The 53,385-nt window shown below is 68.2% G+C and carries 45 protein-coding genes; 20 read left to right on the forward strand and 25 right to left on the reverse strand.

The annotated features are described in order from the left end of the window. Window positions 1-289: 289 nt before the first annotated feature. Window positions 290-1,696 carry a cystathionine beta-synthase gene (locus tag A5696_RS09545; RefSeq protein WP_067876952.1) on the reverse strand — a complete coding sequence of 469 codons (1,407 nt, stop codon included), beginning with the start codon at window positions 1,694-1,696 and terminating at the stop codon, window positions 290-292. Window positions 1,697-1,793: 97 nt separating this feature from the next. Next, window positions 1,794-2,861, reverse strand: coding sequence for an alpha/beta hydrolase (locus tag A5696_RS09550; RefSeq protein ID WP_067876953.1), 1,068 nt, complete (start codon window positions 2,859-2,861; stop codon window positions 1,794-1,796). 245 nt (window positions 2,862-3,106) lie between these two features. Here A5696_RS09550 and A5696_RS09555 point away from each other — a divergent pair, with 245 nt between their 5' ends. After that, window positions 3,107-4,072, forward strand: coding sequence for an SGNH/GDSL hydrolase family protein (locus tag A5696_RS09555; protein WP_156738319.1), 966 nt, complete (start codon window positions 3,107-3,109; stop codon window positions 4,070-4,072). Window positions 4,073-4,143: 71 nt separating this feature from the next. Continuing rightward, a complete protein-coding gene (locus tag A5696_RS09560; RefSeq protein ID WP_067876957.1) occupies window positions 4,144-5,361 on the forward strand; it encodes an acetyl-CoA C-acetyltransferase in 1,218 nt (405 codons plus the stop codon). Between the two features lie 144 nt (window positions 5,362-5,505). On the opposite strand, the gene A5696_RS09565 is transcribed toward A5696_RS09560, so the two are convergent. Continuing rightward, window positions 5,506-6,342 carry a Bax inhibitor-1/YccA family protein gene (locus tag A5696_RS09565; RefSeq protein ID WP_067876959.1) on the reverse strand — a complete coding sequence of 279 codons (837 nt, stop codon included), beginning with the start codon at window positions 6,340-6,342 and terminating at the stop codon, window positions 5,506-5,508. A 255-nt stretch (window positions 6,343-6,597) separates the two neighbouring features. Between A5696_RS09565 and A5696_RS09570 the strand changes: the two genes are divergently transcribed. Genes A5696_RS09570 through A5696_RS09580 form a run of 3 tightly spaced genes read left to right on the forward strand, consistent with a single transcriptional unit; the run spans window position 6,598 to window position 10,201 of the window. After that, window positions 6,598-7,644 (forward strand): enoyl-CoA hydratase/isomerase family protein, encoded by a 1,047-nt coding sequence (locus A5696_RS09570; protein ID WP_067876962.1) that lies wholly within the window; start codon window positions 6,598-6,600, stop codon window positions 7,642-7,644. A gap of 13 nt (window positions 7,645-7,657) precedes the next feature. Next, window positions 7,658-8,437: an enoyl-CoA hydratase gene (locus A5696_RS09575; protein WP_067876964.1), complete on the forward strand. Its 780-nt coding sequence runs from the start codon at window positions 7,658-7,660 to the stop codon at window positions 8,435-8,437. Window positions 8,438-8,446: 9 nt separating this feature from the next. Next, window positions 8,447-10,201, forward strand: coding sequence for an alpha/beta-hydrolase family protein (locus tag A5696_RS09580; protein ID WP_067876967.1), 1,755 nt, complete (start codon window positions 8,447-8,449; stop codon window positions 10,199-10,201). On the opposite strand, the gene A5696_RS09585 is transcribed toward A5696_RS09580, so the two are convergent. Then, entirely contained in the window at window positions 10,202-10,639 is a 438-nt protein-coding gene (locus A5696_RS09585; protein WP_067876970.1) for a rhodanese-like domain-containing protein, read from the reverse strand. Beyond that, window positions 10,639-11,205 (reverse strand): cysteine dioxygenase family protein, encoded by a 567-nt coding sequence (locus A5696_RS09590; RefSeq protein ID WP_068279883.1) that lies wholly within the window; start codon window positions 11,203-11,205, stop codon window positions 10,639-10,641. Before A5696_RS09590 ends, A5696_RS09585 begins: the two co-directional genes overlap by 1 nt. A gap of 111 nt (window positions 11,206-11,316) precedes the next feature. Here A5696_RS09590 and A5696_RS09595 point away from each other — a divergent pair, with 111 nt between their 5' ends. Then, complete coding sequence (locus tag A5696_RS09595) at window positions 11,317-11,760, forward strand: lipoprotein LpqV (protein ID WP_067876974.1); 444 nt, start codon at window positions 11,317-11,319, stop codon at window positions 11,758-11,760. Window positions 11,761-11,847: 87 nt separating this feature from the next. Next, on the forward strand, window positions 11,848-12,873 hold the full coding sequence (locus A5696_RS09600) for a patatin-like phospholipase family protein (protein ID WP_156738317.1): 1,026 nt from the start codon (window positions 11,848-11,850) through the stop codon (window positions 12,871-12,873). A 10-nt stretch (window positions 12,874-12,883) separates the two neighbouring features. Here A5696_RS09600 and A5696_RS09605 read toward each other — a convergent pair whose 3' ends face one another. The 10 genes from A5696_RS09605 to A5696_RS09650 form a co-directional block, all read right to left on the reverse strand. Further along, window positions 12,884-13,753: a patatin-like phospholipase family protein gene (locus A5696_RS09605; RefSeq protein ID WP_067876985.1), complete on the reverse strand. Its 870-nt coding sequence runs from the start codon at window positions 13,751-13,753 to the stop codon at window positions 12,884-12,886. Continuing rightward, on the reverse strand, window positions 13,750-14,619 hold the full coding sequence (locus A5696_RS09610; protein WP_067876993.1) for a class II glutamine amidotransferase: 870 nt from the start codon (window positions 14,617-14,619) through the stop codon (window positions 13,750-13,752). Before A5696_RS09610 ends, A5696_RS09605 begins: the two co-directional genes overlap by 4 nt. A gap of 100 nt (window positions 14,620-14,719) precedes the next feature. Continuing rightward, window positions 14,720-15,775, reverse strand: a complete 1,056-nt coding sequence (locus tag A5696_RS09615; protein ID WP_067876995.1) for a dihydrodipicolinate reductase — start codon at window positions 15,773-15,775, stop codon at window positions 14,720-14,722. 41 nt (window positions 15,776-15,816) lie between these two features. Further along, the gene (locus tag A5696_RS09620) at window positions 15,817-17,445 is read right to left on the reverse strand and encodes a long-chain fatty acid--CoA ligase (RefSeq protein ID WP_067876998.1); all 1,629 of its coding nucleotides are present in this window, start codon (window positions 17,443-17,445) and stop codon (window positions 15,817-15,819) included. A 137-nt stretch (window positions 17,446-17,582) separates the two neighbouring features. Further along, window positions 17,583-18,683, reverse strand: coding sequence for a YncE family protein (locus A5696_RS09625; protein WP_067877001.1), 1,101 nt, complete (start codon window positions 18,681-18,683; stop codon window positions 17,583-17,585). A 407-nt stretch (window positions 18,684-19,090) separates the two neighbouring features. Continuing rightward, window positions 19,091-19,429, reverse strand: coding sequence for a P-II family nitrogen regulator (locus tag A5696_RS09630; protein WP_067877006.1), 339 nt, complete (start codon window positions 19,427-19,429; stop codon window positions 19,091-19,093). Window positions 19,430-19,444: 15 nt separating this feature from the next. Beyond that, window positions 19,445-20,860: an ammonium transporter gene (locus A5696_RS09635; protein ID WP_067877009.1), complete on the reverse strand. Its 1,416-nt coding sequence runs from the start codon at window positions 20,858-20,860 to the stop codon at window positions 19,445-19,447. A gap of 155 nt (window positions 20,861-21,015) precedes the next feature. After that, window positions 21,016-21,759 carry a DUF427 domain-containing protein gene (locus tag A5696_RS09640; protein WP_067877067.1) on the reverse strand — a complete coding sequence of 248 codons (744 nt, stop codon included), beginning with the start codon at window positions 21,757-21,759 and terminating at the stop codon, window positions 21,016-21,018. Window positions 21,760-21,782: 23 nt separating this feature from the next. Next, window positions 21,783-22,058, reverse strand: a complete 276-nt coding sequence (locus A5696_RS09645; protein ID WP_067877070.1) for a DUF6295 family protein — start codon at window positions 22,056-22,058, stop codon at window positions 21,783-21,785. Window positions 22,059-22,070: 12 nt separating this feature from the next. Beyond that, complete coding sequence (locus tag A5696_RS09650) at window positions 22,071-22,826, reverse strand: dienelactone hydrolase family protein (protein WP_067877012.1); 756 nt, start codon at window positions 22,824-22,826, stop codon at window positions 22,071-22,073. A gap of 240 nt (window positions 22,827-23,066) precedes the next feature. Between A5696_RS09650 and A5696_RS09655 the strand changes: the two genes are divergently transcribed. Continuing rightward, the gene (locus A5696_RS09655; RefSeq protein ID WP_082968977.1) at window positions 23,067-23,711 is read left to right on the forward strand and encodes a response regulator transcription factor; all 645 of its coding nucleotides are present in this window, start codon (window positions 23,067-23,069) and stop codon (window positions 23,709-23,711) included. 12 nt (window positions 23,712-23,723) lie between these two features. Here A5696_RS09655 and A5696_RS09660 read toward each other — a convergent pair whose 3' ends face one another. Then, window positions 23,724-24,332 (reverse strand): sigma-70 family RNA polymerase sigma factor, encoded by a 609-nt coding sequence (locus A5696_RS09660; protein ID WP_067877015.1) that lies wholly within the window; start codon window positions 24,330-24,332, stop codon window positions 23,724-23,726. Between the two features lie 249 nt (window positions 24,333-24,581). Here A5696_RS09660 and A5696_RS09665 point away from each other — a divergent pair, with 249 nt between their 5' ends. Both A5696_RS09665 and A5696_RS09670 read left to right on the forward strand, forming a co-directional pair. Continuing rightward, a complete protein-coding gene (locus tag A5696_RS09665) occupies window positions 24,582-24,962 on the forward strand; it encodes a response regulator (RefSeq protein WP_067877018.1) in 381 nt (126 codons plus the stop codon). Between the two features lie 159 nt (window positions 24,963-25,121). Then, on the forward strand, window positions 25,122-26,318 hold the full coding sequence (locus A5696_RS09670) for a S1C family serine protease (protein ID WP_067877021.1): 1,197 nt from the start codon (window positions 25,122-25,124) through the stop codon (window positions 26,316-26,318). Window positions 26,319-26,340: 22 nt separating this feature from the next. Here A5696_RS09670 and A5696_RS09675 read toward each other — a convergent pair whose 3' ends face one another. Beyond that, entirely contained in the window at window positions 26,341-26,931 is a 591-nt protein-coding gene (locus A5696_RS09675) for a sensor histidine kinase (protein WP_067877025.1), read from the reverse strand. Window positions 26,932-26,989: 58 nt separating this feature from the next. Beyond that, window positions 26,990-27,583, reverse strand: coding sequence for a carboxymuconolactone decarboxylase family protein (locus tag A5696_RS09680; RefSeq protein WP_067877028.1), 594 nt, complete (start codon window positions 27,581-27,583; stop codon window positions 26,990-26,992). A gap of 329 nt (window positions 27,584-27,912) precedes the next feature. On the opposite strand from A5696_RS09680, the gene A5696_RS09685 reads away from it, so the two are divergent. From A5696_RS09685 to A5696_RS09695, 3 genes are all read left to right on the forward strand, one after another. Beyond that, complete coding sequence (locus tag A5696_RS09685) at window positions 27,913-28,212, forward strand: PE family protein (protein WP_067877032.1); 300 nt, start codon at window positions 27,913-27,915, stop codon at window positions 28,210-28,212. Between the two features lie 83 nt (window positions 28,213-28,295). Then, window positions 28,296-29,360 (forward strand): PPE family protein, encoded by a 1,065-nt coding sequence (locus tag A5696_RS09690; protein ID WP_231964278.1) that lies wholly within the window; start codon window positions 28,296-28,298, stop codon window positions 29,358-29,360. A gap of 770 nt (window positions 29,361-30,130) precedes the next feature. After that, window positions 30,131-31,321 carry a cytochrome P450 gene (locus tag A5696_RS09695; RefSeq protein WP_067877036.1) on the forward strand — a complete coding sequence of 397 codons (1,191 nt, stop codon included), beginning with the start codon at window positions 30,131-30,133 and terminating at the stop codon, window positions 31,319-31,321. Window positions 31,322-31,340: 19 nt separating this feature from the next. Here the strand turns inward: A5696_RS09695 and A5696_RS09700 are convergent, their stop codons facing one another. From A5696_RS09700 to A5696_RS09720, 5 genes are read right to left on the reverse strand one after another with little or no spacing between them, the layout of a single operon-like run. After that, window positions 31,341-31,931 (reverse strand): hypothetical protein, encoded by a 591-nt coding sequence (locus A5696_RS09700; protein WP_156738318.1) that lies wholly within the window; start codon window positions 31,929-31,931, stop codon window positions 31,341-31,343. A 35-nt stretch (window positions 31,932-31,966) separates the two neighbouring features. Next, entirely contained in the window at window positions 31,967-32,863 is an 897-nt protein-coding gene (locus A5696_RS09705) for a hypothetical protein (RefSeq protein ID WP_067877042.1), read from the reverse strand. Continuing rightward, a complete protein-coding gene (locus tag A5696_RS09710) occupies window positions 32,860-34,443 on the reverse strand; it encodes a bifunctional 3-(3-hydroxy-phenyl)propionate/3-hydroxycinnamic acid hydroxylase (RefSeq protein WP_067877045.1) in 1,584 nt (527 codons plus the stop codon). The genes A5696_RS09705 and A5696_RS09710 overlap by 4 nt, the downstream gene beginning before the upstream one ends. After that, window positions 34,440-35,357, reverse strand: a complete 918-nt coding sequence (locus A5696_RS09715; protein WP_067877046.1) for a fumarylacetoacetate hydrolase family protein — start codon at window positions 35,355-35,357, stop codon at window positions 34,440-34,442. The genes A5696_RS09710 and A5696_RS09715 overlap by 4 nt, the downstream gene beginning before the upstream one ends. A 35-nt stretch (window positions 35,358-35,392) precedes the next feature. Further along, entirely contained in the window at window positions 35,393-36,547 is a 1,155-nt protein-coding gene (locus A5696_RS09720; RefSeq protein WP_067877049.1) for a VOC family protein, read from the reverse strand. 542 nt (window positions 36,548-37,089) lie between these two features. Between A5696_RS09720 and A5696_RS09725 the strand changes: the two genes are divergently transcribed. The 3 genes from A5696_RS09725 to A5696_RS09735 all read left to right on the forward strand — a co-directional run bounded on the left by A5696_RS09725 (window position 37,090) and on the right by A5696_RS09735 (window position 42,423). Next, window positions 37,090-37,536 carry an MmpS family transport accessory protein gene (locus tag A5696_RS09725; protein ID WP_082968975.1) on the forward strand — a complete coding sequence of 149 codons (447 nt, stop codon included), beginning with the start codon at window positions 37,090-37,092 and terminating at the stop codon, window positions 37,534-37,536. Continuing rightward, entirely contained in the window at window positions 37,515-40,469 is a 2,955-nt protein-coding gene (locus A5696_RS09730) for an RND family transporter (RefSeq protein WP_067877055.1), read from the forward strand. Before A5696_RS09725 ends, A5696_RS09730 begins: the two co-directional genes overlap by 22 nt. Window positions 40,470-41,055: 586 nt before the next feature. Continuing rightward, window positions 41,056-42,423 (forward strand): NAD(P)/FAD-dependent oxidoreductase, encoded by a 1,368-nt coding sequence (locus tag A5696_RS09735; RefSeq protein WP_067877076.1) that lies wholly within the window; start codon window positions 41,056-41,058, stop codon window positions 42,421-42,423. A 50-nt stretch (window positions 42,424-42,473) separates the two neighbouring features. Here the strand turns inward: A5696_RS09735 and A5696_RS27015 are convergent, their stop codons facing one another. Next, window positions 42,474-47,138 (reverse strand): GAF domain-containing protein, encoded by a 4,665-nt coding sequence (locus tag A5696_RS27015; protein WP_197516936.1) that lies wholly within the window; start codon window positions 47,136-47,138, stop codon window positions 42,474-42,476. A gap of 254 nt (window positions 47,139-47,392) precedes the next feature. Here A5696_RS27015 and A5696_RS09745 point away from each other — a divergent pair, with 254 nt between their 5' ends. Together A5696_RS09745 and A5696_RS09750 are read left to right on the forward strand one after the other, a co-directional pair. Next, entirely contained in the window at window positions 47,393-48,937 is a 1,545-nt protein-coding gene (locus A5696_RS09745; protein WP_067877082.1) for an adenylate/guanylate cyclase domain-containing protein, read from the forward strand. A gap of 9 nt (window positions 48,938-48,946) precedes the next feature. Next, window positions 48,947-49,915: an amidohydrolase family protein gene (locus tag A5696_RS09750; protein WP_067877085.1), complete on the forward strand. Its 969-nt coding sequence runs from the start codon at window positions 48,947-48,949 to the stop codon at window positions 49,913-49,915. Window positions 49,916-50,003: 88 nt separating this feature from the next. Here A5696_RS09750 and A5696_RS09755 read toward each other — a convergent pair whose 3' ends face one another. Then, window positions 50,004-50,234, reverse strand: a complete 231-nt coding sequence (locus tag A5696_RS09755; protein ID WP_067877058.1) for a hypothetical protein — start codon at window positions 50,232-50,234, stop codon at window positions 50,004-50,006. Window positions 50,235-50,652: 418 nt separating this feature from the next. On the opposite strand from A5696_RS09755, the gene A5696_RS09760 reads away from it, so the two are divergent. Beyond that, window positions 50,653-52,041 carry an NAD-dependent succinate-semialdehyde dehydrogenase gene (locus A5696_RS09760; protein ID WP_067877061.1) on the forward strand — a complete coding sequence of 463 codons (1,389 nt, stop codon included), beginning with the start codon at window positions 50,653-50,655 and terminating at the stop codon, window positions 52,039-52,041. 37 nt (window positions 52,042-52,078) lie between these two features. Next, window positions 52,079-53,385: alpha-keto acid decarboxylase family protein (locus A5696_RS09765; protein WP_067877064.1), on the forward strand; the 1,307-nt coding region annotated here is incomplete at its 3' end.

Consider the following 53,385-nt stretch of genomic DNA (forward strand, 5'->3'; position numbering starts at 1 on the left):
CCCGCCGACACGCAGGAGATGGCGTGCTCGTTGCTGCGGCCGCAGCGACGGCGACGCGCACGCCGTCGCTGGCCCCCCCCCCCCTCGCGGCTACCGGTTGAGGGCGCCCGGGGGGGGGTGGCGGGCCGCCGGGCCCGGGGGGTGGCTGGTAAGACTCGCCGGACGACGGTTGATCGGTCATGGGCAACCCTCCACTGAGTTAGCTGAACCAGGCCGCATTACAGTACCTGAGGGCCGCGCCCGCGAAGAGGTTTAAGGCGAGATTTGCACGCCCGCGACCCGCGCCCGGCTAACGCCGACCCGACGCTGCCCGCGGCCCCTCCGACAGGAAGCCCAACAGGTCGTACCGGGTGATGACCCCGACCGGTTTCCCCTCCTCCACCACCATCAGCGCGTCCCAGTCGCGCAACGCCTTGCCGGCCGCGCCGACCAACTCGCCGGCGCCGATCATCGGCAACGGCGGGCTCATGTGCTGCGAGACGGCGTCGGCCAGCTTCGCCCGTCCCTCGAAGACGGCCGACAGCAGCTCGCGCTCGGACACGCTGCCGGCCACCTCGCCGGCCATCACCGGCGGCTCGGCGCCGACCACCGGCATCTGCGACACGCCGTACTCGCGCAGGATGCCGATGGCGTCGCGCACCGTCTCGGACGGATGAGTGTGCACCAGGTCGGGCAGTGCACCCGATTTGCGGCGCAGCACGTCGCCGACGGTGAACTCCTCGGTCGACCCGTCGAGTCGGCTGCGCAGGAACCCGTACGACGACATCCACGCGTCGTTGAAGATCTTGGACAGGTAGCCGCGCCCGCCGTCAGGCAACAGGACCACCACCAGTGCGTCGGGTCCGGCTTCCTCCGCGACCCTGAGCGCTGCAACCACGGCCATCCCGCATGACCCGCCGACGAGCATCGCCTCCTCGCGGGCCAGCCGCCGCGTCATGTTGAACGAGTCGGAGTCCGAGACCGCGATGATCTGATCGGGCACGGTGCGGTCGTAGGCCTTCGGCCAGAAGTCTTCGCCGACGCCCTCGACCAGGTAAGGCCGACCGGTGCCGCCGGAGTACACCGAGCCTTCGGGGTCGGCGCCGATGATGCGCACCCGGCCGCCGGACACCTCCTTGAGATAGCGGCCGGCTCCGGTGATCGTGCCGCCGGTGCCGATGCCGGCCACGAAATGGGTCACCTTGCCGTCGGTGTCGGCCCAGATCTCCGGCCCGGTGGTGGCGTAGTGGCTGGCCGGACCCTCCGGGTTGGCGTACTGGTCGGGCTTCCAGGCGCCGTCGATCTCGGTGACGAGCCGGTCGGAGACGCTGTAGTAGCTGTCCGGGTGGTCGGGCGGCACCGCCGTCGGGCACACCACGACCTCCGCGCCGTAGGCGAGCAGCACGTTGCGCTTGTCCTCGCTGACCTTGTCGGGGCAGACGAACACGCACTTGTAGCCGCGGTGCTGGGCGACCAGCGCCAGGCCGACGCCGGTGTTGCCCGAGGTCGGTTCGACGATGGTGCCGCCCGGCTTGAGCTGCCCGCTGGCCTCGGCGGCGTCGATCATCTTCACCGCGATCCGGTCCTTCGAGCTGCCCCCGGGGTTGAGGTATTCGACCTTGGCCGCCACGGTGCCGGCGCCGTCGGGGACGACGGAGTTCAGCCGAACCAGCGGCGTTCCACCGATGAGGTCACTGATGTGCTGCGCGATCCGCATGCGTTCATCGTGTCAGGCGGATTCGGGCGGCGCACACTCGCTGGGTCCGATGGCGCGACTCCTTACTCGCGCCGTGCCGGCACTCGCCGTCGTCGCGCTAGCCGGTGGCTTCGCGGATGTATTCGCCAATCTGGCGCAGCGACCGGATCGCCTCGGGAACCAGCGGCGCGGCCAGCTGGAAGTCGTGCACCTGGCCGGGCCAGACCCGCACCTCGGCAGGCACGCCGACCGCCGCCAGCCGGGTGGCCGCCAACTGCGCGTCGTGCAGCAGCACCTCGGACCCGGAAACGTGGATCAGCGTCCGGGGCAGGCCCGGCTTGATGTGCTCCAGCGGCTCGTAGATCTCTTCGGGTTTGCCGTCGACGATGTTCTTCCGGGCGGCGCTAGCAACCAACTCGACGAGCGCGTCGAACGCGTTGGCAGGAAACATCGCGTCGCGATTGATGTTGGGGTGGGCCTGCTTGCATTCCTTTGCTAGCTGCAGCAGTGGCGAGATCGCCACCAGCGCCGCGGGCTCCTCGCCCTCTTCCTGCAGACGCTGCGCCAGGGCCAGCGCGAGGTACCCGCCCGCGGAGTCACCGGCCAGCACGATCTGGTCCGGCGGGTAGCCGCGCTCGCGCAACCACCGGTAGGCGTCGTGGCAGTCGTTGAGCGCCATGCCCACCGAATGCTTGGGCAACAGCCGGTAGTTCACCACCAGTACGGGCGAGTCAGCAAACTCCGACAGGGCCTCCACAAGGCGGCCGTGGGAGTTTGCTCCACAGGTCAAAAACGCGCCGCCGTGCAGGTACACCACGACCCGGCGGGTGCCGTCGGCGGGCAGCACCCCGGGCGCGCGCACGAGCTGCGCCGAAGCATTGGGCAAGTTCACGGTCTCGCGGACGGTCGCGGACACCGGGAGCAGGACGCGGGCCGCGACGTCGATCAGCCCCCACGGCCAGGGCCAGTTGGGGGCGTGGCTGCCGACGGCCAGAACGGGTCGGATGGTCAGGCGGGAGGCGAGGTTAGCCACCCGCGCAGCAACGCTGGGCCCGGACTCGAGTACCTCGACCGGCGCGCCGTCGCTGATGGCAAATCTGCGTGCCTCAACTCTACGTCGCTTCAGGACCTCGTGTGGCCGAACGGCATTCCGGGGCGAACCGGATACCTTGCTGGGTGCGGTCATGCTCAACACTTCCTACGCCGTTGTAGTGCGATACAGCATGTGACGAGGCAGCTAACCGTCTGGTTCAGCACGGCTCCCCAGGGCGTTCAGCCAACCCCTAAAAAGTAGCTTGACAGGCGTTACCGGGTAGAACGTTTGAAGAATCTGATTCGATACCACATTTGATTCACAACGTGACCGCATTGTTCATAAGCCGCCCGCGCAAACCCCGGAGCGGATCTAAACTTGATTTCGTGACCATCCGGGTGCCGCGCCGTTCGACGATCGCCCTGGCCACAGCCGGTGCGCTCGCCTCGACGGGTACAGCCTATCTGGGCGCACGCAACCTGCTCGTCGGCCAGGCGGCGCACACGCGCACCGTCATCCCCAAGGCCTGGGACATCCCGCCGCGGGCGGACGGCGTGTACAGCACCGGTGGCGGGCCCGTGCAGCGCTGGCAGCGCGGCATGCCCGTCGACGTCCACCTGATGATCTTCGGCGACTCCACGGCCACCGGGTACGGCTGCACCAGCCCCGAGGAAGTGCCCGGGGTGCTGATCGCCCGCGGACTCGCCGAACGGACCGGCAAGCCCGTGCGGCTGAGCACCAAGGCCATCGTCGGCGCGACGTCCAAGGGTGTCGCCGGTCAGGTCGACGCGATGTTCGTGGCCGGGCCGCCGCCGGACGTGGCCGTGATGATGCTGGGGGCCAACGACGTCACGGCGCTCAACGGCATCAGCCAGTCGGCGCAGCGGCTGGCGCTGACCGTCCGCAAGTTGCGCTCCCGCGGCGCGGTTGTCATCGTGGGCACCTGCCCGGACCTGGGCGTCGTCAGCGCCATCCCCCAACCGCTTCGCTCGCTGGCTCACGCGCGCACATCGCAGCTCGCCCGCGCCCAGACGGCGGCCGTCCGCGGCGCCGGCGGCGTGCCGGTGCCGATGGCGCAGCTGCTCGCGAGCCAATTCCGGACCCAGCGCGAGCTGATGTTCTCCGCCGACGGGTTCCACCCCTCCCCAACCGCTTACGCGCTGGCCGCCGAGGCGCTGCTGCTCGCGGTGTGCGACGCCCTGGGCGTCGAAGCGGAGGACTTGACGCCCGACGTCCTGGCCCCGGGCGCCGCGCCGGTGCTCGGCGCGGCCCACACCCGGCTGAGCGTGATGTCGCGGCTGTGGCGGCGGCCGGTATCGGGCTCGGCCGCCCCGTCTGCGTCGGAGCCGGTGGCCACCGACTAGATTTGGTCTGGCCCGTCGGGTGAACGCACACCCGCACATGGAGCGATCCGCAGCCGCCGGAAGGAACAGCCATGCCCGAAGCCGTCATCGTCTCAGCCGTCCGCTCGCCGATCGGCAGGGCCATGAAGGGGTCGCTGGTCAGCATGCGACCCGATGACCTTGCCACCCAGATGGTTCGGGCCGCGCTCGACAAGGTCCCCGCACTGAACCCCCACCAGATCGACGACCTGATCCTGGGTTGTGGCCTGCCGGGCGGCGAGTCGGGCTTCAACATGGCCCGCGTCGTCGCCGTCGAACTCGGCTATGACTTCCTGCCCGGCACCACCGTCAACCGGTACTGCTCGTCGTCACTGCAGACCACGCGGATGGCGTTCCACGCGATCAAGGCGGGCGAGGGCGACGCCTTCATCTCCGCGGGCGTCGAGACCGTCTCGCGGTTCGGCAAGGGCAACTCCGACTCGTGGCCCGACACCAAGAACCCGCTGTTCGACGAGGCTCAGGAGCGTTCGGCGGCGGCCGCCGCGGGCGCCGACGAGTGGCACGATCCCCGCGCGGACGGGAACCTGCCCGACGTGTACATCGCGATGGGCCAGACCGCCGAGAACGTCGCCATCATGACCGGCATCAGCCGCGAGGACCAGGACCGCTGGGGGGTGCGCAGTCAGAACCGGGCCGAGGAGGCGATCAAGAGCGGGTTCTTCGAGCGCGAGATCACCCCGGTGACCCTGCCCGACGGCACCACCGTCAGCACCGACGACGGCCCCCGCGCCGGCACCACCTACGAGAAGGTCGCCGAGCTCAAGCCGGTGTTCCGGCCCAACGGCACCGTCACCGCGGGCAACGCCTGCCCCCTCAACGACGGCGCGGCCGCGCTGGTGATCACCAGCGACACCAAGGCCAAAGAGCTCGGCCTGACGCCGCTGGCCCGCATCGTGTCCACCGGAGTCAGCGGCCTCTCGCCGGAAATCATGGGGCTGGGCCCGATCGAGGCGTCCAAGAAGGCGCTGGCCCGGGCCGGCATGTCGATCGGCGACATCGACCTGTACGAGATCAACGAGGCGTTCGCGGTCCAGGTGCTGGGCTCCTCGCGCGAGCTCGGCATGGACGAGGACAAGCTGAACGTGTCGGGCGGGGCGATCGCGCTGGGGCACCCCTTCGGCATGACCGGCGCGCGCATCGCCACCACGCTGCTCAACAACCTGCAGACGCACGACAAGACCCTTGGCCTGGAGACCATGTGCGTCGGCGGCGGCCAGGGCATGGCGATGGTGATCGAGCGGCTGAGCTGACCGCGGCCGAGATCACCGCGAGCAGTCGCAAAAGCCCCGCGACACGCCGTCGGGGAGGGGCTTTTGTGTCTGCTCGGCGCCCAAGCGGCGCGACGCACGAAAAAGGGCCGGCACCGCGGTGCCGGCCCTTTTCGTCGAAGCGAGCTAGTCGTTCTGTAGGTAGCTGAGCAGACGCAGGATCTCGAGGTACAGCCAGACCAGCGTCACGGTCAGGCCCAGCGCGATGCCCCAGGCCGCCTTCTCCGGCGCCCCCGCCCGCACCATCTGGTCGGCCGCGTCGAAGTCGATCAGGAAGCTGAACGCGGCGATGGCGATGCACACCAGCGAGAAGATGATCGCGACCGTTCCGCCGCTGCGCAGGCCCAGGCCGGTGCCGCCGTTGACGTGGAACATCGCCAGCACGAAGTTGCCGAGCATCAGGGCCAGCACACCGAACAGGGCGGCGACCACCATGCGAGTGAACTTGGGCGTGACGCGGATGGCGCCGGTCTTGTAGACGACGAGCATCCCGAAGAACACGCCGAAGGTGCCCAGCACAGCCTCGCCGATCAGCGCGCCCGCATTGGCGCTCGAGACCTGGAAGTTGGCGAAGACGAAGGATATCGCGCCGAGGAACAGGCCCTCGAGCACGGCATAGCTGAGCACGATCGCGGGGCTGTCCTGCTTGCGGCCGAAGGTCGCGATGAGCACCAGACCCAGGCCGCCGAGCGCGCCGATGAGGGTCAGCGGCATCGCCAGCGCGAGGTTGGAGGCCACCAGGAAGTAGGACACGACGGCCGCGGCGGTCAGCACGGCCAGCGTCATGCCGGTCTTGGTGACCACGTCGTCGATGGTCAGCGGACGGGAAGCTTTGGTCTCCTGATAGGGAGCCATGTAGGGGTCGGTCTGGTAGTAGCCTGGGGCCGCTCCAGTGCCGAATTGCGCGTATCCGCCCCGCTGCTTGGGCAGCGAGCGAAATACCGGGTTACTTGTCTCCCGCACCGTCGGATCCTCTCTATGGGACTGTGGGTTCGAGCTGTGCGAACAACTGCTCAACGACCAGCGGGCCGTCCGGGTTCCCGGCGGACCTGCTGTTTTCTGAGGGTTTCCAGGCTTTTGTCGGCTCTTTCCGGCCTCGTAACGAACTCTGCGGTGGTTGTCGTCCGGTCAAACATAAACCTTACCCGCGGGCATTGCTCGAGTCGTGACGATCTAGATTGCTGGTCGAGACCGGGCGGCGACTGGGAGGCTGGCGCATTGAGTGAGGAAGCTGAGGAATCCGATGATGTCCTGACCCGCGTCGAAAGCGGTGTCGGGCTGGTCACGCTCAACCGCCCCAAGGCCATCAACTCGCTGAACCGGAACATGGTGGACGCGTTGACCGCCGTGCTCACCCGCTGGGAAGCCGACGACGCGGTGCGCGCGGTGGTGCTGGCGGGCGCCGGGGAGCGCGGCCTGTGTGCGGGCGGCGACTTGGTGCCGCTCTACCACAGCATGCGCACGGACGGGGCCGAGGCGCGCCGATTCTGGCGGGACGAGTATCTGCTCAACGGGCAGATCGGCAGGTTCGCCAAGCCGTACGTGGCGCTGATGGATGGCATCGTGATGGGCGGCGGCGTCGGCGTCAGCGCACACGGGAGCGTGCGGGTGGTGACCGAAACCTCGAAGGTCGCCATGCCCGAGGTCGGCATCGGCTTCATCCCCGACGTCGGCCAGATGTACTTGCTGTCGCGGGCGCCCGGCGCCCTGGGTATGCACTCCGCGCTGACCGGGACGCCGTTCACCGGCGCCGATGCCATCGCGCTGGGTTTCGCCGACCACTACGTGCCGCACAGCGAACTCGACGCGTTCACCCGGGCGACCGTCGCCGACGGTGTCGAAAGCGCGCTGTCCCGGTACGCGATTGAGCCTCCGCCGAGTGAGCTTGTCGCACAACGGGAGTGGATCGACGAGTGCTATGCGAGGGATAGCGTGGTGGATATCATCGCCGCGCTTCGGGGGCATGACGCGGGACCGGCCAATGACGCCGCTAACGTGATCGCGACCCGCTCCCCCATCGCGGTGTCGGTGGCTTTCGAGGGCCTGCGCCGCGCGGCCAAGATGGAAACGCTGGAAGAAGTTCTGACCCAGGACTATCGGATGTCGTCGGCGGCGTCGCGTGCGCACGACTTCGTGGAGGGCATCCGCGCGCAGATCATCGACAAAGATCGCAATCCGAAGTGGTCGCCGGCCACGCTGGCTGAAATCACCGAGGCCGACGTCGAGGCGTATTTCGCGCCGGTCGACGACGACCTGAGTTTCTAGAAAGGCGGTTGGGGTGACCGATAATTACGAGACCATCATCGTCGAGCGAGACCAGCGGGTCGGGATTATCACGCTGAACCGGCCGCAGGCGCTCAACGCGCTCAACAGCCAGGTGATGCGCGAAGTCACCGGCGCGGCAACCGAACTGGACAACGATCCGGACATCGGGGCGATCATCATCACCGGTTCGGCCAAGGCGTTCGCGGCGGGCGCCGACATCAAGGAGATGGCGGCCCTGACGTTCGCCGACGCGTTCGACGCCGACTTCTTCGCCGCCTGGGGCAAACTCGCCGCCGTCCGCACGCCCACGATCGCCGCGGTGGCGGGTCACGCGCTGGGCGGCGGCTGCGAGCTCGCGATGATGTGCGACCTGCTGATCGCGGCCGACACCGCGAAGTTCGGCCAGCCGGAGATCAAACTCGGTGTGCTGCCCGGGATGGGCGGTTCGCAGCGGCTCACCCGCGCCATCGGCAAGGCCAAGGCCATGGACCTCATCCTGACCGGGCGCACCATCGACGCCGCGGAAGCCGAACGCAGCGGCCTGGTTTCGCGGGTCGTGCCGGCCGACGACCTGCTCACCGAGGCCAAGGCCGTCGCCACCACGATCTCGCAGATGTCGCGGTCGGCTTCGCGCATGGCCAAGGAAGCCGTCAACCGCGCCTTCGAGTCCACCCTGTCCGAAGGGCTGCTCTACGAACGCAGGCTGTTCCATTCGACGTTCGCGACCGAGGACCAGTCAGAGGGCATGGCGGCATTCATCGAGAAGCGGCCACCCAACTTCACCCACCGATAGGACGCTTCAATGAGCGAGCCGAGTCCCGCGACGACCGCCCCCGAGGACGAAGCCGGCCGCGAAGCCAAGCCGGCAGCCACACCGGAAACCGGCCGGCCTCGAGGATCACGCTCACGCGAGAAGCCTTGGTGGGTACGCCATTACACCTTCATGGGCACCACGGTCGGCGTGGTCTTCATCTGGTTCTCGATGACGCCGTCGCTGCTGCCGCGCGGCGCGCTGTTCCAGGGACTGGTCAGCGGCATCTCCGGCGCCATCGGCTACGGGTTCGGGGTCTTCGGCGTCTGGCTGGTGCGCTTCATGCGCACCAAGAATTACAGCCCGCCCGCGCCGCGCTGGGCGTGGATGGTGCTGATCCCGGTCGGCGCGGCCGGCATGGTGGTGATGGCAATCCGGTTCCACGTCTGGCAAGACCGCGTGCGCGACCTGATGGGCGTGCAGCACCTGAAGTGGTACGACTACCCGGTGGCCGCCGGCCTGTCGCTGGTCGTGCTGTTCGCCCTGGTCGAAGTCGGCCAGTTCCTCCGCTGGCTGGTCCGATTTCTGGTGGAGCAGCTGGATCGCGTTGCACCGTTTCGCCTTTCGGTGACCATCGTCATCGTCGGGCTGCTGGTGCTGACCATCACCCTGCTCAACGGCGTCGTGCTCAAGTTCGCCATGCGCACCATGAACGACACCTTCGCCTCGGCCAACAACGAGATGAGTCCCGATACCGCGGCGCCCAAAACGCCGCTGCGGTCCGGTGGCCCGCAATCGCTGGTGTCGTGGGAGTCGCTGGGCCATCAAGGCCGCATCTTCGTCGAAGCCGGTCCGACGGTTGCCCAGCTCACCGCCTTCAACGGGACTCCTGCCACCGAGCCGATTCGGGCCTACGCCGGGCTGAACTCCGCCGAAGACATGACGGCGACCGCGGACCTGGCGGCGCGTGAGCTGCAGCGCACCGGCGGACTGCAGCGCGCCGTCGTCGCGGTCGGCACCACCACCGGCACCGGATGGATCAACGAGGCAGAAGCCGACGCGCTCGAGTACATGTACAACGGCAACACCGCGATCGTGAGCATGCAGTACTCGTTCCTGCCGAGCTGGCTGTCGTTCCTGGTGGACAAGGAGAACGCCCGCCACGCCGGCCAGGCGCTGTTCGAGGCGGTCGACCGGCTCATCCGCCAGATGCCCGAGGGACAACGCCCCAAGCTCGTCGTGTTCGGCGAGAGCCTGGGATCGTTCGGCGGCGAGGCGCCGTTCATGAGCCTGAACAACGTGCTCGCGCGCACCGACGGCGCGCTGTTCAGCGGGCCGACGTTCCAAAACACCATCTGGACGGATCTGACCTCCACCCGCGACAGCGGTTCGCCGGAGTGGCTGCCGATCTACAACGACGGCAAGAACGTCCGATTCGTCTCCCGCGCAAGTGATCTGGAGCGTCCGAATGCCGCGTGGGACCATCCGCGGGTGGTGTACCTGCAGCACGCTTCCGACCCGATCGCCTGGTGGTCGCCCGACCTGTTGTTCGCCAAGCCGGACTGGCTGCGCGAGAAGCGGGGCTACGACGTGCTGCCCGAAACCTATTGGATCCCGGTGGTGACGTTCCTTCAGGTAACCGCGGACATGGCGGTGGCCGTCGACGTGCCGGCCGGACATGGTCACCACTATGTCGCCGATGCGGCCGACGGCTGGGCCGCCGTGCTGTCGCCCCCCGGTTGGACCGCCGAAAAGACCGCCAAGCTGAGGCCGCTGCTCCATTCCGACGCCACCTCCACCGGGTAGCTAGAGCCAGCGAACCATGCTGCCCGTGCGCGCCGGCACACCTGGGCCGGCGGACGTTCCGATCAATTCGTCGAGGACACCCGATCCGGCCAGCGCCTGGTAGCCGCCGATGACGTCCGTGGCGCGGTGCAGCCCGATGTCGAGCAGCGCGGCCGCCGCCAGGCTGGACGTGTAGCCCTCCGAGCAGACGATCACCCATTCGACGTCGTCGTCGACGGCCTGCGGCAGTTTGGCTTCGCTGGTCGGGTCGCAGCGCCACTCCAGGACATTGCGTTCGATCACCAGCGCGCCCGGCAGCTCACCTTCGCGGAAGCGCTGGGCCTGCGGCCGGATGTCGACCAGCACCGCCCCGCGCCGCAGCGCTTCAGGCACCTCGGTGGCGCGAAGGCGGCGCAACCGGCGCCGCGCCGATCTCAGGACAACGTCGATGCGGCTCATCACGATCCCTCCGGTTGGTCGGTCAGTTCGGTGCGCGCACGGCGCAGCCTGTTGCGGTCGGTGACCTCGTAGTACGACATGGCGGTCAGCGGCGGCGAGTAGGCGTGCACGCTCAGGGTCGGCTGCACGGCCGCGGGCGCCGTTTTCGTCGCCGGCTGCGGAACGGGCCTGGGTGCCCACACCACGTCGTGCACCCAGCCCAGCGGGAACCCGGCCTGATCACCGGCGTCCAACCGGCGCCGCCGCAAAACGCGCCCGTCCCAACGGAATTCGTTGAGCGACCCGGAAACCACGGTCAGCGCGCCCAGCGACCCGCCGTGGTCGTGCAACTCGGTGGCGTGGCCGGGAACCCAGCTGATCAGCCACACGTCTAGTTCGTCGTCGCCGTCGATGCGGGTGAACCAGCGTTTTGACCCCGGCACCCCGCCCTTGGGCAGCAGGTGGTCGAAGCGCCCACTGAGCAGGTGGTCGGCGGCCTGGTCGGTGGCGTGCAGGAGGTCGGGCACCCGCAGGCGGGTGGGCCCCGACGCGGGCTTTGCGGGCAGGGAGGCAACGGAAACTGACATCGAGGAGCTCCAGGGTCAACGGGTCGGCAAGCGGCGGCGTGTTACGGCCGACAACACTCGCAAAATCCGAAGCGCTCCATCACGGCCGCCAGTGTTGCATAGATTGAGACGGTGCACTGTTGCGGCGATCGCCCCGGGCGGCGGCGCGCGGTTGTCGCCGTCGCGCTCATCCTGGCGGTCGCGGGCTGCTCGCACGGCGCACCCGGCGGCACGGCGACATCCGCGTCGGCGCGCCCCTCGGACATCCCGCGCGGCCCCGCCTCGGCGCCGCCGGGCGCCATCGGGCTCACCCCGGGCGGGGTGACGACCAGGGTCGACGTCCCCGCGGATTCGACCGAGGAGGAGTATTTCCAGGCCTGTCACGCGGCCAAAGTCTGGATGGAGGCCCAGCCCAGGACCGGTGGGTCGCTGTTCGAGCCGTACCTGGCGATGGTCCAGGCTTCGCCATCGGGCACGGAGGGCACCTGGAGCGCCCGATGGTCGGACCTGACGCTCGCCCGGCAGGCCGCCGTGATCACCGCCGCACGGGCGGCGGCCAATGACGAATGCGGTTAGCGCGGGCCGCGCGCGCAATTGTGATCATGCATACAAAAAGTGCCCGCCCGGCGGTTGGCGGGGCCCCCGGCCGCGCAGAATGAACACATGCCGCGTCGCTCATCACCCACCCGGGTGGCGCTGGCGCTGGGCAGCGGCGGGGCCCGCGGCTACGCCCACATCGGCGTGATCGAGGCGCTGCGGGCGCGCGGCTACGAGATCGTCGGGATCGCCGGCTCCTCGATGGGCGCGATGGTCGGCGGGCTGCATGCGGCCGGGCGCCTCGACGAGTTCGCCGACTGGGCGAAGTCCCTCACCCAACGGACCATCCTGCGGCTGCTGGATCCGTCCATCAGCGCGGCGGGCGTGCTGCGGGCCGGGAAGATCCTGGACGCGGTGCGCGACATCCTCGGCCCGGTGTCCATCGAGGAACTGCCCATCCCCTACACGGCGGTCGCCACCGACCTGCTGGCGGGCAAGTCGGTGTGGTTTCAGCGCGGGCCCCTCGACGAGGCGATCCGCGCGTCCATCGCGATCCCGGGGGTGATCGCCCCACACGCGTTCGACGGACGCCTCCTGGCCGACGGCGGCATCCTCGACCCGCTGCCCATGGCGCCGATCGCCGCGGTGAACGCCGACCTGACCATCGCGGTCAGCCTCAGCGGCAGCGAGGCCGGCGGCGTGGCCGACCACCGCGACGCGGAACCGGGGGCCACCGTCGAGTGGTTGAGCCGCATGGTGCGCAGCACGTCGGCGCTGCTGGACACCGCGGCGGCGCGGTCCCTGCTGGACCGGCGGACCGCGCGAGCCGTGCTCGGCAGGTTCGGGTCCGACGACACGGAAGCCGACGGTATCGGTCCCGACGACGTCGCCGAGCTTCCGGCGGTTCCCAAAGTGGGCGGTTTCGAGGTGATGAACCGCACCATCGACATCGCCCAATCCGCGCTGGCGCGCCACACGCTGGCGGCCTACCCGCCCGACCTGCTGATCGAGGTGCCGCGTTCGACGTGCCGGGCCCTGGAGTTCCACCGGGCGGTGGAAGTGATCGCCGCGGGCCGGGCGCTGGCCGACGCCGCCCTGGACGCGCTGCAAACCGAGCCGGAGCAGGCCGAGCGGCCCGCGCTCGAGGGCTGACCCGCGGGACTCAGGCGCCCAAAAACCGCGCCACGGCGTGCGCTTCGCGGCGGCCCTGTTCGCGCCCGGCCACGGCCGAATCGATGCGGCAGCGCGGATCCAGTGGATTGGGGCCGAAGGCCGTCAGCGAGTCGGCGTCGGCGAACACCGCGAACGCCGGGCCGGCGAACGCCGCGATCTCGGCGGCCGGCCCCGCACCGAACGCCGCCGGCGCGTCGGCGCCGGACGGCACCAGCACCACCGCCGCGTCGCAGTCGCTCGCCACCGCAAGGTTGACCGAGCTGGCCACCCCGCCGTCCATGTAGCGCCGGGCCCCTATCGTCACCGGCGGCCACGCGCCGGGCACCGCGCAGCTGGCCGCCACCGCGTCGACGAGCCCGACGCCGGAGTTCCGGTCGAACACCACCAGTTCGCCGGTGGCGACGTCGATCGCGGTGACCCGCAGCGCCCGATGCGGCCAGTCGTGTGACGGCAGGCGCTGGGCGATCACCCCGCGCCGGACGGCCTCGGGCACCGTTTTGGTGGCCACCGCCACGGCCCCGATCCGCCGCATCTGCTGCCGGGTCTTGTCCTGCGCCTCGTCGAACGGTTCGGCCAGGACGGTCAAAAAGATTTCGGTGATGTCGTCGACGTCGACACCGGAATCGATCTCGCCCGACGACTCCGCGACTTGCCGGTCGTACAGGACCTGCAGCGGGCAGCCGCTGCCGATCTGCGCGGCGACGGCCGCGCCGGCCGACGTGCCCACCAGCACATCGGAATCCAGCAGCGCCCGCGCCGTCGCCGGCGACTTGTCGGCGATACCACGCAACACCCCTGTCTCCCAAGCGATTCCGGCTATACCGCCGCCGGCGAGCACCAGCGCGCGCCGGCTTGTCACGCCGACGTACCGGTGTGCTGCGCGCGCTGAACCGACTCGCTGAGATCCTCGCGACGGAGCTGATGGGTCGGCGGGTCAGGCAGCACCAACTCTGTGGTGACGCGCAACCCGGCGTCGACATGGACGAGCTCGCCGGGCGCGATCAGGCTCCAGCGTGGGTCCTCGTCCATCCGCTCGGTGGCGAACACCACCGACGACCGGGTACACAGCGGCTCGGACCACGCGCGAATTCGGTTGGTGTGCATATCGAAATCGGGCGCACCATCCAGTCGCCGGTCCAGGACATAGAGCTCATGGGCCTGCGGGTAACGCAGCGCCCACATGTCGGTGGCCGTGCTCAGCAAGACGTTGACCGCGTAGATCGGCACGTTTGCCGCCAGCCAGCGGCCGGCGTCGACCAGGCCGGCCGCCTCGTCGCCGTTGTGGGCGCGGATCGATCCGGTGATCAACGCGAATATCCGCTCGGAGTCGGTCTCGCCCAGGACCAGGTCCTCAGTGCCGAGCTCGCGCAGCCGTTCGTCGATGTCGTCCAGCCCCTCGATCACGCCGTTGTGGGCGAAGATCCGGCCATCCTGCAGAAAGGGGTGGGTGTTGCGCACCTCGCGTGCCCCGGTCGTCGCGTAGCGGACGTGCGCGACGAAGGTGGTGCCGGTCAGCTCGTGTGCCTCGGTGGCGAACTGGGTGTCGTGCCAGGCCGCGATCGGCTCCTTGTGCAGCTGCGGCCGGCCCCCGCGGTCGAACACCCCCAGGCCGGTCCCGTCGGGGTTCCGCCGGCTCTGTTCGGCCAGGCTGTCCGGGGCGTTGAGCAACCAAAAGGTCGCGGTGCAGACATCCGTCCCGGCGTGCAAGCCAAAAAGTCGGCACATGCTTCCGACGGTACCGAAGGCGGTCCGGCGAGGTTTCGCGACACATAACCACTTGCGACGACACGCCGAAAGGCCTCGCAACAGATTATGTCTCGCGGCGTCATCGCCCCAACACGGGAGCGGCCCGACCGGTGATCAACGGTAGGTCGAAGAAACTCTGAATCCCGGCCGGGGCGGCGCAGGTGGCAGGGACCGCGTTGACACAGTGCGCGGCGGTCGCGACTATGCCCGGGTTGCTCCGCAGCCCCGCCTCCACGCTTTCCGGCTGCCATCCCTTGATCGTCACGAAGGTGTCCGGGTTGCCGCGCACCTCGATCTCGTAGCGCTCCCCAGCCGGCCCGAATGACCAAGGCGGGTCGAGGTTTTCGGAACCCATCAGCCAGTTCACGGTGATCCGCACGACCACCGCGTCACCCACCAGCGCCTCCCAGTGGAAGCGGCGCCCGGCCACCTGGCCGGGCTCGATCGTCCCGATCGGCGAGTCGATCGGCGCGGTCGCGACGGCCACCTCCTGCGACGACCGCACGGGCCCGGCGGCAAAGCCCAGCTGGTCGACGCAGAGCCGGACCGACTGGGTGAAGCCGCCGTCGAGCAGCTTTTGCATCGGCCCGGTGAGCGCGCTGTCGGGCGCCCCGCCGAAGCCCATCACGTAGCGCAGCACGTCCGGCGCACCGTAGGTGCGAAGGTCCGAGAACTCCTCGGCGCGAAGGAAAGTCACGCCCGTCGACATCACCGACAACAGCAGGGGAAACAGTTCGGTGGCCGCGCCGGGCCCGATCCCGGCGCCGTGCAGCGTGGCATTGCCGGCCTGCGCGGCGACTTCCAGGTGGGCGCCCTCCTTCTCGCTCGGGTAGAACCACCCGAGCGGGGTCACGACGTTCTTGCCCGAGCGCAGCAGCGCGGCGACTTCCTCGGCGTCGGGCAGCAATGGCGCGTAGATGACCGCGTCGGCGTCCAGCGCGAGCACCTCGTCGACGCGGTTGGTCGCCGTGACACCCAACGGCGGCGTGCCGATGATGTCGCCGACGTCCTTGCCGGCCTTGGCTTCCGAGTGCACCCAGCAGCCGACGAGCTCGAGATCGGGATGGTCCAGCACGCCCTTGACGGCCGCGGTGCCGACCGATCCGGTCGCCCACTGAACGACGCGCAGGCTCATGTACGCACCGCACCTTTCCAGTCGCGCGCCTCACAGGCCGCTCAGTCGCGGGCCTCGACCACCCAATAGCCGTGCTCGGCGTATCGCGCCCGGATCGCCTTCTTGTCGTACTTGCCCACGCTGGTGCGCGGAATCTCGTCGACGAACGTCCATCGCTCGGGCAGCCACCAGCGGGCTACCTTGTCCGCGAGGAACTTTCGCAGGTCTTCGGCGCTCACCGACGAATGCTTGGCCACTATGACGGCCAGCGGCCGCTCCTGCCAACGCTCGTCGGGCACCCCGACGACGGCGGCCTCGAGCACCTGCGGGTGGCCGATGAGGCAGTTTTCCAGCTCGACCGACGAGATCCATTCCCCACCGGACTTGATGACGTCCTTGGCCCGGTCGGTCAGCGTGACGAAGCCCCGCTCGTCGATGCGGCCCACGTCGCCCGTGCGCAGCCAGCCGGAGTCGAACTTCGAGTCGTCGCGTCCCAGGTAGTAGGAGCCGGTGATCCACGGGCCGCGGACCTCCACCTCGCCGACGGCCTCGCCGTTGTTGGGCAGCACCGCGCCGTCGTCGTCGACGATCCGCATCTCCACCCCGCCCACCGGCTGACCCTGCGTCGCGCGGAACGCCCAGTGCTGGTCCTCGGGGGTGCCCGGCGGCGGCCAGGCCATGGTGGCCATCGGCGACGTCTCGGTCATGCCCCACAGCTGCCGGATCTGCACGCCGTGCTTTTCCTCGAAGGTGCGCATCAGCGATACCGGCACGGCCGAGCCGCCGCAAACCACCAGGCGCAGCGACGACATGTCGTGCTCGGGGTCGTCCTCCAGCCGGTGCAGGACGTCGTTCCAGATGGTCGGCACAGCTCCGGCCAACGTGGGCCGCTGGGTTTCGACCATGTCGATCAGCGAGCGGGCGTCGAGATGGCAGTCGGGAAGCACCAGGTCGGCACCCGCCAGCAGCGCCGCATAGGGCAGACCCCACGCGTTCGCATGGAACATCGGTACGATCGGCAGCACGCTGTCGACCGCCCCGACGCCGATGCCGTTGGTGGTGCACGCCGACATGGCGTGCAGAAAGCTCGAACGATGGCTGTAGACAACGCCTTTCGGGTTGCCGGTGGTGCCGCTGGTGTAGCACATCGCGGCCGCGCAGCGCTCGTCGATCTCCGGCCAGTCGAAGTCGGGGGATTCGGCGTCGAGCAGCTCGGCGTAGTCCAGCACGGTCTTACCGGATTCCTCCAGCGCGGCCGTGTCGCCGTCGCCGACCACGATCACCGCCTGTACGGTCTCGAGTTCGCCGAGGACCGGGGCGAGCAGTTTGACCAGCGACGCGTCGACCAGCACGACCCGGTCCTCGGCCTCGTTGGCCACGTAGGCGATCTGCTCGGGGAACAGGCGGATGTTGAGGGTGTGCAGAACGGCGCCCATCGACGGCACCGCGAGGTAGGCCGCCAGGTGTTCGGCGTTGTTCCACATGAACGTCGCGACGCGCTCATCCCCGGTAACGCCGAGGCGGCGCAACGCGTTTGCCAACCGGGCGGCCTGCCGACCCAGTTCGCGGTGGGTGATGCGCCGGTAACCATCGCCGGTGGCGGTGGTGACCGTGCGTGCTCCGTGGACGCCGCAGCCGTGCCGCATGATCGCGGCGATGGTCAACGGGAAGTCCTGCATCGTGCTGTCCATCGAGGTACCGCCTTACTCTCAGCGCGACACCGCCACGTGCGGTCGGGCGAATGCTATCGCCGCGCGCGCCATGAGAAAACGGGTTCCCCCGACAATGTGCGTTTTACGCGTCTTGGCCCGCGATCGGCTCCCAATGGTCAGGCCAGGGCCGGCTCGCAGCGAGGCAGCTCGGGCGCGACCCAATCGGTCGCGGTCTCCCTCTCAGGCACCGATGTCTCGATGCCCAGGACGACGATCGAGGCGACCGGCGCCACGGTGACGGTGCCGGAATAGTCGGCGACGTAGAGGTACTTCGCGTCCGCGCTCTCGACCACACAGGACGGCTGGTTGGCCACCCCGATGGTGCCGACGACGTCGTGCGTGAGGGTGCACAGCACCGTGATGCCGTCGTCGCTGACCACATATGCGCGATCGCCGTCGCCGCTGAGGCTCAAGCCGGTGACGATGCCGCCGATCTCGGAGATCTTGCGCGTACCGGTGACCTTGGCGGTGCGGGTGTCGACGACGTCGAACACCGCTCCCGACTCGGGGGCGCAGCTGACCACGTAGGCGATCGCCCCGTTGGGGCTCAGCGCGACGTCGCGGATGGGCAAACCGATCTCGACAGTGCCGATGGCGCGCGACCGCGCCGGCGTCCGCGTGTCGACGAGGACGAGCTGCCCGCCGGCGGGGCCGTTGGTGGCGACGTACAGGCGGCCGCCGTCAGAGCTGGTCCGCACGCACGCGGTGGTGGTTCCCGGCCGGTTCGCCCACGCGACCTCTTTCACGTCACCGGTCTTGGTGTCCAGGACGGCGACGTCGGCGCCGCCGGCGCCGTTTCGGCCCGCATAGACGTAACGCCCGTCGGGGCTCGCGGCCAGATCGCTCACGCTCAGCGCCAGCGGATGCGTGGCGACGACGGAGTTGGTCGGCACGTCGATGACGGCGATCGAGTCGTACGCCGGCGCCACGCTGCTGACGTAGGCGCGGTTGCTGTCGCGGCCACCCACGGCGAGCGCGAAGGGCTCGCCGAAGCCCGGAACGGTCCGCACGACGCGGCACGTCTCGGTGTCGATGACCGAGACGGTGTCGCGGGCGTGGTTGGCCACCAGGAGGCGGGTGCCGTCGGCGGTGGCGGCGATGCCGGTGATGGGACCGTGGTGCACGCCGATCTCGACGACGATCGGGAACCCGGCCGCCACGCCCAACTCGATGACGTCGCCGTCTCTGGCCTGATGTCGATGGTTCACTCCGAGCATGCTGGCACCGCCTTTGCTGTCTTCGTAGGACCTCCGGCCTCCTCGGCGGGCGCCGAGCGCCCCGGCATGAACCGGATCCCGCCGCCCGCAGGCGGCGCTTTTGCAAAAATTTTACCGAGCGAATTACGGGCAAAAAGAATTCGACATCGACGCTGTCGGACACGTCACACCGAACGCCCGATTTGCGCTTAGAATTCCTTTATTGCCGACGCGCAGAGCCGACAGGTAGCGAATCCTATACCCGCGAAGCAACAGGACATTCCGCAGCTGAGCGAACCGGTCAGACCCGCGGTTCCGGCGGTTCAATAAATAAGAGCCTCTTAGAATCGCGGATAAAAGAGGTAAATGTCACATTTCGCAGATTCTCGGCGCGCCGCGTGCGGAATAATTTTCCGACCGCCGACACCTCAAAGCGCGTCGTGGTCGCGTTCCCCGGTCCGGATGCGGATGACCCTGTCCACCGTCGAGACCCAGACCTTGCCGTCGCCGATTTTCCCGGTACGGGCCGCTGTCGTTATCGCGTCGACGACACGCCCGGCGAACTCCGCATCGACCAGCACCTCGACGCGGACCTTGGGGACGAACTCCACCACGTATTCGGCCCCGCGGTAGACCTCGGTGTGCCCGCGCTGCCGGCCGTAGCCCTGGACCTCTGTGACGGTCAGGCCCAGCACGCCGACGGCCTCCACGGCGTGCTTGACGTCGTCGAGCGTGAAGGGCTGGACGATCGCGGTGACCAGTTTCATGGCGACGTCACGGCCTCAATCGTCGGCCGTCTCGGCCGGTTCGGCGGCCACCGCCGGGGACCGCGTGGCCGCCAACGGCTCGGTCCGCCGGCCCGTGACGAGGGCTTCGTCGGGGTAGGCCTCTTCGTCGTGCACGCCGAGGTCCCCGGTTTCCAGGACCTCCTCGGGCAGCCGCAACTTCATGAAGATGCCGAGGACCTTCAGGATGACGAAGGTGACGAGCGCGTCCCAGACGATGACCGTGCCCGCGGCGCCGGCCTGAATCAGGATCTGCTTGGGATGGTGGCCCCACAGCCACCCGGAGAACGTGACGTCGGATCCCGCACTGCCGCCCAGGTATTCGACGATCTTCGGGTCGGCGAGCACACCGACGAGCAACCCGCCCGACAGGCCGGCCACCCCGTGGGTGTGGAACACGCCCAGGGTGTCGTCGACCTTCGCGAACAGCCTGGTCCTGCCGAGCCAGTTCCAGGACATCCAGACGATGGACGAGGCGACGACGCCGATGATCATCGCGCCGAAGCTGTTGACGAAGCCGGCCGCCGGGGTGATGGCCACCAGGCCGGTGATCATGCCGTTGACGGCACCGAGGAACGTGGGCTTACGCTGCCTGCTCGCGAAGATGTCCCACAAGACCCAGGTGAGCAGCGCGACGGCGGTCGTGAGGTTGGTGTTGAGCACCGCCAGCGATGCGTCGGCGCCGGAAAAGTATGGGTCACCGCCGTTGAACCCGTTCCAGCCCAACCACAGCACGCCGGCGCCGACCGCGGCCAGGGGAAGGTTGTTCGGCACGGCTCTGTCGCGGTCGCGCGCCAGCCTCGGACCGATGACCGCGGCGGCGACGAATCCCGTTGTGCCGGCGGCCAGGTGGATCACGTACCCACCGCTGTAATCCAGGGCACCCGCCTGGGCCCACCAGCCGCCGCCCCACAACAGGAAGGCGTTGACCGAGTAGGCGATCGTCGACCAGAGCGGGACGAAGACGAGCCACGCCTTGAAGCTCATCCGCCCGATCACGCTGCCGAGGAACAGCAGCGGCGTGATGGCGGCGAACACGAACTGGAAGTACGCCAGCGTGGTCTGCGAGAACCGGAATTTCGGCATCGTGCCGTCCAACAGTGGGATGACGGCCTGTTGCTGGTTGTTGCTGGACAGGATGGTGTGGGGGATGCCGACGGCGGCCCTCAGGATCCCGGGTCCGAGCTTGAGCGGGTCGCCGAAACCCATCTTGAAGCCCCAGAGCACCCACACGACCAGCACCAGCGAGAATCCGGTGAAGGCCATCAGCATGGTGTTGACGGCCCACTTCTTCTGCACGATGCCGCCGTACAGCACGGCGATGCCCGGGATACTCATCAGGCCGACGAGGGTCGCGGCCACCAGTTGCCACGCGTTGTCGCCGGGATTCAGCCAATCGGGATAGGGCAACATGGTTCAGACACACCCCAATTCGAACCAAAGGCTATACGTCAGCTGCGGTGCGAAGTGACGCCGTAGACGGGTGAAGCCTCGGCCCGGAATGTTTCGAGCGTGTGTGCTGCGGTTTAAATATTGATTTCGTTCGGTCCGCCGCCGGTGGCCGTCTGCTAGCTGAACTGGGTGCGCGGCCGGGGCGGGGCGACGCCGTCGACGCTGATGTCGAGCTTTTCGTTGTAGAAGGCCACCAGGCCCGCGATGGGCGCGACCGCCGGCAACGGATAGTGATAGGTCCACGCCAGGTCCGGATGCGTGATGTCGCCCGCGCGCACCGACCAGCAGCCCGACGTCACCCCCTTGTACGGGCACAGCGTCTGGGTCGTGCTGGGTTCCAGGTGCTCGAATGCGACGTCGGTCGGATCTATGTAATACCTTGTGGGCAGCCCGGTTTCGAATAACAGCACCGGCGATGTGGTGTCGGCCAACACGATTCCGTCGAGCTCGACCCGGACATGGCGGTGGGAGCGCAGGGCGTCGACCCGCGAGTACGGGTTGCGCGGGTGGCCGTAGATCGGCTCGTCCTCCTCGAACCACCGCAACGGATCCCACTCGAACCGCACGGTGCCCGCCACGGGGCTGTCGGTGCCGGCGTCGAAGACCCGCGCCGCCGAGGGGAAGGTCCGGCCGTCGCCGACCAGGGAGTGCAGCCGCGACGCACCGAACTGCACCTTCTGCGGGTGGTTCTCATCGCGGAGGAATTCCGTGCGCACATCGGCCAGCGGAACGTAATACGCCGGGTAGTAAGGCAATTCCCAAACGTAGCGGGCCGCGATGGTGTCGAAGACCAGCTGGTGTCCGAGGTAGCCGCGGACCCGGCGCGGCGCGGGCTCGACGCGTCCGCGGGCGGCGGCCATGGGCGGGTAGTCGGGTTGGGCGGTCACGCCTGGTCCTTGGACGCCAGCCCGGCCGGCGCGTTGGCGATCGCGCGGTGGATGGCGTCGGCCAGCGCAAGCGCGCTCTCCTCGGTGAGTTCCAGGGCGACCCGCGCCGACGGGCCCAGCTCGGGGTTGATCACGTCGATGTTGACCGTGTGGCCGTACGGCGCATGCACGGGGTGGTCGACGTATACGGTCGCGCGGCTGGCGCCGAACCAGCCCGTCGCGCCCTTACCGCTGCCGTCGATCAGCGCGTGTTCGGTGAGGTAAGTGCACATGCTTTGGCACACCTAGCCTTTCAGGTGGGTCGCGAAGAAATCGTCGATGCGCCGCCAGCCGTCCACCGCCGCCTCGGGCCGATACGCCGGCCGGTCCACGGAGAAGAACGAGTGGCCCGCGCCGTCATACGAGACGAACTCGTGTGGCTTGTCGAATCTGGTCAGCTCGGCGTCCAGGGCGGCCACGGCGGGTGGCGCGGGGAACCGGTCGTCGGCCCCGAACAGCCCCAGCATCGGGCAGCTCAGTTTGGCCGCCAGATGCAGGATCGGTTGCATCGCCTTCGGCATGCCCTCGGGCAGGTCCTCCACGATGAAGGCGCCGTAGCAGTCCACCGCGGCGTCGAACGGCAGCGAGCAGGCGGCCAGGAATGCGTGCCTTCCGCCCGAGCAGTGCCCGATGACCCCGAACTTCCCGTTCGCGCCGGGCAGGGATCGCAGGTGCTCGACCGCGCCCGCGACGTCGCCGACCAGCCGCTCGTCGGGCACGCCGCCGGCGGCCCGCACGGTGGCCGCCGCGTCATCGGGCGCAGCGCCCGGGGCCTCCCGCGAATACAGGTTGGGGGCCACCGCGTGATAGCCGGTGACGGCGAGCCGACGGACGAACTCCTTGGTTTCCCGGTCGTAGCCGGGCATGTGGTGGATCCACACGATTCCGCCGCGCGATCCCGCGGCGAGCGGCATGGCCCGGTAGGCCTCGATCTCGTCGCCGCCGTGGCCGGTGATCGTGATCGTTTCTGCGCGGATGGCGTCTGGACTGGGCGCGTTCATCGCTGCTCCTTTTGCGGGCTCGCTCCGACGAAACCAACGACGAAACCAACGTAGCCCAACCGTGCCCGGACGGTCCGATCGTGCATTTCACGAGGCTGTTTGTCGCGCCGACCCGCACGGGAAAAGCTGGAAAACGGGTACCGCGCGGTGCAAGATTGTTGCTCAAAGCGGGTGAGCCTGGAGGACGAGGCGTTGACGACGGAAACAAGCTCCGCCGAGGCGGGCGCGGCTCCTGTCGCGCTGCGCGCGGTGGTGGCCGACGACGAGACCCTGTTGCGGGAGGGTTTGGCCAGCCTGCTGGACCGCTCGGGGTTCGATGTCGTCGGCCAGGTCGGCACCGCGGTTGAGCTGCTGCCGCTCGTGCGTGACACTCACCCCGACATCGTGGTGGTGGACATCCGGATGCCGCCCACCCACACCACCGAGGGCCTCGAGGCCGCCCGGGTGATCCACGAGGAACTCCCGGACACCGGGATCCTGGTGCTGTCGGCACACGTGGACGTCGAGCACGCGATGGAACTGCTGGCCAGCGGCCGCGGCATCGGCTACCTGCTCAAGAGTCGCGTGACCGACGTCGCGGATTTCGTCGACACGTTGCAGCGCATCGCGAAGGGTGCGTCGGTGGTCGACCCGGCCGTGGTCCAGGAATTGGTGTCCGGGCGGCGGCGCGACGATCCCCTGTCGGCGTTGTCGCCGCGCGAACTCGAGGTGCTGGAGTTGATGGCCGAGGGCCGTTCCAACGCCGGCATCGCGCGGCGGCTGTGGGTGACGGAGGGCACGGTCGAAAAGCACGTCCGCAGCATCCTCACCAAGCTCGGCCTGCCGGAGACCGACGACGATCATCGCCGCGTCCGCGCCGTCATCACGTTCCTGGATTCGCGCTGACGCGGCCGGGTATCACGCTGTGCGCGCCAGATCCTCTGAGCGGTCATAGTTTTCGCCCTGGCGGTGCTGGGCCAGCAGCAGGCGTAGCCGGCGGCGTCCCCGATGGAGGCGCGACACCACCGTCCCGATCGGTGTGTCCATCACCGCGGCGATCTCCTTGCACGGCATGCCCTCGACATCCGCGTAGTACACGGTGGTGCGGAACTGCTCGGGCAGGGATCGCATGGCAGCGACGAGATCGTGGTCGCCGAAGCGTTTGAGGGCCTGATCTTCCGCCGAGGGCAGGCCCACGCCGGAGTGGGCGGCGCTCACCCGGAAGTGCAGGTCCGTGATCCCCTCCGAGAGATGCTGCGCCGGGCGCCGCTGTGTCTTGCGGCAATTGCTGATGTGGGTGTTGACCAGAATGCGGTATAGCCATGCGGAGATGTTGCTCTCCGGCCGGAAGGAGTCGAAGGCGGCGAAGGCCTTCGCCATCGTGTCCTGAACGAGATCCTCCGCGTCGGCGTGGTGGCGGGTCATCCGCATCGCCTGCCGATGGAGGTCACCGAGCAGGGGTGTGACTTGGCGTTCGAACCCGGCCGTGGGGTCCGCTTCGGCAGGCAATTCCGCTGGCAGGGTCATGATGCGCCTCTCGTGTCGCGGCGGGTACGGGGCCGGTCGGCTCCACGGCTTACGATTCCGCCCGGGCTGAGCCGCGTCTGCACCGCTGGCAACCGTCGGGGCTTCCGGTCAGCCGCACTCCGCGTCACCCGGGTAGCCGGTATGGGCGTGCTCGCGCGCCACAGCCGGAGCGCCGAATCCTTCCCGATTCGCCGTTAATTTCCTGCTAGCCTCCATGCGGTCGGATGACCACTACTCCACACTGAAGCCGTGACACTTGATGAGCGGACGCGGTGCGTCATCGTCGATGACAACCGCGACTTCCTCGATGCGGCGACCCGGTTGCTGGAGCATCAGGGGATCAACGTGGTGGCGGTGGCGACGTCCTCCGCCGAGGGGCTGCAGTGTGTCAGGCACCTGCAGCCCGACGTCACGCTCGTCGATATCGACCTGGGTGAGGAGAGCGGATTCGACCTCGTCGAAAAGCTGCACAGCAACGGGTTGGGCGCCGAGGTGCCGACCATCTTGATCTCCACCCACGCCGAAGAGGACTTCGCCGAGTTGGTCTCCGCCAGCCCGGCTTTGGCGTTCATTCCCAAGTCGGCCCTGTCCGGTGCCGCGATCCGCGACGCCCTGGGGCTGGCCGGCTAGATACCCGCTAGCGCGGTAGCCGAATGGCCGGTGGCGGTAACGACAGCCACGCCCGCAGCTGCGATCCTGGACATGAGCGGTTCCACAGCGCGCCAAGCGCGGAACCGATGTCGTTGCACCCCAAGGGCTTCGACGCATTCGAGGTGAGGAAAAGTACTCATGTCCTTTGGCGACGGCTGCTACTGCCTCATGCCGACATCCGGCCGGCACCCGTCGCACCGGGCGGTCCGGGTGTCTGCGCGCCGGAAGCGGCTGGCGCGCGGCGGGTTGTTGATCCTGCGTGGGGTGGAGGTCGCGCTGTTTGTCGCGACCATCGTCGCCGCCGTTGCGTTGCTCGCCCACCCGCTCGCGGTCGGAAGGTCGTCGCAGGACTACAGCTCCGCGATGACCTTGCCCGGGCCTTATTCTTCCGGCGCGTTCTCGGTCGAGGAGGTGGCCGCGAAGGTGTTGCCCAGCGTGGTGACGCTCGAAGTCAACGACGGCAACCGCTCTCAGCTCGGTTCCGGGGTGATCCTCACCGCCGACGGGCTGATCATGACCAACAACCACGTCCTGGTGCCGATCGGCGACGGCCGTCGGCCGCCGGCGGGCACCGCGGTGACCCTCAACGACGGCCGCACCGCGGCGTTCGACCTGATCGCCACCGACCCGAAGAGCGACATTGCGATCGGGCGGGCTCGGGACGTGTCAGGGCTCACGCCGATCTCTGTCGGCTCGTCGGCGAAGCTGCGCGTCGGTCAGCCCGTGGCGGCGGTGGGGTCTCCACTCGGGCTGCGCGGCACCGTCACCGCGGGCATCGTCAGCGCGCTGAATCGGTTGATACGTCCGGCAATTGACCCGGACCGCCCGCTGAGCGCGTATTACGCCATCCAAACCGACGCCGCCATCAATCCCGGTAATTCCGGTGGTGCGCTCGTCGACATGAACGGCGCGCTGGTCGGCATCAACGCGGCCGAGGCGGTGCTGCCCGGCGCGGAGGGCGCGGGCATCACGGCCCACGGATCGATCGGCCTCAACTATGCGATTCCCGTCGACCATGCCACCCGCATCGCCGCCGAACTGGCCGCAACCGGGCGGGCATCGCATGGCTGGCTGGGCGTACAGGCCACCGGCGACGCCGGCGTCCGCGGCGCCCGGATCACCGGAGTGGACGCCGGAAGCCCCGGTGCGGCGGCCGGATTGACGGTTGACGCGGTCCTCACCAAGGTCGATGACCAGATCATCGACAGCGGGGCCACCCTGGTGGCCGCCGTGCAATCCAGGGAACCCGGGGCTGAGGTCACGCTCGCGTTCGTGCACAGTTCGGGTCTGCCGATGACGGCGCGGGTCACCCTCGGCACCGACCAGGGTCGGTAATAGCGAGCTGCGCGCTGCCCGCTCAGGCCGGCGCACAGGGAATTTCGGCCGCGAGCGTAGTGCCCTCGCCGTGGCAGCTGGTGACATCCAACCGGCCGCCCAGTGCCTCCACCCGGTCCCTGAGCCCGATCAGCCCGGATCCTTGCGGATCGGCACCACCGATGCCGTCGTCAGATACCCACAGCCGCACCCGCGCGTCGTCGGCCTCCACGGTGATGGTGACCATTGACGGGTGTGCGTGTTTGGCGGCGTTGGTGAGCGCCTCGGCGACAACGTAATACACCGCGACCTCGACGGACTTGGGCAGTCGCCGCGCGACGTCGACGCGTAGCTCGACGGGCATGGCGAAACGGCGACTCAAGACACGCAGTGCGGGGCCGAGGCCCGCATTGGACAGCACGGCCGGATGGATGCCGCGGGAGAGCTGACGCAGTTCCTCGCTCGCCGCCGCGACTTCGTCGGCGAGCTCGGCGATCTCGAGTTGCACCCGGCCGTCGGCGGGCAGGGAGGCCTGCAGGGACTGAAGGCGCAGCCGCAAGGTCACGAGGCGCTGCTGCGCCCCGTCGTGCAGGTTGCGTTCGATGCGACGCCTGGCCTCGTCACCGGCGGTCACGAGGCGGGCTTCAACCGCTGCTACCCGCTGGCAGGTAGGCGTGCGCGCCCTCGAACGATCAGGCCGGTGCGGGTATCTCGAAGGCGTTGAGGACCGCGCACACGGTGTGGTAGATGCCGGTCAGGACGGCGGCCTCCATGACGCCTGCCGGGCCGAGCGTTGCCTCCGCCTCACGGTATAGCGCGTCGTCGAGCCGGTGCTCGACCGACAGTGCGCGGGCGACACGGTGGGCGACGGCCTCGTCCTTGGTCAGATCTTCCGGAAGTCCGCCGTCGGCCAGTGTGCGCACCGCCTTATCGGGGAGCCCGGCCTGCAAGGCGACCGCGCAATGCGCGTACAGCTCATAGGGTGCCCGCCACACCGCGCCGACCGACAGGATGATGACCTCCCTGCAGCGCTTGCTCAGCGAGGTGTTCGTCTGCTCCGTGACCGCCAACTCGAGGAACGCGGACGAGATGGCCGGGGTCAGCAGGGCCGGGTTGAACGGACCGATCAGCCGGCCCGTATCGGTGCCCGCCCGGAACTTCGCGGACTCCGCCCATGGCACCGCCACTTTCGTCAGCCAGTCGAAGACCTCCCGCTGGCCCGGATCGAGCGCCGCGCGCTCGTACAGCCGAAGACGCCCGCCCAGGCCGCCGTCATCAATCGACATGATTCCTCCCAACGCCCGTAACGGACTGTTGCCCCTCAGCATGACGCGAGGTGCCGCTGATGTCGTTACCGGCAACCGGAATCGCGATACCCGGCCCGCAGGAAGGTATGCGAGCTGAACCACTCGGCGCCGCAGCGGAGCTCGCGGGGATCGACTGCTCGCCAAGTCAAAGTGATTGCAGCTAGCCAGAAGTCAAAGGGGGCGCTAGCGCCGACGACATCTCGCCCGGCCTCGGCAATGCTACGTGTGGGGCTCGGCTGCCGGGTTCGGTTACGCACTGATGCGTCGGCCGACGGGGCAGCGTCACCAATCGGCACCGGGAGAAGCAAATGTCGTTCGTCACCACACGACCCGAAGCGCTGACGGATGCCGCAGGACAGCTGGCGGCAATCGGGTCGGCGATGACCGCTTCGAATTCGGCTGTGGCGGAGCCCACCACGGGAATCGTTCCGGCCGCCGCCGACGAAGTGTCGGCACTGACCGCGGCAGCGTTCACCGCGCACGGCGCGATGTACCAGGAGGTCGGTGCGCAGGCCGCCGCCATGCATCAACTGTTCGTGGCCACCTTGCATGCCTCCGCCGGTTCTTATGCGGCAACCGAGGCCGCCAACGCGGCCGGCGCCCACTGAAAGCCGCTCGGAAAATGGACTTCGGAGCGCTCCCACCGGAAATCAACAGCGGCAGGATGTATTCCGGCCCTGGCCCAGGGTCGATGTTGGCCGCCGCGACCGCTTGGGAAAAGCTGGCCGCGGACCTGTACTCGGCGGCCTCCTCGTACGCCGCGGTGGTGTCCGGACTGACCTCCGACGGCTGGCAGGGTCCGGCATCGGCCTCGATGGCCGCCGCCGCCGCGACGTACTTGACGTGGCTGAGCACGGCCGCATCGCAGGCGGAGCAATCGGCCAACCAGGCTCACGCCGCCGCGGCGGCGTTCGAGGCGGCGTTCGCTGCCGTGGTCCCACCGCCGCTCATCGCGGCCAACCGCGCGCAGTTGGCGACGCTGGTTGCGACCAACTTTCTGGGCGCCAACAGCGCGGCCATCATGGCGACGGAGGCCGAGTATGCCGAGATGTGGGCTCAGGACGCCGCAGCCATGTACGCATATGCCGGGTCGTCGGCCGCCGCGGCGACGCTCACGCCGTTCACCGCGCCGCAACAGAACACCAACCCGGCCGGTGTGGGCACGCAAAGCGCCGCGGCCACCAATTCCACCGGAAGCTTGACGCTGCCGTCGATCGACACGATCGTCCAGCTGATCGCCGACGACATCAACAATGCGCTCTCGCCGGATCACATCAACTCCGGCATCAGCGCGTTCGCGACGATCCCTTCGATCATCTTGTCGGCGGCCTCCTTGGCTTCCAGTTCCGGCACGAGCGCCGCCGACTCAACGGTGGCGGCATTGACCGACGTGAGCGCCGGGCTGGGCAGGGTGGCGAGCACCCTCGGATCGGTGGGCTCCGCGTTCGGCCCCGCCGAGCTGGCCGGCTCGGTGTCCGCCGGGATGGGTCGGGCGGCCGGCCTCGGTGCGCTCTCCGTGCCGCAGAGTTGGGGCACGCTTACGTCCACGGCTTCCGGTTCGCCGAAAGCGTTGCCGGTCAACCTCGTCAGCGAAACCGACCTCGGGGATATGGCCCCGCCGGTCAGCCTGGCGGGCGCCCCGGCGACCTTGGCGGCAGGGGGCGCCGCCCGGGGCAGGTCGATGGCGGCCGACGGCACGACCCTGCGGTCGTTGATGCGGCCCAGTATGCTTCCGCGTCAGAGGTACATCGGATAGCGCGACAGCAGGTCCGCGCCAAACGGCTCAGACCGGCTCGGGCCCAGGCTATTTCGGTGATTCCACGCCGCTAGCGGTGCCCATGGATGAGGCCGTCACACGTGCGGGCGCCTGGGCAACGCCGACGGCGTAGGCGGAGTTGTACCGGCGGATGAAGCGGGCCACGAGCGGGCTGGGCGCGCCGGTCATCGCCGCGGCACTCCCTTGTGCCGCTCGACGACAGTGCGACTGTCATGCAGGGCCCACGCAAGGGTGATCAACAGCAGCAGCGCCAGCAGTACGGTCAACATCGGCGAATACCTGCCCTTCTCGGTCGTTTCCGTCCACACCGGCCGCTGCGTCCGAAGAGACTGTCCCACACACGCTTTGGCCGCCATTTCGGCGGGTTGCCGGGCGAAGGTCCAACCTGGCCGCCCCGGCAGTTGCCACTTCAGCATCGCCCGCGACGGCCGACATGTCGTCCCTGCTGGCCGCCGCAGTCGCCCCCGGGTAGCTGTACATCACCACGTCCGGACCCCGGCGCAATCGCCGGCAATCCGCGGGAACAGCTCGAGCCAAGCGGTTGACTGACGATATGCTCGTATGTGACGATATCGTCACTAATCAGAAAGGACGCTGGTGGGCGGCATGACGAACCTGGCCTCCTCGACCGTGTGCTGTTGCACCGCCCGCGGTCGGTGGCCGCGCGACCTGCCGCCGGCCCGCCTCGACGCGCCGGCCCCCTCACGCGGACCGCACGCACGCGGCGGGCGTGCCACGAGGGCCACGTGATGCGGAGGGTCCCGCAAGACGTCGCGGTCTACCGGGCGAACCTGTACACGCGGACCGCGGTGCTCGACCCGTACCCGCACTACGGCCGGCTGCGCCGGCTCGGATCGGTGGTTTGGCTGCGCCGGCACGGCGCCTACGCGCTGCCCCGCTACGCCGAGTGCAAGGCCGCGCTGCGGGATGACGCGACGTTCATCTCGGGCAACGGCGTGGCGCTCAATCCGATCAGCAATCGGTTGTCGCGAGGCACCACGCTCAACAGCGACGGCGCGGAGCACGACAGACGGCGCAAACTGGTTGCGCACCGGCTACTTCCGCGCGCGTTGCGCGACCTCGCCGGCACAATCGATGATCAGGCGGCCGCCATCGTCGACACCGCTCTCGGCCGCCGGACGGTGGACGCGGTCGCGGACCTCGCGTCCGCATTGCCGCTGGCCGTGGTGCCCGATCTGGTCGGTTGGCCCCGCGACGAACGGGGGCCACTGATCGACTGGGGCGGCGCCACATTCGACATGCTCGGCCCGCTCAATCGGCAAGCCGTCATGTCCTTCCCGCGCAGCCTGCAGATGTTGCGATTCGCTCGCCGCGTCGTCCGCAGCCGCACCGTCCTCGAGGGCAGCATCGTCGACGAGCTACTCGCCTCGGTCGACGCGGGAACCGTGAGCCGCGAGCAGTGCACGGCGCTGATGATCGACTACATCGCGCCTTCGCTCGACACCACCATCAGCGCCATCTCAAACGCGGTGTACCTCTTCGCCAGTCACCCCGAGCAGTGGCAACTCCTCAGGGACAACCCTGGGCTGATTCCCAACGCGGTCAACGAGATCGTGCGTTACGAATCGCCGCTGCGCGCCTTTGCCCGGCTGGTCCGGCGCGACACCGAGATCGCCGGTGTGCTCATTCCGGCGGGATCGCGCGTCCTCGTCATGTACGCCTCGGCCAACCGCGACGAACGCGAGTGGAAGGACCCGGACACCTTCGACATTCGCCGCGATGCCGGGCGACACCTCGGCTTCGGCAACGGCGCACACGCGTGTGCCGGCCAAGCGCTGGCCCGCCTGGAGACGGCCGCCATGCTGCGTGCGTTGATCGACCGCGTCCAGCGCATCCACGTCACTGGCCGACCCACCTGGGCCCTCAACAACATCATCCGCCGGCACCAATCGCTTCCGGTCACTCTGGAGGCCGCGTGACGGGTTGCGGCACCCGGAGTCAATTCAGCGGAAACTGCTGCGCCGTGATGGAATCGCGCAGCGCCCGCCGATAGCGTGACAGCACCGGCACGTACAAACCCAGTTCCTTGCGCGCAGCCTGGACGACGTCCCGTCGGTTGATCTTGATGTTCTCGTACGCCTTCAAGGCCTCGCGTTGATCCTCGGGCATGTTGTCCAACCACATGTCGAGCCGGCCCGTCAGTCCCTCGTCAGCCTCGATCTGCCTCACCCACTCGCCCAACTGAACCGACTGCTGGTAGGCGTATGCGATCGCAAGGTCGGCGGTCTTGTAGTTGCCGGTCAGCGCGAGCTCGCTGATCACCCTGTCGATCGCTTCGGCTTTCTCGGCCAACACCTCTCGGCGCGCTTCGGGCGGGAGCGCCTTGAGTATCTCCAGGTCCCGGCCGATCCGTAGAGCCTCGGCGTACAGCGTTTTCATCTCCTCGTAGTGGAAGCGCTTGTGCTGAGACCTCCGGTCCAGTGAACCCGTGCCGAACGCGATGATGCCCGCCAGGACGACGAACGCGCCGCCCAACAGCGTGCCCTGCCCCGGAGTGACGTTGTGCCACAGGTCCACCCAGGCGCTCATCTTTACCACCTCCGACACACGACACCGCTACCGGTTCAGAGGTCGGCGATCGCCAGGCCCGTGAGGCCGAAACCCAGGTGCACGAGTTCCTTGTCGACGCCGCTGTCGAGATTGATGTACCGGATGCTGCCCCCGAGATCACCGACGTAGAACTCCGAATCGGACAGGGCCGCAACACCGATCGCCTCGTGGTACCCGCGCGAAAGGATTTCGGGCGCACCGATCGTCGGCTGCACCGCCGCGCGATTGAGGGTGTTGCCGCCTGGTTCGGCGCCGCGGTCGGTCCACACCAGCGTGGTAGCGCCGAACAGGTGCAGGTCGATCGGCTCGGGCAGATCCTTCCACAGCAGCTCGACGTCGTCGCGGTGCCGAGGGTCGGCGCTGGCGGGCAGGTCGAGGCCGGCACGAAAGATCCTGCCCTCACCCGCCTTTGGCGCACCCTTTTGCGTCCAGTACAGCAGGCGCCGGTCGAGGTCGACGGCGATGCCGACGCAGTGATTGGCGATCGTTTGCGCGTCCTCGTCGCCTACCCCGGTCACCACCAGCGGCCGCAGGCCGCTCCCGTCGAGGTTGCAGGTCAGGACCTGCATGCCCTCACGGTCGCACCAATACAGCATGCCCGCTTGCCAATCGGCGGCGAGCTGCTTGCCCGTGGTGAAGGCGCCGCGCGGCACGATCGTGACGCGGTTGGTGCCGTCGAGATCCGCGCGCTCCAGCGATCCGTTGCGGGCGTAGGCAACCTCCGAACGTGGGTCGCCCCCCGGATCGGGGGCGCCCATGTTCGTCCAGTAGATGTGACCGCGGGCCCGATCGACGACGATTCCGTCGGGCCTCTCGTCGAGTCCGGTGATCAGGGTCCGAACCCGGGTGCCGTCCAGCGACACCGCCTGCATCTCCTGCTTGCCATCGTTGAGCACCAGCAGCTCGGTCATCGGCGCTCGCTTTCGGCTTCCGCGGCAGCGCCAACGGAGAACGACGGCACAGCGTCGCACAGCGCCCGAATGTCCTTGCCGGCCTGCATGACCGCGCCGTCGGGCCGCACGATGGCGGCCGACGCCCGGCCTGCCCGCAGCCAGCGGCCGAGTTGGCTCTCACGCGAGACGGGGACCACGACGGCCCCTCGTACGTCGAGCTCCTTCAGTTGCGCGGGGCTCAACCACGCCGACGTGACGAGCGCGAAGCGGTTGCCGACGATCTGGTCGAGGCGCTGGCCGTCGCGCAGCACCGGGTTGGGGCACAGCGTTCCGGCCAATCCCCCGGGCACGCGGGACTTGACGACCATCTCCGACCGGTGCAGGCCGGGCGCAACGCCGTCGGCGGCGCTGGTGCGGGTGCCCGGCAGGCGCAGGTTCTGCAGTCGCGGGAACACCACCTTGCGGACGAGGTCGCCGAGCGTGCCGCCGCCCGTCATCGCCGCGCCGACCGACACGGCCATCATGATCATGGCGGCCGCGTGGGCCTTGCGCTCCTGCTCGTAGGTGTCCAGCACGCTTTCGGGCAGCGAATTGCTCAGCACCCCAGCCACTTTCCAGGTCAGGTTCAGCGCGTCGCGCAGACCGGCCGCCATGCCCTGGCCGACGAACGGCGGCGTGAGGTGGGCGGCGTCGCCGAGCACGAACACGTTGCGGTCGCGCCAGCTGCTGGCGACCTGTGCGCGGAAGGTGTAGGCGGTGACGCGGACGAGGCGCAACTGCTCCGCGGGCGTGTCGCCCAGCCACGGCTTGATCAACGGCTCGATCTGCTCGATGGTTTGGTAGTCCGCCGCGCTCTCCCCGTCGAGAAGCCGGAACTCCCAGCGGTACCGGGTTTCGCCGACCCGCATGTAGGTGCCGGCCCGCTCCAGGCTGCACAGCTGGTGGCAGCCCTCCCACTGGTCGAGATCGGCATCGGTGTCGACGTCGATCACGATCCACTCCTGCTGGAACGGCAGCCCGTACATGTGCGAGCCGATCGACGCCCGGACGATGCTGTTGGCGCCGTCGCAGCCCAGCACGTAGCTGGCGTCGACGGAGTGCTGGCCGCCACGCACCCGGTCCAGGAAGCTGACCCGCACCTTGCCGTGCTTGTTCTGGGTGACGCTGGTGACCTCGACGTCACCGTGCAGCATGACGTGCGGGTAGCGCTTGAGGTTGGTGCGCATCATCGCTTCCAGCTCCGGCTGGTCGAACATGTTCATCTGCGGGTAGCCGTTGGCGCTGGGCTCGGTGCTGCGCTTGAGCTCCGCCAGCACCCCAAACTCCTTGTCCAGCAGGCGAAGACCGTGTGCGGGCCGACGGTGGGCGGCGAACTCGTCGCCCACGCCGAGGCGCGCCAGGATCCGGTAGATCTCGTCGTCGGCGTGCACCGCCCGCGGCAGCGGGTAGACGGTTTCGTGCCGGTCGAGCACGAGAGTCGGGATGCCGTACTGACCCAGCAGCGTGGCCGCGGTGATGCCGGTCGGGCCGGCGCCGACGATGATCACCGGCACGAAGTCCGGCAGGGACGCCGCAGCGCCGTTCGAGTGTGCGTTCATGCGTAAACCACCTTGTTGCGTTGCGTGCCGAGGTCGAGGGCGCCGTCGTCGGTGGCCACCGTGGCCTCCACGACGTCCCCGTGGTGCAGGTAGTTGGGGTTCTTCGCCTGGTCGGCGAGGAACGTCATCAGATCCATCTGGTGCGGGTTCTCGACGCCCCGCGCGGTGAGCGCGGTGCCGACCGGGGTGCCGGTGAGGATCAGGTCGCCGGCTTCCACCTTCTGGAACCTGGCCAGCGTCTGCAGCGCCTGGACGGGCGAGTAGAGCATGTCGCCCTCCACCACCATGTTCTGGCGCAGCTCACCGTTGACCCGCAACTGCAGCCGCAGGTCGCCGAAGCGCTTGAGCTCGTCGGCGTCGACCAGCACCAGCGCCGGCCCGACCGGGGTGAACGTCGGGTACGACTTCGACTCGAAGAACTGCTGTTTGGTCAGCTGCACGTCGCGCGCCGACACGTCGTTGGTCACGACCAGCCCGTGGACGAACTCGGCCAGGTTGGCCTCGGTCACCTCGGTGCCCACCGGGATCTCGCGGCCGATCAGCAGACCGATCTCCAGCTCGTAGTCGAGCAGCTTCACGTGGGCGGGCTTGACGATGTCGCCGAACGGCCCTGTGACCGAACCGGAGGCCTTGCGGAAGAAGGTCAGCGGCGTCTTGGCCGGGTCGCGACCGACGTCGCGGACGTGCGAGGCGTAGTTGGTGGCCTGGGCCACCAGCCGGCAGGGCGTGGTGACCGGCGAGACCAGCGCGAGGTTGGCCACCGGCACGGTGTCGGTGGAACCGGCGGCCTCGTCGATGGCGCGGCGGTCGCCCAGCAGCTGGGCCGTGGTTGCCGCGTCGGTGCGGATGCGCGCCGCGCCGTTGGGGGTCTGCACCCACCACGCGTCGGCGGTGCGCAGGATCGAGACGGTCATTTGAGGATCCTCACTTTTCGATTGGGTGGTGGGTTTCAGGAATTGGCGACGTTGAACAGGCCGCGCAGCGCGGACAGGTCGAACTCGTTGTCGTGGCGCAGCGCGTCGAGCATCAGAGCGACCTCGCGTGCGGTTTCGCCCGCGCTGCCGACGCCCAGGAAGTCCTTGCTCGGCGGCGGCCCCCACTGGTACAGGCCCGAGGCCGTCAACGGCGCCCAGCCCGGCTCCAGGGTGTTGTCGAACATGTCGCCGTCGGCGTAATGCTCGACCAGGAAACCACCCTCCGGGTCGCGCCAGTAGTCGAAGAGCTGGCTGCCCTGGATGTGGCGGCCGATGCCCCAGGAGCGGAAATACCCTTGCTCCCGCAGGTATTCGCCGCCGGCGGCCAGCGCGTCGAGGTCGGCGACCTGGTACGCCGAGTGCACGTAGCGCCGGGTCGGGCCCAGCGCCATCGCCAGCGTGTGGTGGTCGGCCGGCACGGAGCCGCGGTCGCAGCGGATGAAGCTCATGACCGGTCCGCGCTCGCGCTGGCCGGGGTAGTAGCAGAAGTCGCTGACGATCAGCCCGAGGTGGTCCAGGTACCAGTTCAGCGCCTCGATGTACTTCGGCGTCTGCAGCACGATGTGCCCGAGCCGCTGCACACGGGCGGGTACCCGCGGCGGGCGCTGCGTCACGTTCGCCCGCACGGTCTGGTGGCTGGGACCGAAGTTGAACACGTGCGGTCTCTGCGACGGCAGCTCGGGTAGCTCGTGCACGCCCGACACCACCCGCAGCGGGATCCCGCTGGGGTCGACCAGGTCGACGGTCACCCCGCCCAGGTTCTCCGGAAGCGCGCGCACCGTGGTGCCGGTGGCATCGGCCAACCGCAGCAAATCGGAGTGGTCGGCGGCGACGAAGGCCGGGCCGATGAACCGCGAACGCGAACCTTGGCGGATCAACACGCACGGCGCGCCCGCGTCGCTGCCCCGCAGGTGCAGCTCGTCCTCGGTGCGCAGCACGACGCTGTACCCGAATGCCAGCGCGAACGCCTCGGCCGTCTTCAGGTCCGGCTTCTCGAATTCCAGCCAGATGACGTCGTGGACCTTGATCACCGGGTTGGCCGAGCGGCCCGAGTGCTCACCCGGCAGGGCGCCCTGCTCGCTGTGCAGGCCACTATGAGCGTTGTGCGAGCCGATCAGTTGGTCAGTCATTGGTCACTCCTAGAACAAACTCGATGGACACCCGTGATGCTCCTTCCCTGAAAGGGTTTGACGACAAGGCTTTTGGCAGCGCACGCTCGGGCGCACCGCATTCGCCACCAAGCATGCCGCCGGCGCGAGAGCCTGTCGTTGCCGCTGACGGCAATCGCTATACCCTGCTAGCAGGTATCCGGGACGCGGCTGAGGAATCGTCAGTCTGGGTTGCCCGACAGTCAGTTTCGTCGCTTGCGGAGCCGTTCGCGTTGACGATTCGTCGCCATCGGGTGGTGGTTGCAGCACGGCAGATCGCTACGCCACCCACAGGGGCCTGACGCAGGCGCCGGCGCCCATCATTGCCGGATGAGGCCGTGGGGCCCCGGATTCGCGATGACTCGGCGTCTCGCCTAAACACATCCAGTCAACGGCGTGAAATTCAGCCACCAATCTGTATGGCGTTCACTGCTTTTTAGCGGTTTACTTATGCACACAATTTCACATTCGCTTGCCTCGATTACTGCGCCGATCGTCCGGAGGGTATCGACGTGAACGCGAGAATGAAGACACGTGGCGCCGGAAGCGTCCTCGACAAGCTCTGGCGGCCCACCGTGATAGGTGTCGTGCTCTTGGTCGTCGCGTATGGCGTCCATACCATTCGGGGCAACAACGAGAACATCAGCCATCCGCCCACCACCAGCGCGATCCCGGCCACGGTCGTGCAGATCAACCCCAAAAACGTCACCTACGAGGCGTTCGGCACGCTTGGTGAGGGTGGCAAGGTGGTCTACGCGAACCTCGACAGCCAGCCGGTCGAGGTCAGGCTCGCCGCACTGCCCTGGTCGGTTTCCGAGACGACGATGTCGCCCTCGGCGACGCTGAGCCTCGTCATGCAGGTGGACGGGGACTCGGCCGGATGCCGCATCCTCGTCGACGGCAAGGTCCGTGACGAGCACGTGGTGTCCCACCAAAACGCCGCCGTCGCATGCACGGTGACCGCGGCATGAACGACGAGGCACCCACCGGGGCCATCGAGACCGAAGAACCGGTCCCGGCCGACAAACCGGTCAAGCGACCCCTCCTCGCCAGACTGTGCCGGCAGTTCGCGGTGCCGATCGTGGTGTTCTGGGTGCTGCTGGGCGTCGTGGTGAACGTGTTCGTGCCCTCCATCGAGGAGAACACCAAGGCCAACGCCAAGGCTCTGGTCCCCCGCGATTCGCCGTCGTCGCAGGCCGCGCTCGTGCAGGGCAGCGCGTTCAAGGAATCCGACTACACCAGCGCGGTCGTCATTCTTTTCGAGACCCAGGGCCGCAAGCTCGGCGACCAGGACCGCCAGTTCTATGACGAGGTGGTGCGCCGCCTGCGCAACGACAAACAGCACGTGCAGTCACTGCTGGACCTCTGGGGCAAGCCGGTCACGAAGTCGGGACAGCAGAGCGCCGACGCCGAGGCCGCCACCCTCACGGTCCGCCCGACGGGTGACACCGGTGACGCCACCTCGAGCCGGTCGATCGACGCCATCCGGGACATCGTGGCCAAGGTTCCGAAACCGCAGGGCCTCAACACCTATGTGACGGGACCGGCCGCGCTCAACACCGACACGCTCGACGCCGCCGACGCCAGCATGTTCACGCTCACGATCGTGTCGGTGATCGTCATCATCATCATGCTGCTGCTCGCCTACCGCTCGGTGGCACGAGCCCTCATACCGCTGGTGGGTGTGCTCCTGATCCTGGCGACGGCCCGGGGCGTCGTCTCGTTCCTCGTCGGGCTGCACGTCCTGGGGATCTCGTCGTTCGCGATGAACATGCTCGTCGCCTTGGTTTTGGGCGTGGCCACCGACTACGGCATCTTTTTCATCGGCCGCTACAACGAGGCGCGCCGGGCGGGCCACGACAAGGAGTCCGCCTACTACGAATCGGTCGCCAACACCTCGCACGTCATCCTCGGATCGGGCATGGCGATCTCCGGATCGACGCTGTGCCTCAGCCTGACGAAACTCAACTATTTCCGCACCCTTGGGCCGCCCTGCTTCGTGGGGATGGTCGTGGCGGTCGTCGCCGCGCTCACCCTGGGTCCCGCGATGCTCGCGCTGGGGGGCCGCATCAAGTGGTTGCAGCGGATCAGCTCGACGAGCCCGATGTGGCGCCGGCTCGGGACCGCGATCACCCGGTGGCCGGCCGCGTTCATCTTCGTCGCCCTGCTCGTCGTTCCGCTGTGCCTCATGAATCTGGCCACGTACAAGGTCAGCTACAACGACCGGGACTTCGCGCCCGACACGGTCGAGTCGGTCCGGGGGTACGCGGCCTCTGACCGGCACTTCCCGCCGAGCCAGCTGTCCGTCGACACCGTCTACGTGCACTCGGACCACGACATGCGCAACACGACCGACCTGATCTCCCTGGACCGGATCGCCAAGACCATCCTGCGGGTTCCCGGCATCTCCATGGTGCAGGGCATCACCCGGCCGAACGGCCGGCCCCTGGAACACGCTTCACTTCCCTACTCCATGGGGTCGGTGGGAACGAAGATCGGCGAGAACCTCGCCTTCTTCAAGGATCGGGTCGCCGACATCGACACGACGGCAGACCACATGGGCAAGCTCATCGAGGAAACGAACACTCTGGAGCAGCTCACCCGCAGACTGGCGGACCTCACCGAGCAGTTGACCGCCGGCACCCACATGTCGCGCGAGGCCACCGAGCGAATGCGCGCCATCACCGACGAGGTGCGCGACAACCTCGCCAACGTCGACGACTTCTTCCGTCCCATGCGCAGCTACCTCTATTGGGAGAGGCACTGCTATGACATTCCGATCTGTTGGACCCTTCGGTCGCTCAGCGAAACGGTTGACAACGTCGACCAGGTGAGCGAACAGCTCGGCGATTTGGTGAAGGGGCTCGCCATCATCGACTCGGTCACTCCGCAAATGGTGCCCGAGATGCAGGCCATGGCCGAACACATGGGAACGATGGTCAAGGAAATGCGGGCGATGCAGTCGCTGACGCTGAGCACGCAAAGCACGCTGCACGCGATGATCCCGCAGATGGAAGTCATGATTCATCCGATGATCGACATGGCACAGGCATTCGACAACGCCAAGAACGACGACTTTTTCTTCCTGCCGCCCGAGTCGCTTCAGACGGAGAACTTCAAGGTCGGTCTCGATTTCTTCATGACACCGGACGGCAAGGGCGCCCGCTTCCTGGTTTTCCATGAGGGCGAGGCGATGAGCCCGGCGGGAATCCAGCAGTCGAGGAACGCATCAGCCGCCGCCCATGAAGCCATCAAGCAGACGGCGCTCTCGAACGCCAAATTGGACATGGCGGGCGCCTCGCCGACCTACCGCGACGTGGAGGACTTCTCGCACAACGACCTCATCCTCATGATGCTGGCGACCTTCGGGCTGGTGTTCGTCATCGTCTTGGTCATCACCCGGGCACTCGTCGGCTCCATCCTGGTCCTGGTCGTCGTCGTGCTTTCCTTCGCCGGGTCGTTGGGATTGGCGTCGCTGATCTGGGAGACGCTGCTCGGCACACAGCTGCATTGGCTGAACGTCCCCATCGCGTTCATCGTGCTGGTGGGGGTGGGTTGCGACTACAACCTGCTGCTGCTCTCGCGGTACCGGGAAGAGCTGGACGCCGGCATTCAGACGGGCATGATCCGCGCGATAGCGGGCTCGCTGAGTGTGGCGGTCACTGCGGCCCTGGTCCTCGCCGGGACGATGCTGGCGCTGCTTTCCAGCGACGTGAAGAACATCGGGCAGGCGGGGTCGACGATCGCGATCGGACTGGTTTTCGACATGTTCGTCATGCGGCTGTGCCTGGTGATGCCGCTCGCCCGGCTGCTGGGCCCGTGGTTCTGGTGGCCGCAGCGGGTGCTCAGCCGGCCCCGCAGGGCCGCGGCCGGCCTTCGGCCGGCGGCCGTGCCGCCGCTGTGAGTCAGCCGCCGGATCAACGGCTCACAGGGGCCGGAAACGCATGCACTGTTTGACGGTCTTGAAATTCTGCCCGCAATAGATGCACCGCATTCGGCCCGAGCGGGCGATCCTGAGCAGAGAAGCCCGCACCCACTTGCGGTAGTGGACGGTGCACACCGGCTGATGACCACCGCAGGGCCGGTGCCGCAACGCTAGCCAGCTCGCCGGCCGCTCACACCCGTACGCGCTTGCACAACGCAGCGGCTCGTCCCACACGGATACCACGGCGTCGAAGGACTCGGCGGTCTCGGGCCGGATGGCATCCGGTGTCTCCGGACGCGGGGTCATGCAGGTGCCTATACCCAGCGGCGCTCACGTCAACCGCCACGGCGGGATCCATTCGCGCGGCGGATACCCGCGTCAGCCGCACACCGATGGGTTCGCGCCAGCCGTAGTCCCCGCTGGGGGTTTTCCGGAAGCGGGTATGGGTGCCAGCGGCGATGCGTCTTTTGCCAGGAGTCTCGATTATTGACACACGCACGAACCCCGTCCGAGCGACCGGCTTGTTGCGTGGCGCGCAAGCCGTGCCGAGCGAGTGCAACGCGAGATGGCGACCGAAGAAAGTAGCGAAGGAAGTGATGTGGCGGTGGAACAACGGCATCGCGTTGTCGTGATCGGCTCCGGGTTCGGCGGGCTCACCGCCGTCAAGGCGCTCAAGCGCGCTGCCGTCGACGTCACGATGATCGCCCGCACCCAGCACCACCTGTTCCAGCCACTGCTGTACCAAGTGGCGACCGGCATCATCTCGGAGGGCGAAATCGCCCCCGCCACCCGGGTGATCCTGCGCAGGCAGAAGAACGCCAAGGTGTTGCTGGGCGACGTGTTGCACATCGATCTCGAAGGCCGCCAAGTCATTTCCGAGGTCCTCGGCCGTCGCTACACGTGCGACTACGACACATTGATCGTCGCGGCGGGGGCGGGCCAATCCTATTTCGGCAACGACCATTTCGCCGAGTTCGCGCCCGGCATGAAGACCATCGACGACGCGCTGGAGTTGCGCGGCCGCATCCTCGGGGCGTTCGAGCAGGCGGAGCTCTCCAGCGATCCGGCGCACCGGCAGAAGCTGTTGACCTTCACCGTCGTGGGTGGCGGTCCGACGGGTGTGGAGATGGCGGGCCAGATCGCCGAACTGGCCCGCGAGACGCTGAAAGGCTCCTTCCGCAACATCGACTCCGCCACGGCGCGGGTGATCCTGCTGGACGCCGGGGATGCGGTGCTCCGACCGATGGGACCCAAACTCGGCAGGAAGGCACAGGACCGGCTGCAGAAAATGGGCGTCGACATTCAGCTGGGCACGGTCGTCGTCGACGTCGATCGCGATGGCTTGACGGTGAAGGATGCTGACGGGACCGTCCGGCGCATCGAATCGCAATGCAAGGTGTGGTCGGCGGGCGTATCGGCCAGCCCGTTGGGCCAAGACATCGCCGACCAGTCCGCGGCTGAGATCGACCGTGCCGGCCGCGTCAAGGTGCTGCCGGATTTGTCGATTCCGGGCTATTCGAACGTGTTCGTGATCGGCGACATGGCCTGCGTGGAAGGCGTGCCCGGCATGGCCCAGGGCGCGATCCAGGGCGCCAGGTACGTGGCGAGAGTGATCAAGACGGAACTCAAGGACGCCGACCGCGCAGAACGGAAGCCGTTCACCTACTTCGACAAAGGATCGATGGCCACGGTGTCGCGGTGCTCAGCGGTGGCCAAGGTCGGCCCGATCGAGTTCGGCGGGTTCGTCGCCTGGTTGGCCTGGCTGTTCCTGCACTTGGTGTACCTGGTGGACTTCAAAAGCAGGACCACGACATTGGTCTCGTGGATCCTGACGTTCTTGAGCACGCGTCGCGGCCAACTGACGATCACGGAACGGCAGGCCACCGCCAGCGTCACGCCTCAACAGCTGGAGGACATGGCTGCGGCGACTTGAGACGAACAGGTTTCCGCCCGGCCCGTTCAGAAACCTTGCCTCACAGCGCTTTACACTGCTCGGTTGGTGCGGTGCGGGATGGTGATGTCGAGGGCGGTGCCCCCGCCCAGGGGGCTGGCCACACGCATCCAGCCGCCGAGCACCTCGATGCGGTCCTTGAGGCCGATCAGCCCGGAGCCCTTACCCGAGTCCGCCCCGCCGACGCCGTCGTCCGAGATGAGCAGGGTGAGGTTCATGTCGTCGGCGTGCGCACGCACCCTCACCTCGGATGCCTGAGCGTGCTTGGCCGCGTTGGTCAAAGCCTCCGCGACCACGTAGTACGCGGCGACCTCGACGGACTCCGGCAACCGGTGGTGGATCGCGACATCGAGGTCGACGGGCACCGACGAGCGACGGGCCAGCGTCTTGAGCGCCGCGGGCAGGCCACCGGTCGACAGCACCGCCGGATGGATGCCCCGGGAAATCTCCTGCAGCTCGGTGAATACGTCGGTCAAACCCGAAACCGCCTCGGAAAGCTCGTGTTTCAGGGCCTCGGACTCGGGTGGCACCGACTCCTGCGCGAGACGGAGTTTCAGGCCCAGGGAGACGATCCGTTGCTGGGCTCCGTCGTGGATGTCTCGTTCCAGGCGGCGACGGGCGTCGTCGGCGGCCGCCACGATCCGGGCCCGCGACGCGAACAGCTCCTCGCGGGTGGTCGCGGCCGCGATCGCCGTCGCCACCAGTTCGGCGAATTCGACGATGCGAGCTTCGGTGTCAGGCGGCAAGGGATCGTGTTCGGTGGTGGCCACCACGGCCAACCCCCACAGCCGCTCGTCCACCACGATCGGCGCCCCGATCCGCGACCTGACACCCAACTCCCGAACGCGCTCGGCGATGGGGCCGGCAGCGCCCTCCCAGCTGTCCATCCGCGCCGCGCGCCGCGAACGCAACACCCTCGCGGCGACGTTGTCGCCCTCGGTGCCCAGCCGCTCCCCCACCTCCAAATGCGCCACTCCGGGCGCCGCATGGGAGGCCACGACGACGATCGCCGCGCCGTCGTCCTCGAAATGGAGCACCTCGGCGCTCCCCACGTCCAGGCAGTCGGCCATCTCCTCGGCCACCGCCGAGAACACCTCCGCCTGACTGACCCCCTGCGCGACCAGCGTCGCCACCCGCCGCAGCGCCGTCTGCTGCCTGGCCAGCACGCTCAGGTTGTCGGCGAGCTCGCGCAGGCTGTCGCGGCTGGCCTGCAACGCAGATCTGGTGGCGGCGTTGGCAATCGAGGTGCCCACCAGATCCGCGAAATCCGCCATGCGCGACTCGGTGTCGGGCGGCAAGGGTCCCGCGCGCGACGCCACGCCGACCGCACCCCAGACATGGCCACCGACGACGACGGGGACCGCGACCATGGATTGGATGCCGAGCTCGCGGATGTAGGCGGCCGTCGAGCCGGCCGCACCGTCGTGGGTGTCCATGCGGGCAGGCCTCCCGGTGCGCAGCACCATCGGCGCGACGTGGTCACCGCCCAGCGAGAAACGCTGGCCGGCCGTCGGCGCACTCATGTCCAACTCCTCCACGCGCCCGACTGCCTCCACGACCACGTCGTCACCGTCGAAACGAATCACCGTCGTGTTGTAGACGTCCAGGCATTCCCCCAGCTGCTCGGCGACCGCGGTGAAGACCTCGGCGGGCTCCGCCTCGCGGGCAACGAGTTCGGCCACCAGGCGCAACGCCGTCTGCTGGCGGGCGAGGTCGCGCAGGCTGTCACGGCTGGCTTGAAGTTCAAACCTGGTGGCGGCGTTCGCGATCGACGTGGCCACCAGATCGGCGAAGTCGGCCATGCGCGCCTCGGTGTCGGGCGGCAGCGGCTCGTCGCGCGACGCCGAGGCGAGCACGCCCCACACCTGTCCGCCCACGGTGATCGGCACGCCGACCATGCACCGCACCCCGATGTCGCGGATGCGCGCTGCCGACGCGCCCGCCGCATGGTCGTGGCTGTCCATTCGGGCGGGCCGACCGGTGCGCCGGATGATCGGCGCGATGTGGTCGCCGGTCAGGGGGAACCGCTCGCCGATCGCCGGGGGGTTCGGCAGATCCGGCTCGGTGCGGCCAAGAGCCTCGATGACGATGGCATCGTCGTCGAACCGGCCGACGGTTGTGTTGTAGACGTCCAGACAGCCGGCGGTTTCCTCGGCCACCGCCCGAAAAACCTGACGGGGCTCGGCCTCGCGCGCCACCAGTTCGGCCACCCGCCGCAGCGCCGTCTGGTGTCGTGCGAGGTCGCGCAAACTGTCGCGGCTCGCCCGAAGCTGGTCCCTGGTAGCCGCGTTGGCGATCGCGGTGGCGACCAGGTCGGCGAAATCGGCTATCCGGGCTTCGGTCTCAGGAGGCAGCTTCGTCCGCGCCGCGACCGCAAGCACTCCCCACAAATCCGAGCCGACGACGATGGGGACACCAACGACTGATTGAAGGCCGCCCTGACGGATGCGTGCGGCCCATGCGCCCGAAGCGTTCTCGTAGTCATCGATTCGTGCCGGCCGACCGTCTCGCCGAACCATTAGAGCGATGTTGTCCCCCTCTATCACGAACCGTTCCCCCACCACCGGAAGGTTCGGCATCTCGGAATCGGCGCGCGCGACGGCCTCCACGATCGTCGCGTCGCCTTCGTAGCGGACCACCGTCGCATTGTGGACGTCGAGGATGCCGGCAATTTCCTCCGCGACCGCGTGGAACACCGCTGCCGGCTGCGCCTCACGCGCGACCAGTTCCGCCACCCGGCGCAAAGCCGATTGGCGTCGAGCGAGCTCGCGCAAGCTGCTGCGGCTGGAATCCAGCTGCTCGCGCGCCGCCGCGTTGACTATCGCTGTCGCGACCAGATCGGCGAAGTCGGCGATGCCCACCTCGGCGTCGGCCGGCAGCGGATCGTCCCGTGAGCCCACGGCGGCCACGCCCCACAGTTGTTCACCGACCATGATCGGGACTCCGACCATCGATTGGATGCCCATCTCCCGCAGGCGTGCCGCCGAAGCACCCACCACGTGCTCGTGGCAGTCCACCCGAGCGGGTCGTCCCGTGCGCCGCACGATCGCGGCGACGTCGTCGCCGTCGAGCGGAAACCGCTCGCCCACCGCCGGCGGATTGGGCAGGTCGATCTCCGGACGCCCAAGCGCCGCAATGACGATGTCATCGCCTTCGTAGCGACTCACCGTCGCGTTGTAGACGTCCAGAATGTTGGCCATCTCCTCGGCCACCGCGTTGAACACCTCGGCGGGCTCCGCATCGGAGGCGACCAGTTCGGCCACGCGCCGCAACGCCGTCTGATGGCGGGCCAGCTGACGCAGGCGATCGCGGCTGGCGCGCAGGCGTTCCTGGCTGGCATCCAGTTGCTCGCGCGTCGCGCTGTTGGCGATGGCGGTGGCCACCAGATCCGCGAAGTCCGCGATGCGCGCCTCCGAATCGAACGACAGGGGCTCCCGCTCCGCGGACGTGGCCGAAAGCATTCCCCAGACCCGGCCATCGACGATGACCGGAACGCCGAACGCAGTACGGACGGCGCCCCCTTGGCTCGTCGGCTCTCCCGTGCTCAACACCTTCGACAGGAGTTCGTCGTCCGCCACCGCCAGGCGGGCCCCGTCCGAGACCTGCGACATCCCTGCCCCTTGCCGGTCGGCGAGGATCGTGGCGGTCCCGTCGTCGTCGTAGCGGGACAGCCGCGCATCCGCCACGTGCATGCACTGCACCATTTCGCGGTAGGCGGCGTCGAAAACCTCCACCGGATTCGCCCCCCGCGCAATGAGGGTGGCCACCCGCCGCAACGCCGCCTGGTGCTCGGCAAGCTCACGCAGGGTGTCGCGGCTGGCTTCGAGCATGATTCGGGTTTCGCGGAGCTGCTCTTCTTCTTCGCGTTGCGCGGTGACATCCCGGCCGACGGCGTAAAACAATCCCCGATGTGGCGTGACGCTCCATTCGATCCATCGGACGGAACCGTCGCGGGTGGTGGCCCGATTCTCGAAACGAACCGGTCCAAGGCCATTGGAGAGGTCTTTTATCTGGTCGCTCAATCGATCCATGTCTTCCGGCGGCACCAATTCGAACGGCGCTGGCGCCAACTCGTCCACGGTGTAACCCAGGGCCTGTTCGAAGGCCGGATTGACGTCGAGGAGTTTGCCCCGGTCGGAAATGACCATCAGGTCGGAGGTCAATTCGAAGAACTGTTCCAGGCTGTGACGGCCCCCGACAGCACTGTCGTTGGCCCGGTCGCCGGCGGCGGTGAGTAAGGCCTCCAGGGTGGGGAGCACCCGGAGCAGGCGCCTGCGCGTCGCGCGGGGCAGATCATGCGGCACCTCGAATGCGCCGAACGGCACGCCGTCCAGGTGCAAGGTGATCGTCCCCGGGCGGTCGTCGCCGGCCGCCTCCGCCGAACTCACGGACCTGAACCGCAAGCCGAAGGTGGCTGCAAGGTGCCGGCCCGCTTCCCGGGCGGCGGACGATAGATCGCCTGCGCGGGAGACGATGTGAGCCAACTGGGACAACAATTCGGCCTCGCGGCGGCGATTCGCGCCCGCCGAAACAGCGGCCGCCGCGGCGGCCCCGAAGTTGCCGATCACAATTACGCCCAACAGAACCGCGTAGACCACGCCGATCGGGTCCTCCGGTCCCACTTGACTGAGGAGAACGACCAGCGCGATTTCGATGATCAAGAATCCAGCCGCGGCGGTGACCACAATCCCGGGCACCGAAAGTGCCCGCGGCCAAACCGACGGGTTGGCGCGCGCAGCCATTGACGTGCGGACAAGGCGCCGACGGCCGGGCGACATCTTTTCAGTATGTATCGTTCCGACGTTCGGCAAAGCCCCCGTCGCGGCTTTTGGAATTCCTCGCCGCCCCGCCCGGTATTGCGTGGCGGCCGAGCAGATCAGCCCTCGGCAAAGATTTTCCGGTAATGGAATTGGCGGTGACGGCTACGGCACGGCCGCAGTACGCTCATCCGGTGGCGGATACGTCATACGCATCCTGCGGCGATTTGAGCCTTGCGTATCAAGTGTTCGGCGACGGGCCGATCGAGCTGGTCCTCATCCCGCCGTACGTCAGCCACGTCGAGCTGTTCTGGACGCTGCCCGAATACAAGGCGTTCTTCGAGCGTCTCGGCACCTTCTGTCGCGTCGTGGTGTTCGACAAGGCCGGGGTCGGGTTGTCGGACCCGGTCCCGAAGGTCCGATCGGTGGACGATCGAGCCGCCGAAATCGAGGCCGTCATGGACACGGTTGGCTTCGAGAAGGCCGTCCTCCTCGCGTTGAGCGAGGGTGGCCCGGCGGCCATTGTCTGGGCGGCACGCCGACCGGAGCGAACGCGGGCGTTGATCCTGCACGGCACGTACGCCACCTTGGGCGGCCTCGAGTGGGACGACCTGGATCGCAGCCCGGAGGAGGTGCGGGCGCGTATCGTTCGCGAACTCGGTGACGAATACACCCCGACGATTCAGCAGCTCGAACGCTGGCAGGACTTCGGCGACGCCGTCCGCTCGGATTGGGGCGACGGTCGGGCGGTCAAGTGTCTGGTGCCGTCGGTTCGGTCGATCCGCCAGCTCGGAATGATGGAGCGGATGTGCGCGAGCCCCGGAATGGCACGGGCGACCGTCGAGGCGTCGTTCGGCATCGACGTGCGACCGATCCTGCCGACCCTCAACGTCCCAACGCTCATCGTCCACGCCCGAGGGGACCTCGGGGTGCCGGTGCAGTACGGGCGATACCTCGCCGACCACATCTCGGGGGCGCAATTGCTCGAGGTCGAGGGCGTGGACCATGCGCCCTGGTTCACCGAGCCCGAAAGGACCACAACGGCGATCGAGGAGTTCCTCACGGGCACCCATGCAGCGCCGCCGCGGTCACGTCGTGCCCTGCGCGCCGTGCTGTTCACCGATATCGTCGCCTCGACGCAGCACGCGGCGGCGGCGGGCGACGACCAGTGGCGTGCGGTCCTGCAGCGCTTCGACGAAGTGATGCGCGAACTCACCCAAGGGTTCGAAGGCACGGTGGTCAAGAGCACCGGCGACGGCCACCTCGCCACCTTCGACGGCCCGACGCAGGCGATCCGGTGCGCCGAGGCGTTGCGCGCCGAGGCCGAGACACTCGGCATACGAATCCGTTCCGGCATCCATACGGGCGAGTGCGAACTGCTCGACGGGGACATAGCCGGGATTGCGGTGCATGTCGCCGCGCGGATCCTGGGGCAGGCCGGCGCCGGCGAAATCCTCGTCTCCCGCACCGTCCGTGACCTTGTCATCGGCTCGGGCATAGGCTTCGACGACCGCGGCAGCGTCGAGTTGCGAGGAGTGCCCGGCACCTGGCAACTGCTGGCGGTCGATCCGCGCGGTGCCAGGGCGGGAACGGTTGAGGCCGCGCTGGCGTCAATGCCTACCCCCGGCCCACGCACCGCGATGCGCCCGTCGGACCGCGCCGTGGAGGTCGTGGCCAGGCGGGCACCGTGGCTCCTGCGCGGCATGGCAGTCCTGACCAAGAGCACCGACCGCAAATGAGCACAGATGATGAGTGATTCCCGCCGTCCCGGTTTCGTCGACGTCCACGCTCATTTCGTCACGAACTGGTACGCCGACCTGGCCAGCGCCGCCGGACATCGACTGCCCGACGGCATGCCGACCTGGCCCAGCTGGTCGGTGGAAACGCACCTGGAACTGATGGACCGTTCCGGCATTGACACCGCGGTGCTGTCCGTCTCTTCTCCAGGTGTTCACTTCGGTGACGACGCCGCCGCGCGGGTGTTGGCGCGCCGGCTCAACGAGTTCGCCGCTGACATTGTGCGCGAACATCCGCGGCGCTTCGGTTTGTTCGCCACCCTTCCGTTGCCCGACGTCGACGGCGCGCTGGCCGAAATCGAATATGCTCTGGGCTCTTTGGGCGCAGACGGGGTCATTGTCGAGAGCAACTTCGACGGCACCTACCTCGGTGACGCACGACTGGAGCCGGTCTTCGTCGAACTCGACCGTCGCGCCGCCGTTGTCCTGATCCATCCCACTTCGCCGGTGTGCTGGCAACAGAGCGCCCTCGGCCGTCCGCGCCCAATGATCGAATTCATCTTCGACACCGCGCGAACCGTCACCGACCTGCTCTTTGCCGGTACCTTCGAGCGCCACAACCGCATTCAGGTCATCGTCCCGCACTGCGGCGGCGCTCTACCGGTGATCGCCGACCGGGTCAACGGGTTCATGAAGCTGGCCGGACACGTCGACGACGGCTCGACCGACGCGATCACGATCCTGCGCCGCCTGCACTACGACACCGCCGGCACTGCGTTCCCCCGCCAGATCCCCGCGCTGCTGAGCCTGGTCGACAGCGACCGCCTCCTCTACGGCAGCGATTACCCGTGGACACCGGCGCCGGTCGCCGAGCTCCACACCGCCGTCTTCACGAACACGCCCGGACCCACCGGCACAGCCGGCTGGCGGGCGGTGACGACCGAGAACGCGCACCGGCTAATGCCGCGGCTGGCCCGATGACGCGAGCGTAGCGAGTCCGGATCGCACCGCAGCGATGCCATGAAAGTCGCAAGCCCACAGGAACACCGCTCAGAGTGCCGTCGAAGGATCAGTTGACACAGATGGTGCCGTTGAAATGCGTGCCGTCGCCGGTCAGGCATCCGTTCGGCGGATCCTTGGGCAAGCCCGGCGGCAGGCAGTTCTGCCGGTAGTTGTCCCAGTACCAACCCTGGGGACAGTCGGCCGAATTCTCCGAGGCGTCCGTTGCCAACAGCGGCGCCAGGCCCAGCCCCACCATGGCGACCCAGGCCGCTGCCAAAGCGATTTTGAAGTTCCTCATCACGCTGATCTCCCTTGTGCTCGAATTGCGATTCCCAGCCAGAGGCGTTACCGGGCGCGAACCGCCCCTCCCGAGTGTCGCCGCCGGCGCCGGTTGAGAGCTTCCTGCCAGCCCCAGACCAGCCCACCGGCCAGCACCAAATTCGGCGCCGTCAGGTTCGCTGCGCGAATCTCGTTGGCACGCATCACGATCCTGACGAATCGTCAGAATTCAAACCACCGGCCGAAATACCTGCTGGCAGGTATGCCCGTTTGGCGGTGGCCGTAACGACACGCTCCTGCCCGGTCAGCATGCTGATTACAGCACCGCGCAGGCAAGGAGCTGCGCGGAAGCGCTTGCGTCAAGCGAAGTTTCAGAGCTAGGCGACTACGTCCACAGCGCCGGCCATCAGCCGGCGCCTGAAAATGGAGGAACAACCATGGCATACCGGACCGTCAACCCGTACAACAACGAGGTTGTCGCCACCTTCGACGAGCTCACCGACGCGGAGGCGATGAACCTGCTCGCCCAGGCGCAGAAGACATTTGAGTCCTGGAGCCAGACGTCCTACGCCGAGCGCGCCGCGTTGTGCCGGCGCGCCGCCGCCGTCCTCACCGAGCGGCCCGACGAGTTCGCTCGCCTGCTGACGCTGGAGATGGGCAAGCTGTACAGGGAGGCGCTGGGCGAGGTGGCGCTGAGCGCGCACATCTTCGCCTACTACGCCGACAACGCCGAGAAGTTCCTGGCGCCGGAGCGCATCGACACGATCAGCGTCAACGACAACGCGATGCTCGTCAGCCAACCGCTCGGGGTGATCCTGGGCGTGCAGCCGTGGAACTTCCCCTTCTACCAGCTGGCGCGCGTGGCGGCCCCGAACCTGATGGCCGGCAACGTGGTCATGGTCAAGCACGCCTCCAACGTCCCCCAGGCCGCGGCGGCCTTCGAGCGGTTGCTGCTGGAGGCGGGTTTCCCTGAGGGCGCCTACACCAACCTGTTCGCGACCAAGGAACAGATCAACATGCTGATCGACGACCCGCGGGTGCGCGGAGTGTCGCTGACCGGCAGCGAGGGCGCCGGCAGCGTCGTCGCGGCCCGGGCCGGCAAGAACCTGAAGAAGTCGACCATGGAGCTGGGCGGCTCGGACGCGCTGATCGTGCTGGACGACGCCGACCTGGACAAGACCGTCCCGTGGGCGGTGTGGGGCCGGATGAACAACGGCGGGCAGTGCTGCGTGGCCTCCAAGCGGATCATCGTCGCCGAGGAGATCGCCGACGAGTTTTTGGAGCGGTTCTCCGCCGCACTCGGCGAGCTCAAGGCCGGCGACCCGTTCGACGAGGGGACGACCCTGCCGCCGATGTCGAGCCAGGGTGCGGCCGACGAGCTGAACGACAAGATCAAGGCCGCGGTCGAGGCCGGCGCGACGGCCATCCCGCTCGGCGTGCCGGTGCCCACCACGGGTGCGTTCGTGCAGCCGACGATCCTGACCGACCTGACCCCGGACAACCCCGCGTACTACCAGGAGTTCTTCGGGCCGGTGGCGCTGTTCTTCCGCGCTACGAGCGAGGACGACGCCGTACGGCTGGCCAACGACTCGCACTTCGGGCTCGGCGGTTCGGTGTTCACCCAGGACCCGCAGCGTGGCGTCGAGGTGGCCAAGCGCATCGAGACCGGCATGGTGTTCGTCAACCACCCCACCTGGACCAAGCCGGACCTGCCGTTCGGCGGCGTCAAGCTGTCGGGCTACGGGCACGAACTCTCCGGCATCGGCATTGCAGAGTTCGTCAACAAGAAGCTGATCAACGTCGTGCCGATCGACGCGCCCGAGTAACCAATCCCCGAGTGGCTCAACGCAAAGGAAGGCAATCATGGCTGACTTCACCGTGGGGAAGTACCTCGCGAAACGGTTCGAGCAGATCGGGCTGAAGCACTACTTCATGGTCCCCGGGGACTACAACCTCGTCCTGCTCGACGAGCTGCTGGAAAACGAGAACGTCGAGCAGATCGGCTGCTGCAACGAGCTCAACGCCGCCTATGCGGCCGAGGGCTACGCCCGGGTGAACGGCGTCGGTGCGGTGCTCACCACGTTCAACGTCGGGGCGTACTCGGCGCTGAACGGGGTGGCCGGCGCCCACGCCGAACGCCTGCCGGTGATCATGGTGTCCTCGAGCCCCAACACCAACGACGCGGGTGAGAACCACATCCTGCACCACACGGTCGGCACGCACGACTTCACCGCGCAATACGAGGTGTTCCGCCAGGTGACCTGCGCGGCGGTGCGCATCCAGCACCCGGACAACGCACCGGCGATGATCGACGAGGCGATCAGCGCGGCGCTGCGCGAACGGAAGCCCGCCTACATCGAGATCCCGTGCAACCTGTCGGCCGCGCCCTGTGCGGCGCCGGCGCCGTTCTCGGAACTGCCGGCGTGGCAGCCGAGCAACGCTCGGATGCTGGCCGACGCCGTCGCCCGCGCGACCGACCTCATCGGCCGGGCGAAAAAGCCAATCCTGTTGGCGGGCGTGCACCTTCGCGCCTACGGTGCGATCGACGCCTTCCGTGAGCTCGCCGAGGCGCTGGGGTGCGCGGTGGCGGTGATGCCGAACGCCAAGGGGTTCTTCCCGGAAGACCACCCGCAATATGCCGGGATCTACTGGGGCGAGGTGAGCACCCCGCAGTGCCAGGCCATCGTCGACTGGGCCGACCTGATCGTGGCCGCCGGTCCGGTGTTCAACGACTACACCACGGTCGGATACAGCGCCATGCCGCCGCGCAAGCGGATGATCAACGCCGAGCCCCGGGTGGTGCGCTTCCCCGACGCCGAGTTCACCGGCGTGGCGCTGGCGGACTTCCTGTCCGACCTCGCCAAGAAGGTGGCGGCCAACGACGCGACCCTGACTCAGTACAAGCGCCTGCGGGGGACGGCATCGGAGGCGCCGCGGCCGGCGGCCGACGACCCGTCGGCGCCGCTGAGCCGGGTCGAGATGTGGCGCCAGATCGAGGAAGAACTGGACTCCGACACCACCCTGCTGGTGGAGACCGGCGACTCCTGGCTCAACGGCATGTACACGCGGCTGCCCGGTGGCGCGCGGTTCGAGATCGAGATGCAGTGGGGCTCGATCGGCTGGTCGGTACCCGCCAGCTTCGGCTACGCGATGGGCCTCGAGGACGACCG

The organism is Mycobacterium sp. E2699 (genome assembly GCF_001666745.1).
Taxonomy (GTDB): domain Bacteria; phylum Actinomycetota; class Actinomycetes; order Mycobacteriales; family Mycobacteriaceae; genus Mycobacterium.

Bases quoted from the DNA above. Each gene is read 5' to 3' on its own strand.
- A5696_RS09660 (WP_067877015.1), bottom strand. From the start codon at position 24,332: ATGACCCTGCCAGCGGAATTGCCTGCCGAAGCGGACCCCACGGCCGGG.
- A5696_RS09690 (WP_231964278.1), top strand. From the start codon at position 28,296: ATGTTGGCCGCCGCGACCGCTTGGGAAAAGCTGGCCGCGGACCTGTAC.
- A5696_RS09725 (WP_082968975.1), top strand. From the start codon at position 37,090: ATGAAGACACGTGGCGCCGGAAGCGTCCTCGACAAGCTCTGGCGGCCC.
- A5696_RS09695 (WP_067877036.1), top strand. From the start codon at position 30,131: ATGCGGAGGGTCCCGCAAGACGTCGCGGTCTACCGGGCGAACCTGTAC.
- A5696_RS09715 (WP_067877046.1), bottom strand. From the start codon at position 35,357: ATGACCGTCTCGATCCTGCGCACCGCCGACGCGTGGTGGGTGCAGACC.
- A5696_RS09545 (WP_067876952.1), bottom strand. From the start codon at position 1,696: ATGCGGATCGCGCAGCACATCAGTGACCTCATCGGTGGAACGCCGCTG.
- A5696_RS09550 (WP_067876953.1), bottom strand. From the start codon at position 2,861: ATGACCGCACCCAGCAAGGTATCCGGTTCGCCCCGGAATGCCGTTCGG.
- A5696_RS09635 (WP_067877009.1), bottom strand. From the start codon at position 20,860: ATGTTGCCCTATCCCGATTGGCTGAATCCCGGCGACAACGCGTGGCAA.
- A5696_RS09700 (WP_156738318.1), bottom strand. From the start codon at position 31,931: ATGAGCGCCTGGGTGGACCTGTGGCACAACGTCACTCCGGGGCAGGGC.
- A5696_RS09705 (WP_067877042.1), bottom strand. From the start codon at position 32,863: ATGACCGAGCTGCTGGTGCTCAACGATGGCAAGCAGGAGATGCAGGCG.
- A5696_RS09735 (WP_067877076.1), top strand. From the start codon at position 41,056: ATGGCGACCGAAGAAAGTAGCGAAGGAAGTGATGTGGCGGTGGAACAA.
- A5696_RS09625 (WP_067877001.1), bottom strand. From the start codon at position 18,683: ATGCTCGGAGTGAACCATCGACATCAGGCCAGAGACGGCGACGTCATC.
- A5696_RS09650 (WP_067877012.1), bottom strand. From the start codon at position 22,826: ATGAACGCGCCCAGTCCAGACGCCATCCGCGCAGAAACGATCACGATC.
- A5696_RS09630 (WP_067877006.1), bottom strand. From the start codon at position 19,429: ATGAAACTGGTCACCGCGATCGTCCAGCCCTTCACGCTCGACGACGTC.
- A5696_RS09755 (WP_067877058.1), bottom strand. From the start codon at position 50,234: ATGAGGAACTTCAAAATCGCTTTGGCAGCGGCCTGGGTCGCCATGGTG.
- A5696_RS09680 (WP_067877028.1), bottom strand. From the start codon at position 27,583: ATGTCGATTGATGACGGCGGCCTGGGCGGGCGTCTTCGGCTGTACGAG.
- A5696_RS09600 (WP_156738317.1), top strand. From the start codon at position 11,848: ATGCCGCGTCGCTCATCACCCACCCGGGTGGCGCTGGCGCTGGGCAGC.
- A5696_RS09685 (WP_067877032.1), top strand. From the start codon at position 27,913: ATGTCGTTCGTCACCACACGACCCGAAGCGCTGACGGATGCCGCAGGA.
- A5696_RS09720 (WP_067877049.1), bottom strand. From the start codon at position 36,547: ATGACTGACCAACTGATCGGCTCGCACAACGCTCATAGTGGCCTGCAC.
- A5696_RS09645 (WP_067877070.1), bottom strand. From the start codon at position 22,058: ATGTGCACTTACCTCACCGAACACGCGCTGATCGACGGCAGCGGTAAG.
- A5696_RS09585 (WP_067876970.1), bottom strand. From the start codon at position 10,639: ATGAGCCGCATCGACGTTGTCCTGAGATCGGCGCGGCGCCGGTTGCGC.
- A5696_RS09760 (WP_067877061.1), top strand. From the start codon at position 50,653: ATGGCATACCGGACCGTCAACCCGTACAACAACGAGGTTGTCGCCACC.
- A5696_RS09640 (WP_067877067.1), bottom strand. From the start codon at position 21,759: ATGGCCGCCGCCCGCGGACGCGTCGAGCCCGCGCCGCGCCGGGTCCGC.
- A5696_RS09615 (WP_067876995.1), bottom strand. From the start codon at position 15,775: ATGAGCCTGCGCGTCGTTCAGTGGGCGACCGGATCGGTCGGCACCGCG.
- A5696_RS09670 (WP_067877021.1), top strand. From the start codon at position 25,122: ATGTCCTTTGGCGACGGCTGCTACTGCCTCATGCCGACATCCGGCCGG.
- A5696_RS09580 (WP_067876967.1), top strand. From the start codon at position 8,447: ATGAGCGAGCCGAGTCCCGCGACGACCGCCCCCGAGGACGAAGCCGGC.
- A5696_RS09750 (WP_067877085.1), top strand. From the start codon at position 48,947: ATGAGTGATTCCCGCCGTCCCGGTTTCGTCGACGTCCACGCTCATTTC.
- A5696_RS09710 (WP_067877045.1), bottom strand. From the start codon at position 34,443: ATGAACGCACACTCGAACGGCGCTGCGGCGTCCCTGCCGGACTTCGTG.
- A5696_RS09560 (WP_067876957.1), top strand. From the start codon at position 4,144: ATGCCCGAAGCCGTCATCGTCTCAGCCGTCCGCTCGCCGATCGGCAGG.
- A5696_RS09620 (WP_067876998.1), bottom strand. From the start codon at position 17,445: ATGGACAGCACGATGCAGGACTTCCCGTTGACCATCGCCGCGATCATG.
- A5696_RS09610 (WP_067876993.1), bottom strand. From the start codon at position 14,619: ATGTGCCGACTTTTTGGCTTGCACGCCGGGACGGATGTCTGCACCGCG.
- A5696_RS09590 (WP_068279883.1), bottom strand. From the start codon at position 11,205: ATGTCAGTTTCCGTTGCCTCCCTGCCCGCAAAGCCCGCGTCGGGGCCC.
- A5696_RS09730 (WP_067877055.1), top strand. From the start codon at position 37,515: ATGCACGGTGACCGCGGCATGAACGACGAGGCACCCACCGGGGCCATC.